At 67.9% G+C, this 57,671-nt stretch carries 43 protein-coding genes and 1 tRNA gene (1 of these 44 running past the window's edge); 20 read left to right on the top strand and 24 right to left on the bottom strand.

What is annotated here, in order from left to right; translation table 11 throughout:
• On the bottom strand, positions 1 to 594 hold the 5' portion of the coding sequence (locus ASE70_RS06620; protein ID WP_156356063.1) for an energy transducer TonB. It extends 210 nt beyond the left edge of the window; 594 of the gene's 804 nt are visible here — the first part of the coding sequence; the start codon lies at positions 592 to 594; the stop codon falls past the left edge of the window.
• A gap of 143 nt (positions 595 to 737) precedes the next feature.
• Here ASE70_RS06620 and topA point away from each other — a divergent pair, with 143 nt between their 5' ends.
• The gene (gene topA / locus ASE70_RS06615) at positions 738 to 3,335 is read left to right on the top strand and encodes a type I DNA topoisomerase (protein WP_056502696.1); all 2,598 of its coding nucleotides are present in this window, start codon (positions 738 to 740) and stop codon (positions 3,333 to 3,335) included.
• Positions 3,336 to 3,449: 114 nt separating this feature from the next.
• On the opposite strand, the gene ASE70_RS06610 is transcribed toward topA, so the two are convergent.
• The 6 genes from ASE70_RS06610 to ASE70_RS06585 all read right to left on the bottom strand — a co-directional run bounded on the left by ASE70_RS06610 (position 3,450) and on the right by ASE70_RS06585 (position 10,248).
• Positions 3,450 to 3,743, bottom strand: a complete 294-nt coding sequence (locus tag ASE70_RS06610; protein ID WP_056398516.1) for an SEL1-like repeat protein — start codon at positions 3,741 to 3,743, stop codon at positions 3,450 to 3,452.
• A 104-nt stretch (positions 3,744 to 3,847) separates the two neighbouring features.
• A complete protein-coding gene (locus ASE70_RS06605; RefSeq protein ID WP_056502694.1) occupies positions 3,848 to 4,276 on the bottom strand; it encodes a TIGR01244 family sulfur transferase in 429 nt (142 codons plus the stop codon).
• Positions 4,277 to 4,453: 177 nt separating this feature from the next.
• Entirely contained in the window at positions 4,454 to 6,220 is a 1,767-nt protein-coding gene (recQ, locus tag ASE70_RS06600; protein WP_056502692.1) for a DNA helicase RecQ, read from the bottom strand.
• 196 nt (positions 6,221 to 6,416) lie between these two features.
• Positions 6,417 to 7,199: a class I SAM-dependent methyltransferase gene (locus ASE70_RS06595; RefSeq protein WP_056502688.1), complete on the bottom strand. Its 783-nt coding sequence runs from the start codon at positions 7,197 to 7,199 to the stop codon at positions 6,417 to 6,419.
• Complete coding sequence (locus tag ASE70_RS06590; RefSeq protein ID WP_156356061.1) at positions 7,196 to 8,128, bottom strand: alpha/beta fold hydrolase; 933 nt, start codon at positions 8,126 to 8,128, stop codon at positions 7,196 to 7,198. Before ASE70_RS06590 ends, ASE70_RS06595 begins: the two co-directional genes overlap by 4 nt.
• Before the next feature lie 302 nt (positions 8,129 to 8,430).
• Positions 8,431 to 10,248: an ABCB family ABC transporter ATP-binding protein/permease gene (locus ASE70_RS06585; RefSeq protein WP_056502686.1), complete on the bottom strand. Its 1,818-nt coding sequence runs from the start codon at positions 10,246 to 10,248 to the stop codon at positions 8,431 to 8,433.
• 94 nt (positions 10,249 to 10,342) lie between these two features.
• On the opposite strand from ASE70_RS06585, the gene ASE70_RS06580 reads away from it, so the two are divergent.
• Together ASE70_RS06580 and ASE70_RS06575 are read left to right on the top strand one after the other, a co-directional pair.
• The gene (locus ASE70_RS06580) at positions 10,343 to 10,579 is read left to right on the top strand and encodes a hypothetical protein (RefSeq protein ID WP_056398533.1); all 237 of its coding nucleotides are present in this window, start codon (positions 10,343 to 10,345) and stop codon (positions 10,577 to 10,579) included.
• Positions 10,580 to 10,800: 221 nt separating this feature from the next.
• Positions 10,801 to 11,550 carry a Coq4 family protein gene (locus ASE70_RS06575; RefSeq protein WP_056398536.1) on the top strand — a complete coding sequence of 250 codons (750 nt, stop codon included), beginning with the start codon at positions 10,801 to 10,803 and terminating at the stop codon, positions 11,548 to 11,550.
• Between the two features lie 117 nt (positions 11,551 to 11,667).
• Here ASE70_RS06575 and ASE70_RS06570 read toward each other — a convergent pair whose 3' ends face one another.
• Complete coding sequence (locus ASE70_RS06570) at positions 11,668 to 12,009, bottom strand: hypothetical protein (protein WP_056502685.1); 342 nt, start codon at positions 12,007 to 12,009, stop codon at positions 11,668 to 11,670.
• Positions 12,010 to 12,134: 125 nt separating this feature from the next.
• On the opposite strand from ASE70_RS06570, the gene recF reads away from it, so the two are divergent.
• Positions 12,135 to 13,208 carry a DNA replication/repair protein RecF gene (recF, locus tag ASE70_RS06565; RefSeq protein ID WP_056398544.1) on the top strand — a complete coding sequence of 358 codons (1,074 nt, stop codon included), beginning with the start codon at positions 12,135 to 12,137 and terminating at the stop codon, positions 13,206 to 13,208.
• Here recF and ASE70_RS06560 read toward each other — a convergent pair.
• Together ASE70_RS06560 and ASE70_RS06555 are read right to left on the bottom strand one after the other, a co-directional pair.
• The gene (locus tag ASE70_RS06560; protein WP_056398546.1) at positions 13,190 to 13,606 is read right to left on the bottom strand and encodes a response regulator; all 417 of its coding nucleotides are present in this window, start codon (positions 13,604 to 13,606) and stop codon (positions 13,190 to 13,192) included. The two genes, recF and ASE70_RS06560, sit on opposite strands and share 19 nt — an antisense overlap.
• Entirely contained in the window at positions 13,596 to 14,717 is a 1,122-nt protein-coding gene (locus ASE70_RS06555; protein ID WP_056398549.1) for a histidine kinase dimerization/phosphoacceptor domain -containing protein, read from the bottom strand. Before ASE70_RS06555 ends, ASE70_RS06560 begins: the two co-directional genes overlap by 11 nt.
• A 259-nt stretch (positions 14,718 to 14,976) precedes the next feature.
• On the opposite strand from ASE70_RS06555, the gene ASE70_RS06550 reads away from it, so the two are divergent.
• Positions 14,977 to 16,413, top strand: coding sequence for a DEAD/DEAH box helicase (locus ASE70_RS06550; RefSeq protein WP_056398553.1), 1,437 nt, complete (start codon positions 14,977 to 14,979; stop codon positions 16,411 to 16,413).
• 69 nt (positions 16,414 to 16,482) lie between these two features.
• On the opposite strand, the gene ASE70_RS06545 is transcribed toward ASE70_RS06550, so the two are convergent.
• A complete protein-coding gene (locus tag ASE70_RS06545; RefSeq protein WP_056502683.1) occupies positions 16,483 to 18,972 on the bottom strand; it encodes an ABC transporter permease in 2,490 nt (829 codons plus the stop codon).
• A 346-nt stretch (positions 18,973 to 19,318) separates the two neighbouring features.
• Positions 19,319 to 20,014 carry an ABC transporter ATP-binding protein gene (locus ASE70_RS06540; RefSeq protein ID WP_056502679.1) on the bottom strand — a complete coding sequence of 232 codons (696 nt, stop codon included), beginning with the start codon at positions 20,012 to 20,014 and terminating at the stop codon, positions 19,319 to 19,321.
• Between the two features lie 16 nt (positions 20,015 to 20,030).
• On the opposite strand from ASE70_RS06540, the gene ASE70_RS06535 reads away from it, so the two are divergent.
• The 9 genes from ASE70_RS06535 (at position 20,031) to ASE70_RS06495 (ending at position 35,187) form a co-directional block, all read left to right on the top strand.
• Positions 20,031 to 20,783 carry an arylesterase gene (locus ASE70_RS06535; protein ID WP_235519638.1) on the top strand — a complete coding sequence of 251 codons (753 nt, stop codon included), beginning with the start codon at positions 20,031 to 20,033 and terminating at the stop codon, positions 20,781 to 20,783.
• A 510-nt stretch (positions 20,784 to 21,293) separates the two neighbouring features.
• The gene (locus ASE70_RS06530) at positions 21,294 to 22,229 is read left to right on the top strand and encodes a dihydrodipicolinate synthase family protein (RefSeq protein ID WP_056502678.1); all 936 of its coding nucleotides are present in this window, start codon (positions 21,294 to 21,296) and stop codon (positions 22,227 to 22,229) included.
• Positions 22,229 to 23,224 (top strand): 4-hydroxyproline epimerase, encoded by a 996-nt coding sequence (locus ASE70_RS06525; protein WP_056502735.1) that lies wholly within the window; start codon positions 22,229 to 22,231, stop codon positions 23,222 to 23,224. Before ASE70_RS06530 ends, ASE70_RS06525 begins: the two co-directional genes overlap by 1 nt.
• A gap of 34 nt (positions 23,225 to 23,258) precedes the next feature.
• Positions 23,259 to 24,674, top strand: a complete 1,416-nt coding sequence (locus ASE70_RS06520; RefSeq protein WP_056398561.1) for an amino acid permease — start codon at positions 23,259 to 23,261, stop codon at positions 24,672 to 24,674.
• The gene (locus tag ASE70_RS06515; protein ID WP_156356059.1) at positions 24,671 to 25,906 is read left to right on the top strand and encodes an NAD(P)/FAD-dependent oxidoreductase; all 1,236 of its coding nucleotides are present in this window, start codon (positions 24,671 to 24,673) and stop codon (positions 25,904 to 25,906) included. The genes ASE70_RS06520 and ASE70_RS06515 overlap by 4 nt, the downstream gene beginning before the upstream one ends.
• Before the next feature lie 76 nt (positions 25,907 to 25,982).
• Positions 25,983 to 26,645 carry a GntR family transcriptional regulator gene (locus ASE70_RS06510; RefSeq protein WP_056502675.1) on the top strand — a complete coding sequence of 221 codons (663 nt, stop codon included), beginning with the start codon at positions 25,983 to 25,985 and terminating at the stop codon, positions 26,643 to 26,645.
• Between the two features lie 196 nt (positions 26,646 to 26,841).
• Positions 26,842 to 29,790, top strand: a complete 2,949-nt coding sequence (locus ASE70_RS06505; RefSeq protein WP_056502672.1) for a TonB-dependent receptor domain-containing protein — start codon at positions 26,842 to 26,844, stop codon at positions 29,788 to 29,790.
• Positions 29,791 to 29,851: 61 nt separating this feature from the next.
• Positions 29,852 to 32,944 carry a glycoside hydrolase family 2 TIM barrel-domain containing protein gene (locus ASE70_RS06500; protein WP_235519637.1) on the top strand — a complete coding sequence of 1,031 codons (3,093 nt, stop codon included), beginning with the start codon at positions 29,852 to 29,854 and terminating at the stop codon, positions 32,942 to 32,944.
• A complete protein-coding gene (locus ASE70_RS06495; RefSeq protein WP_056502669.1) occupies positions 32,941 to 35,187 on the top strand; it encodes a S9 family peptidase in 2,247 nt (748 codons plus the stop codon). The genes ASE70_RS06500 and ASE70_RS06495 overlap by 4 nt, the downstream gene beginning before the upstream one ends.
• A gap of 115 nt (positions 35,188 to 35,302) precedes the next feature.
• Here the strand turns inward: ASE70_RS06495 and ASE70_RS06490 are convergent, their stop codons facing one another.
• Positions 35,303 to 37,987 carry a DUF5695 domain-containing protein gene (locus ASE70_RS06490; RefSeq protein ID WP_056502667.1) on the bottom strand — a complete coding sequence of 895 codons (2,685 nt, stop codon included), beginning with the start codon at positions 37,985 to 37,987 and terminating at the stop codon, positions 35,303 to 35,305.
• Between the two features lie 80 nt (positions 37,988 to 38,067).
• Between ASE70_RS06490 and ASE70_RS06485 the strand changes: the two genes are divergently transcribed.
• The 3 genes from ASE70_RS06485 to ASE70_RS06475 are packed head-to-tail and all read left to right on the top strand — an operon-like array spanning position 38,068 to position 43,216.
• Positions 38,068 to 40,434, top strand: a complete 2,367-nt coding sequence (locus tag ASE70_RS06485; RefSeq protein WP_056502727.1) for a glycoside hydrolase family 127 protein — start codon at positions 38,068 to 38,070, stop codon at positions 40,432 to 40,434.
• A gap of 17 nt (positions 40,435 to 40,451) precedes the next feature.
• Positions 40,452 to 41,456, top strand: a complete 1,005-nt coding sequence (locus ASE70_RS06480) for an Ldh family oxidoreductase (RefSeq protein WP_056502664.1) — start codon at positions 40,452 to 40,454, stop codon at positions 41,454 to 41,456.
• Positions 41,453 to 43,216 (top strand): DUF885 domain-containing protein, encoded by a 1,764-nt coding sequence (locus tag ASE70_RS06475; RefSeq protein WP_056502661.1) that lies wholly within the window; start codon positions 41,453 to 41,455, stop codon positions 43,214 to 43,216. The genes ASE70_RS06480 and ASE70_RS06475 overlap by 4 nt, the downstream gene beginning before the upstream one ends.
• A 26-nt stretch (positions 43,217 to 43,242) precedes the next feature.
• Here ASE70_RS06475 and ASE70_RS06470 read toward each other — a convergent pair whose 3' ends face one another.
• The 11 genes from ASE70_RS06470 to ASE70_RS06425 all read right to left on the bottom strand — a co-directional run bounded on the left by ASE70_RS06470 (position 43,243) and on the right by ASE70_RS06425 (position 54,445).
• A complete protein-coding gene (locus ASE70_RS06470; protein ID WP_235512267.1) occupies positions 43,243 to 44,130 on the bottom strand; it encodes a glycoside hydrolase in 888 nt (295 codons plus the stop codon).
• Positions 44,127 to 45,305, bottom strand: coding sequence for a M24 family metallopeptidase (locus ASE70_RS06465; protein ID WP_056502724.1), 1,179 nt, complete (start codon positions 45,303 to 45,305; stop codon positions 44,127 to 44,129). Before ASE70_RS06465 ends, ASE70_RS06470 begins: the two co-directional genes overlap by 4 nt.
• Before the next feature lie 272 nt (positions 45,306 to 45,577).
• Positions 45,578 to 45,653, bottom strand: a tRNA-Phe gene (locus tag ASE70_RS06460).
• 29 nt (positions 45,654 to 45,682) lie between these two features.
• Complete coding sequence (locus ASE70_RS19095; protein ID WP_082438918.1) at positions 45,683 to 45,883, bottom strand: DNA gyrase inhibitor YacG; 201 nt, start codon at positions 45,881 to 45,883, stop codon at positions 45,683 to 45,685.
• Positions 45,861 to 46,835, bottom strand: coding sequence for a hypothetical protein (locus tag ASE70_RS06455; protein ID WP_056502658.1), 975 nt, complete (start codon positions 46,833 to 46,835; stop codon positions 45,861 to 45,863). The genes ASE70_RS19095 and ASE70_RS06455 overlap by 23 nt, the downstream gene beginning before the upstream one ends.
• Positions 46,828 to 47,397: a Maf family protein gene (locus ASE70_RS06450; RefSeq protein ID WP_056398581.1), complete on the bottom strand. Its 570-nt coding sequence runs from the start codon at positions 47,395 to 47,397 to the stop codon at positions 46,828 to 46,830. The genes ASE70_RS06455 and ASE70_RS06450 overlap by 8 nt, the downstream gene beginning before the upstream one ends.
• Before the next feature lie 29 nt (positions 47,398 to 47,426).
• On the bottom strand, positions 47,427 to 47,645 hold the full coding sequence (infA, locus tag ASE70_RS06445) for a translation initiation factor IF-1 (protein ID WP_003049127.1): 219 nt from the start codon (positions 47,643 to 47,645) through the stop codon (positions 47,427 to 47,429).
• 423 nt (positions 47,646 to 48,068) lie between these two features.
• A complete protein-coding gene (locus tag ASE70_RS06440) occupies positions 48,069 to 50,024 on the bottom strand; it encodes an alpha/beta hydrolase family protein (protein WP_056502656.1) in 1,956 nt (651 codons plus the stop codon).
• A gap of 122 nt (positions 50,025 to 50,146) precedes the next feature.
• A complete protein-coding gene (locus ASE70_RS06435; RefSeq protein WP_056502721.1) occupies positions 50,147 to 52,321 on the bottom strand; it encodes a sodium-translocating pyrophosphatase in 2,175 nt (724 codons plus the stop codon).
• 220 nt (positions 52,322 to 52,541) lie between these two features.
• The gene (gene thiL, locus ASE70_RS06430) at positions 52,542 to 53,417 is read right to left on the bottom strand and encodes a thiamine-phosphate kinase (protein ID WP_056502718.1); all 876 of its coding nucleotides are present in this window, start codon (positions 53,415 to 53,417) and stop codon (positions 52,542 to 52,544) included.
• Positions 53,414 to 54,445, bottom strand: a complete 1,032-nt coding sequence (locus tag ASE70_RS06425) for a DUF2332 domain-containing protein (RefSeq protein ID WP_056502652.1) — start codon at positions 54,443 to 54,445, stop codon at positions 53,414 to 53,416. Before ASE70_RS06425 ends, thiL begins: the two co-directional genes overlap by 4 nt.
• A gap of 50 nt (positions 54,446 to 54,495) precedes the next feature.
• Here ASE70_RS06425 and hisG point away from each other — a divergent pair, with 50 nt between their 5' ends.
• From hisG to nusB, 3 genes are all read left to right on the top strand, one after another.
• Entirely contained in the window at positions 54,496 to 55,146 is a 651-nt protein-coding gene (gene hisG / locus ASE70_RS06420) for an ATP phosphoribosyltransferase (RefSeq protein ID WP_056002124.1), read from the top strand.
• Entirely contained in the window at positions 55,143 to 56,444 is a 1,302-nt protein-coding gene (hisD, locus tag ASE70_RS06415; protein WP_056502649.1) for a histidinol dehydrogenase, read from the top strand. The genes hisG and hisD overlap by 4 nt, the downstream gene beginning before the upstream one ends.
• A gap of 424 nt (positions 56,445 to 56,868) precedes the next feature.
• Positions 56,869 to 57,336 carry a transcription antitermination factor NusB gene (gene nusB / locus ASE70_RS06410; protein ID WP_056002116.1) on the top strand — a complete coding sequence of 156 codons (468 nt, stop codon included), beginning with the start codon at positions 56,869 to 56,871 and terminating at the stop codon, positions 57,334 to 57,336.
• Positions 57,337 to 57,671 lie beyond the last annotated feature (335 nt).

The raw sequence follows: 57,671 nt of genomic DNA, 5'->3' as shown, positions 1-57,671 counted from the left end.
TGCATCGAACAACTTCGTCGGGAAGTCCTTCTTTCGGATCCAGTCGCCCGAGCCGTCTCCCCATCCGCCAGTCGGCTCCGGTGTTTCAGCGTCGGCGACATAACGCATCGTGCGCAGGATCGTAGTCCGGCAACGGTCCATTGCGTCGATACCTGCGGAAAGATTTTTCGTCGAAAACCTGGACGAAGTGGCACCGTTCACGGCAATCGAAAACGTTTCGTGCTCCGCAAGTCGGCGCAACGTCGCCCAATCGGTTTTGATATAGGCCGGTTTGTCCGGTTGGTCCGTGGCAGGATAATAGGTTGCGGACTGTGTCGGTACTGACGATCCAAACATGATCGTTGCCGGCACTTCTCGTCGCGGCTGTCGACCTGCAATCGGCGCGATGATCGAGACATCTCGCGAGAGCGGGCGCGTTTCGAAGGAAAGGCTGCTTCCGGTGGCATTCCCCGGTGCAGCGGCCAGCCGACACCGCCCGAGTTCGGAACGCACCTCCCATCGTGCCTCAGGTGTTTGCGCCCCAATCAACACCATTGCCAACAGCATATATTCCCCCGTTGCCAGCAAACCTACGGGATGCCAGCGTTGGGTCAATCCGGATATCGGCTACCGACAGATATGTCGAACCTAGCCATCAAAGCGTAACCGCGCTGCGTCACCAGCCCAACCCGACTTGACGCCACCCCCCGGCGCTCCCCACTCTCGTACGCGTACGCACAAGGACCGACCGCCACATCATGCAGCTTGTCATCGTCGAATCGCCCGCCAAGGCGAAGACCATCGAAAAATATCTGGGGTCCGATTACCGCGTCCTCGCCTCCTACGGCCATGTCCGCGACCTGCCGCCCAAGGATGGGTCGGTGAACCCGGATGACGGCTTTGCCATGGATTGGGAAACCTATGCGGACAAGACGAAGCAGCTGAAGGCGATCACCGACCTCGCCAAGACCGCCGACCGCCTGATCCTCGCCACCGATCCCGATCGTGAGGGCGAGGCGATCAGCTGGCATGTGCAGGAGGTGCTGAAGAAGCGTCGCGCGCTGCCCAAGGAGGTCGAGCGGGTCACGTTCAACGCGATCACCAAGCCCGCGATCCTCGCCGCGATGAAGGCCCCGCGCGAGCTCGATACCGACCTGATCGATGCATATCGGGCACGACGCGCGCTCGACTATCTGGTCGGCTTCACCCTGTCGCCGGTGCTGTGGCGCAAGCTGCCCGGCGCCAAGTCGGCCGGACGCGTCCAGTCGGTCGCGCTGCGCCTGCTGGTCCAGCGCGAGCGCGAGATCGAGACGTTCGTCGCGCAGGAATATTGGTCGGTCGTGGCCAAGATGGAGGCCGATGGCACGCCGTTCGACGCGCGCCTCCTCAAGCTCAAGGGCAAGAAGCTCGACAAGCTGTCGCTGGGCGATGCCGGGTCGGCCGAGGTCGCGAAGGCGGCGGTGGTCGCTGGCCGCTTCACCGTCACCAATGTCGAGACGAAGCCCGCGACGCGCAATCCGCCGCCGCCCTTCACCACCTCGACGCTGCAACAGGAAGCGGCGCGCAAGCTGGGTTTTTCCGCCAGCCATACGATGCGGGTGGCGCAGTCGCTCTACGAAGACGGCGCGATCACCTATATGCGGACTGACGGCGTGCAGATGGACGGATCGGCGATCGATGCGGCACGTGGCGCGATCGCCAACCGCTATGACGGCAGCTACGTCCCGGACAAGCCGCGCCAGTACCAGACCAAGGCCAAGAATGCGCAGGAAGCGCACGAGGCGATCCGCCCGACCGATTTTTCGAAGGACCGCGCGGGATCGGGCGATCATGGCCGTCTGTACGACCTGATCTGGAAGCGGGCGCTTGCCAGCCAGATGGCGTCGGCCCGGATGGAGCGCACCGCCGTCGAGTTCGAGGACCAGACCGGCCAGACCGGCCTGCGCGCGACCGGGCAGGTCGTGCTCTTCCCCGGATACCTCGCGCTGTACGAGGAAGGGCGCGACGATGCGGCGGATGAGGATTCGCGCCGGTTGCCGCTGCTGCGCTCGGGTGACAGCCCGGCCAAGAAGGACGTGGTCGCCGAACAGCATTTCACCCAGCCGCCGCCGCGTTTCTCCGAAGCGTCGCTGGTCAAGCGGCTGGAAGAATTGGGGATCGGGCGTCCGTCGACCTATGCCTCGATCATTCAGGTGCTGAAGGATCGCGGCTATGTCCGGGTCGAGAAGAACCGGTTCTTTGCCGAGGAGACCGGGCGGTTGCTGACTGCGTTCCTCGAACGCTTTTTCGAGAAATATGTCGGCTATGACTTCACGGCCGAGCTGGAGGAGGAGCTGGACGACGTGTCGGGCGGGCGTGCCGAGTGGCAGGCGGTGCTCGAAGCGTTCTGGCGCGATTTCAAGCCGCGCACGTCGGAAGTGATGGAGCAGCAGCCGAGCGCGATCACCGCCGAGCTCGACCAGTTTCTTGGGAGTTACCTGTTCCCCGAAAAGGCCGATGGGACCGACCCCCGCCTGTGCCCGAATTGCGGCGAGGGCCGGCTGGCCCTGCGCGGCGGCAAGTTCGGCGCGTTCATCGCCTGTTCCAACTATCCCGACTGCAAATATACCCGCCGCTTCGCGCAGCCGGGCGGTGAGGAAGGCGGCGACGCCGGTCCCGAAGGACTGGGCAAGGACCCGGAAACCGGGCTGGAGGTCGAGCGCAAATCGGGTCGGTTCGGCCCCTATATCCAGCTTGGCGAGGGCAAGGATGCCAAGCGTGCGTCGATCCCGAAGGATATCGGCGAGTTGAACCTCGAATGGGCGCTCAAGCTGCTCAGCCTGCCGCGCACCATCGGCAACCATCCGGAAACGGGCGAGCCGATCGAGGCGGCGATCGGGCGCTATGGCCCGTATCTAAAGCATGCCGGCAAATATGCGCGGTTGCAGACGACGGCGGACGTGTTCGAAACCGGCATGAACGCGGCGGTGGTCAAGCTGGCTGAGGCGGCGGCGGGCGGCGGGCGACCGGCGCGCGGGGCGGCGAAAGAGCCGCTGAAAGTACTGGGCGCGCATCCGCGGACCGAGGCCGAGATCAAGCTGATGGAAGGGCGCTATGGCCCCTATGTCACCGATGGCACGACCAACGCGACGATCCCGAAGTCGATCGAACCGAGTGCGCTGACCCTCGAAGAAGCGGCGCAACTGATCGACGACCGTGCGGCGGCGGCTCCGGCCAAGGGCAAGAAGAAGCCGGTGGCGAAGAAGGCGGCACCGAAGAAAGCGGCGGCAAAGGATGACGCCAAGCCGGCGGCGAAAAAACCTGCTGCCAAAAAGGCCGCACCGAAGAAAGCCGCACCGAAAAAGGCGGCGGACTGACCCTGATCCCATCGCGACAGGACATCGTTCCGGCACGCCGGGAGGATGTTCGGATCGGCGCGGTGACGGGGTTCCGATCCGCCTGGCGGCCGGCACGTCCGGCCGCGAAGCGGGTCAGTTCGGGCGGGTTTCGGTCCGCAGGAAGGCGCGGGCGGCTTTCTGCGCATCGGCGATCTGACGCGGGGTCATGTCGCAGGCGATTTCGGCACGCCAATGCTGTGCGTCCTCCAGCCCCGACATCGCGGCGAGGTTGAACCATTTGTGCGCTTCGACCAGATCGATGATCGCGCCACCGGTCCCGCTCGAATAGCAGATGCCGAGTTCGAACCACGCCGCGCCGGTGTTGCGCTGCGCTTCTTCTGCCCGGCTTTCGTGGAGAAAGCGGGCGCCGTCCAGACCAATGCCCATATCGATAACCCCTGTTGGTACGGACAGAGGGATGGGGCATTGGCCGTTGCGATTTGGTTAAGCGCCTGAACCGATGTGGTTATGTACGTTAAGGTACCCGCGCCTTAACCTTTGGAAAGCGCGTCCAGCATGGGGCGGATGCCCGACAGGTCATAGCCAGCCGTACCACCCGCCGCGACCAGTTCGGCCGATTCGCGGCCGCCCTTGGCACTGGCGAGCGCCCACAGGTTGCAGGATCGCGTGCCCGAGCGGCAATAGGCGAGGATCGGACCGTCGGCCTGTTCCAGCACATCGGCCATCGCGTCGAGTTGCGGGTGGCTGAACCCGGCATGGGTGATCGGGATCGCGTGATAGGCGAGCCCGGCCGCCGCCGCCGCCGCCGCGATCGTATCGCCGCCTGGCTGGCCGGCTTCCTCGCCATCGGGGCGGTTGTTGACGATGGTGGTGAAGCCCTGCGCCTTCAGCGTGGCGACGTCGTCGGCGGTGATCTGCGGGCTGACCGAGATGCGGTCGTCGATACGGCGGATTTGCATGGGGAGGGACGATAGCGGTGCGGCGGGGGCGACGCAAATCCTCCCCGGCACGGGGAGGGGGACCATGCGCAGCATGGTGGAGGGGGATCGCCGCAGACGCAGCCGTTCCGTTTGCCGCGATCCCCCTCCACCATCCGCTTCGCGGACGGTCCCCCTCCCCACGATGTGGGGAGGAATTTAGTGCTGCTTGATTACCGAGAGAAACGCGTCGCCATACGCCTGCAGCTTCTTTTCGCCGATACCGGTGATGCGTCGCATGCCGCCGATCGTCTGCGGTCGGTCGGTCGCCATGTCGCGCAACACCGAGTCGTGAAAGATGACATAGGGCGGCACGCCGGCTTCCTGCGCCAGTTCGCGGCGTTTGGCGCGCAGTGCCTCGAACAGCGGATCGCCGGTGGGGTTGGGGGGTGCCGTGCCGCTGCCGCGCCGCCGCCGCTCGCGCTTGGGCGGGACGATCAGCGACAGCGTATCGCCGCCCTTCAACAGCCCGCGCGCGGCGGGGCCGAATTCCAGCCCGCCATGGTCGTTGGCGCGCAGCGCATCGCGCAGTTGCAATGCGCGGCCGACGGGTTTGAGCAGCGCGGTCTCGTCGCCGTCGACGATGTTCCATACCGACAGCTGTTCGTGGCCGTTGGTCATGCTACGTTCGGTCGACTGGCCGGTCAGGACCTGTTCGATATAGGTCGCGCCGAACATCATGCCGGTCCGGAACACCGCCGACAGATATTTCTGCGCGACCTGCGTCGCGTCGATCGCGTTGGGCGGCGTGAGGCAGTTGTCGCAATTGCCGCAATATTCGGGCGGCGATTCGCCGAAATGGCGCAGCAGGATCGCACGGCGGCACCCGGCGGTCTCGACCAGCGCACCCAGCGCGTTCAGCCGCTGCCGCTCGCCCGGCTGGCGCGCCGGTTCGACCTCGCCGATCCGCTGGCGCGCGCGGGCGAAGTCGTCGGCCCCCCAGAACAGATGCGCGACCGCCGGATCGCCGTCGCGCCCGGCGCGGCCGGTCTCCTGATAATAGGCCTCGATCGATTTCGGCAGTCCGGCGTGTGCGACGAAGCGCACGTCGGGCTTGTCTATCCCCATCCCGAACGCGATCGTCGCCACCATCACCATATCCTCGGACGCGACGAAATCATGCTGGTTGCGCTGACGCACGGCGGAGTCGAGCCCGGCATGATAGACGCGGACCGGACGCCCGGTCTTGGCCAGCACCTCCGCCAACCGTTCGGTCCCGGCGCGCGACTGGACATAGACGATGCCGGGGCCGGGAGTGGCGGCGATGACGTCGGCGATCTGGCGCGTGCCCTGATCGCGCGGGGTGATGTGGTAGCGGATGTTGGGCCGGTCGAAGCCGGCGACGATCAGCCCGTCGTGCGGAATGCCCAGCTGTTCGAGGATGTCGGCGCGGGTATGCGCATCGGCGGTGGCCGTCAGCGCCAGCCTGGGGACGTCGGGGAACTGGTCGAACAATGGCCGCAGCAGGCGATAGTCGGGGCGGAAGTCGTGGCCCCATTCGCTGACGCAATGCGCCTCGTCGATCGCGAACAGGGCGAGGTTGCCGCGCGACAGCAGGTCGCGGAAATCGCCGCCCGAGGCGCGTTCGGGCGCGACGTAGAGCAGGTCGAGCTCGCCATCGAGGAACCGCCCGCGCGTCTCGGCGCGATTGTCGTCGGCGCTGGTCAGCGTGGCGGCGCGGATGCCGACGGCGGTCGCGGCGCGCAACTGGTCGTGCATCAGCGCGATCAGCGGCGAGACGACGACGCAGGTCCCGTTCAGCATCGTGGCGGGCAGCTGATAGGTCAGCGACTTGCCCGCACCGGTCGGCATAACCGCCAGCGTCCGCTGTCCGGCCAGCACGCGGTCGACCACCTGCCGCTGGACACCGCGGAAGTCGGGAAAGCCGAAGGTCGATTGCAATACGGGGATCGGGTCGAGCGCCATCGCCCTCCACCTAGGGATGCAGGGCGTGGGCGTCGAGGGTTAAGAGGCTGTTCGAAAACGCGCGGTTGCGCGTTTTGCGGTGCCGGCCCGCTCCCCCTCCCGACCACCCGTTCAGGATACGCTGTGGGTGGTCGGGAGGGGGAGCGGGCCGGCACCGCCTTGAAACTCGCCTTTTCGCGAGTTTCCAAACGGACTCTTAAGGCAGACGGACCGCGCGCCAGCCGTCGCCGGTGATCGTCGCTTCGCCGACCGTGCCGGTGTAGCTGCGTCCGGCGGCGGTGAAGCGGATCGCGGTGCCGCGCAGGGTGCCGTTGATCGCGGCATTGCCGAGGGTGCCGGTCACGTCCTGAAACCGTTGATCGACATGCAGCGGCACCTGTCGCCCGTCGGGCAGGGTCGCCAGCCAGTCGCCGCCGGCGACGGCGGGGACGATCCACAGGAACACGCGGCGATCGGCGACCAGCCGTTCTTCGTCGGCACGCCATTCGCCCATGTCGAACGCATGGGTGACGATCCGCGTACCCGGCCGCAATTCGGTCAGCAGGCGCGGGAGGAGCGCAAGGTTGATCTTCGGCAGCAGGTACATGGTCACCACGCTGGCGTCGCGCAGCGGCACGTCGAACAGATTGGCGCGAGTGAAGCGGGCGCGGTCGGTCAGCGTGTAGAGCGCGGCGTTGCGCCGGGCGCGTTCGACCAGCGCCGCGTCGATCTCGATGCCGCTGGCCCGCGCGCCGCGACGGGCGGCGGCGATCGCGATGCGGCCGTCACCCGAACCGAGGTCGATCAGCGTGTCGTTCGCCCCGACCTGCGCCATCGCCAGCATCGCGTCGACGACCGGTTCGGGCGTCGGGACATAGGGGACGTCGTAGTCGGGTTCGCGCGCGGCGATGCCTTGCCCGCGCAGGATGTCGCCCATGCCGTCGCCGTACGCGGTAGTGCAACCGCTCAGCAGCAGCACCGCCAGCAGCAGCGCCCTCACGCGGTCGCAGCCGTTCGCAGCCAGTCGGCGGTCTCGCGTGCATGGGTGACGGGGATCATGTGGCCGCCGGCGATGTTGGTCAGCGTCGCGCCGGGGATCATCGCGGCGGTGCGATCACCCTGATGCTGCGGATCGAGCAGATGGTCGTCCCGGCCGTACAGGATCGCGACCGGCAGGCCGATCGAACCATAGCGTGCGGCCATGCCCGATACCGCGCGGTTGGCGTCGTCGATCTCGAACGCGCCCGCCTGAAAACTGGAAGGGCGGAGCGCAACGAGGCCGCCGCCCCGCGTGCCGAAGTCCATCGGCACCGCATCGGGCGCAAAGACATGCTTGGCGACGGCCGGTCCGGTCAGCGTCGTCAGCGGCACCCCGACCGTCCATGCGGCGAGGCCACGGAGCGGGGCGGGCGGTGCCTTGCCCCGGAAGATCGGCGGGATATGCTCCATCGGCTGGGTCAGCGGGGCGATCAGCGCGATACCGCGCACCTTGACGGGATGGTTGAGCGCAAAGGCGAGCGCCACCGCACCACCCATCGAATGGCCGACCAGCAGCGGACGATCTAGCCCGAGTGCATCAATCAGGTCGGCGACCATGCGGGCCTGTTGCTCGATCGGCGGCTGGCCGCCATCGACGCTGCTATGCCCCCAACCGGGCCGGTCGACGAGGATCAGCCGGTGATCGGCCAGTTCGGCGGCGAGCGCATAGGAAAAGTTGCGCAGCTGCCCGTACAGGCCGTGCAGCATCACCATCACCGGACCATTGCCGCCGGTATCGACATAATGGAGCCGCCCGCCGGGGACGTCGACGAAATCCCCGTCCGCCGGCACCAATGCTTCCGACGCGCTGGCGGCGAGGGCGGTCCATAGCGCGAAGCTACCGCCGACCAGCGCCGTGGTCGTCACCGCTTTTTTCAGCCGGTCGTTCATCGTTCGCTCTCCCGCATCGCCCCGCCGGATACGCATGGGCGCGATGGAGTGTCCATCGGATACGGTTTAGCGTTTGATCCATCCAGATCGAATCAGACGTCACTCCCGGTGATGGCACGAGACGAGAGCCGCACGAGGCCCCAGCCTTCGCTGGGGCGACGTTTCCGGTTGGCTGGATCAGGCACCAGGTTGGATCGACATTCAGCGACGATCGCGAATGTTCGTCATTCCCGCGCAGGCGGGAGCGACGATAGCGAATAGAGCAGTCGTCCCGCGTACCAGGAACCGAATGTCGATTTGCCTCACGCTTCGGCCATCGCCGCCTCGCGCTCGTCCGCCTGCCGCGCCCACATCTCGGCATAGGTGCCGCCCGCGCGGAGCAGTTCGCCGTGCGAGCCGCTTTCGACGACCCGGCCCCCCTCCAGCACGACGATACGGTCGGCATGGACCACGGTCGACAGGCGATGGGCGATGACGATGGTCGTGCGCCCGCGTTCGATCGCTTCCAGCGTGGCGAGGATGTCGGCTTCGGTTCGGCTGTCGAGCGCGCTGGTCGCTTCGTCGAGGATCAGCACCGGCGGGTTTTTCAGCAGCGTCCGGGCGATCGCGACCCGCTGTTTCTCGCCGCCCGACAGCTTCAGTCCGCGCTCGCCGACGCGGGTGTCGAACCCCTGCGGCAGGCTGGCGATGAATCCCGCGATCGACGCACCCTGCGCCGCCCGCGCGATATCGTCGGCGGTCGCGTCGGCGCGACCATAAGCGACGTTGTAGCCGATCGTGTCGTTGAACAGCACCGTGTCCTGCGGCACGATGCCGATCGCGCTGCGCAGCGACGCCTGCGACACGGCGGCGATATCCTGTCCGTCGATGGTGATGCGCCCGGCGGTCGGATCGTAGAACCGGAACAGCAACCGGGCGAGCGTCGACTTGCCCGCGCCCGACGGCCCGACCACCGCCAGCGTAGTGCCCGGCGGGACGTCGAGGTCGATCCCGTTCAGGATCGTGCGACCGTCGCCATAGCCGAAGCCGACCCTTTCGAACCGGACATGGCCGCGCGAGACCGTCAGCGCCGGTGCGCCGGGGGCATCGACGACCTCGGCCGGGGTGTCGATCAGGTCGAACATCGCGCCCATATCGACCACGCCCTGCCGCACGGTGCGATAGACCATGCCGAGCAGGTCGAGCGGCCGGAACAACTGGGTCAACAGCGTCGAGACCAGCACGACGTCACCCGCCGAAAATACCCCACGCGCCCAGCCGAAGACGATCAGCGCCATGCCGCCGCCGAGCATCAGCGCGGTGATCAGCGCCTGTCCGATGTTGAGCAGCGCCAGCGAGTTTTCGGACTTCACCGCCGCATCGGCATAGCCGGCGACGGCGCTGTCATAGCGTGCCGCCTCGCGCTCCTCCGCGCCGAAATATTTGACCGTTTCGAAATTCAGCAGCGAATCGACCGCGTGCGCGACCGCGCCGGTGTCGAGATCGTTCATCCGTTCGCGCAAGGACGACCGCCAGTCGGTGACCCAGCGGGTGAAGGCGATGTAGAACACCACCATCGCCACCGTGCCGATGACCAGCCAGCTGCCGAACCGCGTGCCGAAGATCCACAGCACCAGGCCCAGTTCAAGGATGGTCGGGGCGATGTTGAACAGCAGGAAGTAGAGCATCGTGTCGATGCTCTTGGTCCCGCGCTCGACCACCTTGGTCACCGCGCCGGTACGCCGTTCGAGATGGAAGCGCAGCGACAGCGCATGGAGATGGCGGAAGACCGACGCCGCCAGCCGCCGCGTCGCGTCCTGTCCAACGCGTTCGAACACGACGTTGCGTAAGTTGTCGAACAGGGTGCCGGCGAAGCGCGCGGCGGCATAGCCCGCGACCAGTGCCACGACGAGCCACAGCGCATCGCGCGACCCCGCCGCCATCGTGTCGATCGCGCCCTGCAACGCGAACGGCGCGCCGCGCACCTGCACGACCTTCGACGCGACGACGAGTGCCAGCGCGGCGACGATGCGCACCTTCAGTCCCGTGGACCCGGCGGGCCACAGATAGGGGAGGAATCGGCGGAGCGTCGCCAGCATCGGCCGGGTCGGGCCGGAGGCGGTTGAGGTATCGGGGGGCATTGCAAGCGCCATTTGGGGAACCGGGCGCGTCGGCGCAACGCTTCGTCGGAACAAGCTGTGCCCGAACGTATTGAAACAGGGGAGGAGACAGGCGATGGCACCTTTGGTCTACATCATGGCGATCCTGGGCTGCGGCGACGACGGCGCGACGTGCAGTCGCGAGCGGATCGCCCCGGCCAGCTATCAATCGGTCGCGGAATGTCAGGCGGCGATGCCCGCAATCCTCGCGCGCAATACCGACCTGTCCTATCCGGTCATCAGCGCATCGTGCGAACGCGGCGGAGCGCAGATCGCCGAGAGCCGATCGCGGGCAAAACCGACTGCCGGTTGATCCGGCGTACCAAAGCCCGATCCACCTCCATCGAACCGGGCATCATCCCGGTGCAGGCTGATGACACGGGACAAGCGCCGAACAAGGCCCCAGCCTCCGCTGGGGCGACGTTTCGAGGCAGCTGATCAGACGCTTGCGGTGGCGATACGGTACGCTTGGCTCGTGCTTGACGACGCGCCGGCTTGCGAATACTTACAGCGATGTAAGTAACGGAGTCGGTGATGGCGACGCAGGGGATCGAAGCGGTACAACCGGTGCGCCGCGACTGGGGCACGGCATGGGCGGCGCTCAGGCGGTTGCTGGCGGACGGCAATGATACGGTACAGGTGTTCCGCATCATGCGCGCGCTCAACGCCGATACCAGCCACCGCAATTATGCGCGGTTGCTGACCGAACCGGGCGGCGGGCGGATCGCGTACGAGCATGTCGAACTGACCACGCGCTTCTCCAACCGGGCATGGATCGATGCGCTGCCCGACGGCAGCGTCGGCGCACAGTATCGCGCGTTCCTCGACCGCACCGGTTTTTCGGCACAGGGATTGGCGGAGATCAGCTATGCCGATGGCGAGGGCTGGCAGGACGCACCTCATCCGGTCGCTTGGTTCGGTCGGCGCGAGCGCGACGTCCACGACATCTGGCACGTCCTGACCGGCTATACCGCCGAGGAGCATCTGGGCGAGGCGTGCCTCGTCGCGTTTTCCTATGCGCAGACCGGCGGACTGGGCTGGGCAGCGATCGGGCTGGGCGCAGCACTGAAGTCGCTCCGCGTCACCGGCGAGCGGGCGTTCGCGAAGGCGGTGTGGGAAGGGTATCGCAACGGCCGGCGCGCACGCTGGCTCCATGCCGAGGCCTATGAGGCCTTGCTGGCCGAGCCGCTCGACGTGGCGCGGCGGCGGCTGAACATTGCCGAGCCGGTCGCGTATCACGCCGCGCAGCAGCGGTTGCGCGAGCAGGGGTTGCAGGGGATTTAGAGCCGAACTCGACCGACTGGGTCACCCTCCCTCTCCCGCCGGGAGAGGGAAAAGACGCCGATGGCGGGGAAGGGTGAAGGCGACCCCTGGGTTCGTTTCCTTTCCGGAAGGTCGCGCTTACTTGGCCAATGCCGCGCTCGCCTTCGCTTCGCCCGCATCGCGGACGGCCTTGGCGCGGGCTTCGGCCTGTTCCTCGACCAGCTTTGCCTCGTCCTTCATCGCGTCGGCGCGGACCTTCAGCCGTTCGGCGTCATAGCCGCCGGCCTGCTGCGCCTGGTTGCGCAACCCTTCGGCCTCGACCTTCATCTGCGCCGTCTGATTCTCGGCGGCGGCCTCGATCGCGTCGGCTTCGGCATCGGCCTGATCGCGCAGCTGTTCGGCCTGTAGCTGCTCCGGCGTCTGCGATGCGCAGGCGGTGAGAGCGAAGGCGGCGGCTGCCGCAAGAGCGAAGCGGGTCATGGCGTATCCCTGTTGTAATTTGACAACCCAAATTCCCGGCGGCGCGGAAAGTTGCGTTCGTATAACCTGGCCGGAACCATGGCGGGTTCCGTCGGGCGGGGCACGCGGGTAACGGTCGGTCGCAGATGCTGACCCGACTGACCCTGACCGACTTTCGCAATCACGCGGCGGCGACACTCGAACCGGGGCCGGGATTCGTCGTGCTGAGCGGGCCGAACGGCGCGGGCAAGACCAATGTGCTGGAGGCGGTATCGCTGCTGGCTCCCGGACGCGGGCTGCGTCGTGCCGCGCTGTCGGACATGGCGCGCGAGGGCGGGGCGGGCGGCTTCGGCGTCGCTGCCGAACTGGCGGGCGATGTGCGACTGGGCACGGGGACGCAGGCCAATGCCCCAGAACGGCGGATCGTGCGGGTGAACGGGGCGGGGGCATCGGCGACGGTGCTGGCCGAATGGCTGTCGGTGCTGTGGCTGACCCCGGCGATGGACCGGCTGTTCGTCGAACCGGCGGGCGAGCGGCGACGCTTTCTCGACCGGATGACGCTGGCGCTGTTGCCCGGCCATGCCACGCAGGCGACGCGGTATGACGCGGCGATGCGGCAGCGCAATCGTCTGCTGGCGGAGGATGCCGCACCCGATCCCGACTGGCTGTCGGCGCTGGAGGCGCGGATGGTCGAACATGGCGTGGCGCTGGGTGCGGCGCGGGCCGATTGCGTGGCGATGCTCGACGCGCGGATCGCGCAGACGCCCGCCGCCGATTTCCCGCGCGCCGCCCTGACGGTGGAGGGGTGGCATGGCGACGCCGCCCTGTTCGCGCGCGAACTGGCGGCGGGGCGCGCGCGCGACGCGGCGGCGGGACGCGCGCTGAGCGGGCCGCACCGCGCCGACCTGATCGTCACCGATCGCGACCGGGGACAGGCGGCGGCGCGCTGTTCGACCGGCGAACAGAAGGCGCTGTTGCTGGGGCTGGTCCTCGCCCATGCCGAACTGGTCGCCGGGCCTGCCGGGCGTCGGCCGGTGCTGTTGCTCGACGAGGTGGCGGCGCATCTCGATCCGGAACGCCGCGCGGCGCTGTTCGCGCGCGCGGCGGGCGTGGGGCAGGTGTGGCTGACCGGAACCGAGGCCGGGCTGTTCGATGGGATCGCCGGCGACGCGACGCGGTTCCACGTCGCCGGTGGGCAGGTTCAGTCGACGGGTGCGTAGAAGCGCAGCTCGTTCGGAATCTTCTCGGGGGCCTCGCCATGCACGCGGGCCATCGCCGCCGCGATCGCGTAACCGAGGCCGGCGGTATAGAACGGCTTGGCGACGCAGCCGAGGATCAGCGGGTGGTCGGCGACGTCGGGGCAATTGCCGCTGAGGAACAAGCAGGGGATGCCGCGCGCCGCCAGCGCGACCGCGACGGTCCGGCCCGAATCCCCCTGCGCCAGCCGCACGTCGCACAGCGCGAGATCGGGCCGGTCGGCTTCGGCCAGCGCCAGCGCGCTCGCCTGCGTATCGGCGATGCCGGTGACGATATGGCCGTGCAGCGTCAGCGCATCCTCGACCAGCATCGCGACGATCGCTTCGTCCTCGACCAGCATGATCCGCAGCTTATCCGCCATGGGCACGTCCCGGAATGGAGAGAGTGAGGCGGTCGGTGCCGTTGCGCGCGACGGTGGCGCGCAGCTGCCGCGACAGGCCCCGCACCAGACGGCCATCGTCGAGCGCGGGACGGGCGACCCCCATCGTCGGACCGGTCAGGGCGATGTGCATCGCATCCTCGCCGGCGTCGATCACGACCGCCGTCAGCGCCTCGGGATCGGGGTCCAGCATCGTATGGACCAGCAGCGCGACGGCGACGGCCTGTTCGATCGGCAGGCAGGCGGTGCCGCGCGTCGTCACCTCGACCGGATCGCCATCGCCGCGTTCGGTGATCGCATCCAGCAGCGCGGCGATATCGATCTGGGTCGGCGTGTCGACGGCATAGAGCGGCCGATGGGCGGCGGCGAGTACTTCGAGCCGGGCGGCGGCGGCGGCCAGCGCGGCCTTTGCCGTGTCGTCGCTGGTATCCGCCGCGCCCAGCCGGACCACGGCGACCGCGGTTTGCAGCGCGTTGCGGACGCGATGGTTCAGTTCGCCGAGCAGGCGTTCGCGGATCGCGATCCCCTCCCGCAACTCGGCCTCGATCTTCAGCCGGTATTTGGCGAGGGCGACATAGTGGCAGACGGTATGGAGAAAGGCGAGTTCGTCGGCATCGAACCGGTCGGTCCAGCGCCGCCCGAAGCCGAGCGTGCCGAGCAGCGTCGATCCATGGATCAACGGGGTACAGGCATAGGCGTCGATCCCGAGGTCCCGGACGAAACCGGTCAGCGGATCGTCCGACGCCTGCACCGCAAATGCCTCGATCGCGCGGCGTTCCTTGGCGGCATAGCCGCACACTGCCTGCCCCACCTCCAGCCGCCCACCGGCCGCGGCCTCCGCCTCGGTCAGGCCGGCATGGGCGACCAGCGTGAGGCCGTCGGCGTCCAGTCGATAGTTGAAGAACACGTCGAGCCGCAATTCGTCGGCGATCAGCGCGAAGAGGTCCTCGACCATCGCCGCCGGGTCGTCGGCGGCCAGCATCCTGTCAGCTGCTTCCCCCAGCAAGCGCAACTGGCGGCGCGGCAGGTTGTCGACCGGGTCGGCGGCAACAGGACCGCCGGAAGGCGCGCCGAACGCGGCGAGTTCGTTCATATCCGGGCTGTACGGTGTTCATCTGCGGGTTGCCATAGCGAAAACAAGCAAAACGGACGGTGGCTTGACCATCGCGACCGTCTCGCGTATCTACCGCAGTGCAGCGACGCTTTTTCAGGCAGCGTGATCGGACCGTGATGGTCTCGGCTACGCGTCGCAGCTCCAACCGGCTTCCCTAGTCACGCGGGTCGCAATTTTTTGCCCGCTGCCCGTGCGCCTTGCTGCGTTTCGGGTGCCGGACCCTATTTCAGGAACTGCCATGACCTTCCAGTCACTCGGCTTGTCGAAGTCGATTCTCGACGCGCTCGCCGCCAAGAATTACGAAACCCCCACCCCGATCCAGCGCGACGCGATCCCGCTCGTGCTCGAAGGGCGCGACCTGCTGGGCATCGCCCAGACCGGTACCGGCAAGACCGCCGCCTTCGTGCTGCCGTCGATCGACCTGTTGGTAAAGGCTAATGTCCGTCGCCGCCCGATGCGCTGCCGCATGCTGGTGCTGGCCCCGACGCGCGAACTGGTCAGCCAGATCGCCGACAATGCCCGCGCCTATGCCAAGCACAGCAAGCTGACCGTCGCCACCGTGTTCGGCGGCGTGCCGGTGCCGCGCAACATCCGCGACGTGGCGGCGGGTGTCGACATCCTCGTCGCGACGCCGGGCCGGCTGCTCGACCTGATCGACCAGAAGTGCCTCGGCCTGGGCGAGCTCGAGATCCTCGTGCTCGACGAAGCCGACCAGATGCTCGACCTCGGTTTCATCCACGCGCTGCGCCGCATCGTGTCGATGGTGCCCAAGTCGCGTCAGACGCTGTTCTTTTCGGCGACCATGCCGAAGGATATCCGCGAACTGGCCGACAAGTATCTGACCGATCCGGCGACCGTCGCGGTGACGCCGGTGTCGTCGACCGCCGAGCGCGTCGAGCAATATGTCACGCACGTGCAGCAGACCGAGAAGCAGGCGCTGCTGACGATGTTCTTCCGCAACACGAAGATCGATCGCGCGCTGGTGTTCACCCGCACCAAGCATGGCGCCGACCGCGTCGTGAAGCTGCTGGCAGCCAACGGCATCGCGTCGAACGCGATCCACGGCAACAAGTCGCAGCCGCAGCGTGAGAAGGCACTGGCCGCGTTCCGCGACGGCACCGTTCCGATCATGGTCGCGACCGACATCGCCGCGCGCGGTATCGACGTGTCGGGGGTCAGCCATGTCGTGAACTTCGAACTGCCCAATGTTTCGGAACAATATGTCCACCGCATCGGGCGGACGGCGCGCGCGGGTGCGTCGGGCGTGGCGTTCAGCTTCTGCGCCGATGACGAGCGGCCGTTCCTGAAGGGGATCGAGCGGCTGACCAAGCAGAAGATCGAGGTCGTGCCGCTGCCTGCCGACTTCCTCGAACAGAGCGCGCAGATCAAGGCGAGCCGCGCGCCCTATGCCCCCGATCGTCCCGAGCGTCTGCCCAGCGAGCGCGGCCCGGCGCGTCCGCGCGCGACCCATGCCCATGGTGCCAAGCCGGCGCATGGTCGCGGTGGTCCGGCCCGCGGCGGTCAGCCGCAGCGCAGCGAAGGGCAGGGCGGTGGTCGCCCGCCGCAGCGTGAGGCCGGTACCGGTGGCGGCGGTCGTCCGGGTGGCGGCGGTGCCGGCGGCGGTCGCGGCCGGGGCGGTCGCGGTCGGGGCGGCGCTCCCCGCGCAGCGGTTTGATCGAAAAGCCCCGGCAGGCAACTGCCGGGGTTTTTTGTGACTTCTATCCTCTCCGGCACGGGGAGGATTTTACAGTTCTCTTAACGCCCGGGCCGGTCTCGCACTCAGGATCGGCAACGCGCCGAGCAGGCCGATCCCCAACGTCACCCCGACCCCCGTCGCCAGCGTCAGGCCGATCGCGCGGTAGTCGGGCAGCCAGTCGAACGCGAACAGTTCGACCACGACATACCACCCGCCCGCGATCCCGATCGCGGCGGCGAGGGCGGCGAGGATGACGGCGAGCAACAGATATTCGAGCGCCTGCGCCGCCAATATCTGGCCACGCGTCGCGCCGAGCGTCTTCAGGATCACCGAATCATAGGTCCGGGTTTCGCGCGCGGCGGCGATCGCGCCGATCAGCACCGCGATGCCGGCGAGGATGGCGATGCCCGCCGCGGCAGCGATGGCGGTGGCCATTTGCGACACGATATCGCGGACCTGCCCGATCACGTCGCGCACCTCGACGACCGATGTCGACGGGAAGCGGACCGACAGCGCGCGGATGACGGCGCGTTCGCGGCCCGGCATGGTGATCGTCGCGGCAAGGTTATGCGGTACGTCGGACAGGGCGTTGGGGCTGAACACCATCACGAAATTGAAGCCCATCGTGTCCCATTCGATCTTGCGGAACGAGGCGATGCGGGCGGTGCGTTCCTGGCCGGCAACGCTGATCGTCAGCGGATCGCCGAGTTTCAGGTTCAGCGCTTCGCCCATGCGTTCGTCGACCGAGACCAGCGGTTCGCCGGCATAGTCGGCGGGCCACCATTTGCCCGCCACCAGTTCGCTGCCCGGCGGCAGGTCGCGGGCGAAGGTCAGGCCGCGTTCGCCACGCAGTGCCCAGGCGCCCTCCGGAATGATTTTCAGGTCGGCGACGCGGGTGGTGCCATAGGCGGTGATGGTGCCGCGCATCAGCGGCACGGTCTGGATGTCGGCGTCGGGCTGGAAGTTGACGATGGTTGCACGGAACGACGATTCGCGGGCCGGGGGCACGTCGAGCGCGAACAGCGCGGGGGCGCGCGCCGGAACGGTCCGGGCGATGTTGGCGTCGAGGCTGGTGCGGATGGTTGCCAGCAGCACGAACAGGGTCAGGCCGAGGCCCAGCGCCACGACCAGCGCGCCGGTACGCGCGCCGGGGCGGTGCAGCGCGCTGACCGCGAGCCGCAACAACGGACGGCGGGGGCGGGGCAGGCGCGCGGCGGCCCAGCGGATCGACCAGCCAAGTATCGATAGTAGCAGGAGAAGTCCTGCCGCGGCGGCAAGGAACGCCGCGCCGAACCATGGGCGTTCGCTGGTCGTCAGGACCAGCGCGACGATCCCCGCGAACGCTGCACCCATCCATGCCGCCGCCTTCCACCTCGGCGGTCGACGGCCGTCATGGACGCCGCGCAACAGCCCGGCGGCAGGGACCGCACCTGCCGCCAGCAACGGCGGCGCGGCAAAGGCGAGGGCGATGAGCAGGCCATAGGCGGCGGCCTGTACCAGCGGCAGGGGATGGATGGCGAAGCGGGGCGCGACCGGCAGCACATCGCCCGCGACCGCGACGATCAGCGGCACGGCGGCGATGCCGATGGCAAGGCCGATAGCGATGCCGATCGCGGAAACCGCCATGATCTGAAGCAGATAGACACGCGCGATCAGGCCGGAGGTCGCGCCCAGCACCTTCAGCGTGGCGATGCTCGACCGGCGGGTGGCGAGGTAGCTGGACACGCCGTTGCCGACCCCGATGCCCGCAATGACCAATGCGGTCAGGCCGACCAGCACCAGAAATTCGCCCATCCGCGTCAGGAAACGCTCGGCCCCCGGCGAGGCGCGGTCGCGGGTGCGGCTGTCCCAGCCCTGCGCCGGATAGCGGTCGGTAAACGCCTTGATCGCTTGCCCCGGGTCATAGCGGCTGGCGATGCGGTATTTGCTCTCGTACAGGCTGCCGGGCGCGATCAGGCCGGTGCGTTGCAATCCCTCCAGCGATACCAAAGCCACTGCGCCGAGGGTGAATCCTTCGCTCAACCGGTCGGGTTCGTCGGCGATGATGCCGGCGACGGTGAAGCGCGCGGTACCGAACCGGACCGGGCCACCGACCCGCAGTTTCAGCCGTTCGACCAGCGCCGGCCCCACATAGGTCTCGGTCGGGGACAGCGGGCGGGCGTTGCCGCGTTGCAGGGTCAGCGCGCCATAGAGCGGATAGGACCGGTCGACCGCTTTCAGCTCGATCGGGGCCGTTTCCCCGCCGAAGTTGACACCCATCGACTGCATCCGCAGCGTTTCGGACACGCGACCCAGCCTCGCCATCGACCGGCGCTCGGCCGGATCGGCGGTGCGCTGCGACACCGACAGTTCGAGGTCGCCGCCGAGCAGGCTCTGGCCGCGCGCGGACAGTTCGCCGGTGATCGAGCGCGTCAGGCTGCCGATCGCGGCCAGCGCACCGACGCCGAGGATCAGGCAGACCAGCAATAGCCGCAGCCCACGGAAGCGGGCATCGAGTTCGCGACGCGCGAAGGTCCATGCGAGACGCCAGTCGGTCATGCGGTGGCTCGGGGGGGGGGCGTGCGGGTTGGCTGGTCCGGAGCCAAGCAGAAACGCCGGTCGCGTGTGCCGCTCTGGACCCCCGCCTGCGCGGGGGTACGGTGGGGGGCGTGCGGTTCGGGCTTTTGTGGATGTGGGGCCTGTACGAAAGCGCTGCGAACGTCCGAAATCCGTACCCCCGCGAAGGCCGGGGCCCAGTTGGGGGACGTCAGTATCCTACCGAAAGACCTTGCCAACTGGACCCCGGCCTCCGCCGGGGTACGGCGTGGATGGGGCTCCGGCCGGGACGTTCGCATCGGGCTTGCCTTCGCTGGGGAGGGCAAGCGCGGCTTTCGCAGCGCAACGCTCATTGCCCGCTGTCTCGCGCGATCCGGCCATCGGCCAGTTCGACCACCCGGTCGCAGCGTTCGGCCAGCGCCGGGTCGTGGGTGATGACCAGCAAGGTCGCCTGTGTCGCGGCGCGGCGTTCGAACAGCAGGTCCATGACCGCATGGCCGGTCGCGCGGTCGAGATTGCCGGTCGGTTCGTCGGCAAAGACCAGCGCCGGGCGTCCGGCCAGCGCGCGGGCGATCGCGACGCGCTGTTGCTCGCCGCCCGACAATTGCGTCGGATAATGGTGGAGGCGGTGGGCGAGACCGACCGATGCCAGTTCGGCCTCGGCACGGGCGAAGGCGTCGGCCACCCCGGCCAGTTCCATCGGTACCGCGACGTTTTCGAGCGCGGTCATCGTCGGCAGCAGGTGGAATGCCTGTAGCACGATGCCGATCCGGCCGCGTCGTGCCCGCGCCAGATCATCCTCGCCCATCGCACCGAAGTCGGCACCGGCGACATGGACCTGCCCGCCGGTCGCGCGCTCTAGGCCGGACAGCACCGCCATCAGCGACGACTTGCCCGATCCCGACGCACCCAAGAGCGCGACGCTGGTCCCGGCAGGGACGGCAAGGTCGATACCGTGCAGGATGCGGGTCGCAGCGTCGCCTTCGCCCAGCGTCAGGGTGACACCGCACGCGTCGATGACCATATCGTTCGAAACGGATTGCATGGAAGGTTTGTCGCCAGTGACGAAGCAGGGACCCACATATGCGGGCGCGTTCGCCATTCTCCAAGGCGCGTTGCTGCTGTCGGGATGCGGCCAGCCCGATTTGTCGGAGGGGAATGAGACCATCCAGATGACGGTGAGCAATGCCGCGTCCGCCGCAAGCCCCAAGGCGGCGTCGGTGAAGCCGGTGGCCGGGCCGGAGCGGCTGGTGCTGGCGTTCGGTGACAGCCTGTATGCCGGCTATGGCCTCGCCCGCGGGGACAGCCTGCCCGACGATCTGCAGGATGCGTTGCGCGCGGACGGCATCAACGCGCGGGTCGTGAATGGCGGGATTTCGGGCGATACCAGCGCGGCGGGGCGGCAGCGGCTGGCCTATACGCTCGACCGGCTCGACCGGAAACCCGACCTCGTGCTGCTGGGGCTGGGCGGCAATGATGTGCTGCGCCAGATTCCGCCGGCCGAGACGCGGGCCAATTTCGTCGCGATGCTGGAGGAGTTGCAGAAGCGCGGCATTCCGGTGGTGCTGACCGGCATGCTGGTGCCGCCCAATCTAGGGCCGGACTATGCCGCGACGTTCAACCGCATCTGGCCGGACATGGCGAAGCGATATGACGCGACGCTCGATCCGTTCATTCTGGCGGGCGTGCTGGGCGACCGGGCGTTGATGTTGCCCGACGGCATCCACCCCAATGCGCAAGGGGTCGACCGGATCGTCGCGCGGCTGGGGCCGGTGGTCGCCGGGCGGCTGCGGGCGATCGACCCGGCGGGGTGAGGGGGGCGGGCGGGTGCGCGGCGGCTCTTGCAGGAGTCTCGCGCTTAACGGCAGGGGATCGGGCGTCGGCACGGTCGCAGCGGTCTTGCGGACGCCGAGATTCCGTCGGGAAAGCTTTCGGGTACGGTACCGACGTCGGCCGTCTGGCCCTTGGCCTCCCAAGACCTTTGCGAAAGTCCCAAGCCCCTCCCCCTTGCGGTACCCCCGCGCAGGCGGGGGTCCAGGGTTCCATGCGCAAGTCGTTGTTTTCATTGGCTCTGGACCCCCGCCTGCGCGGGGGTACGGCGAGTTTTTGGCCAAGCTTGCTACTTTCGTAGCGGTCTCGCCTTCGCCGGGGTACGACCGACCCGCAAAGCCGTCGTGAATGTCCGAACGGCGGTATAATCCGCTCAAACGCCCGCCATTTTCCGAATTTGCCGCCCTCGCAACGGACGCAGTCCGTACCCGCAAAAAAATCGCCCGATTTCAGTTGGCAGCATCGACTTAATATCGTATACGAAAATCACGATCATGGAGGATGATGTGGTTTCTGGTTCGAGCATGTGGACGGGCGTCTATCCCGCAGCGACGACGCAGTTCGCGGCGGATGGTTCGGTCGATATCGACGCGACGCAGCGTGGGTTGGTAGCGCTGGTCGAGGATGGTGTCGACGGGTTGATCCTGCTCGGCACCTGTGGCGAGAATAATTCGCTCGACGTAGCGGAAAAGCATGCGGTGCTGCGCGCCGGTGTCGAAGCGGTCGGCGGGCGCGTGCCGCTGGTATGCGGCGTGTCCGAATTCACGACGCACCGCGCGGCGGAGTTCGCGCAGGAGGTCGAGGCGATCGGCGTCGATGCGCTGATGCTGTTGCCGGCCATGGTCTATGTGCCGACGCCGAACGAACTGGCGACGCATTTTCGCACCGTTGCCGACGCGACCGGCCTGCCGATCATGTTGTACAACAATCCGCCCGCATACCGGGTGTCGGTCGACTTCGCGACGCTCGAGCTGCTCGATCCGGTCAAGAACATCGTCGCGGTCAAGGAAAGCGCGCCCGATCCGCGCCGCTTCACCGACGTCATCAACCGGTTCGGCGACCGCTATATCGTGATGGCGGGTCTGGACGACGTCGCGCTGGAGGGCATGTTGCTCGGCGCCAGCGGCTGGGTATCGGGCCTGACCAGCGCGTTCCCGCAGGAATCGGTCGCGCTGATCGCGGCGGTCTATCGTGGCGACTGGGAAGAGGCGCGGCGCATCTATCGCTGGTTCATGCCGCTGCTGCACCTCGATGCCGAACATGATCTGGTCCAGTCGATCAAGCTGGCCGAAGAGATCATGGGTCGCGGGTCGGAACGCGTCCGCCTGCCGCGCCTGCCGCTCGAAGGCGCGCGCCGGGCCGAGGTCATCGCGATGGTCGAAAAGTGCGCGGCGACCCGCCCGGTGCTCAAGGCGGCGCTCGCCGCCTGATGCGCCACACCTTCTTCTGCATCGACGGCCACACGGCGGGCAATCCCGTCCGTCTGGTGGCCGGGGGCGCGCCGCTGTTGCGGGGTGCCAGCATGGCGGAGCGGCGGCAGGATTTCCTGGCGCGGTTCGACTGGATCCGCACCGGGCTGTGTTTCGAGCCGCGCGGGCACGACATGATGTCGGGCGGGTTCCTGTACCCGCCGTGCGGCGATGCGGATGCGGCGATCCTGTTCATCGAGACATCGGGCTGCCTGCCGATGTGCGGGCACGGCACGATCGGAATGATCACCTTCGGGCTGGAGAACGGCCTGATCACCCCGCGCGAGCCGGGCAGGCTGCGCGTCGAGGTGCCGGCCGGCATCATCGACATCGATTATGTCGCCGAGGGCAACCGGGTGCGATCGGTCAAGATCCGCAACGTGCCCGCCTATCTGGCGGCGCGGGATGTGCGGATCGACGTGCCGGGCTTCGGCCCGCTGTCGATCGATGTCGCCTATGGCGGCAATTACTATGCGATCATCGAACCGCAGGGGGCCTATACCGGCCTCGACGATCTCGGCGCGGCGCGGCTCGTAGAGTTAAGCCGGACCATCCGCGAGCAGGTGCAGGCGATCTATGACCCCGTCCATCCGCTGGAACCGACGATCCGGGGCGTCAGCCATGTGCTGTGGGCCGACCGGCCGAAGGGCGACGGCGCGGACGGGCGCAACGCGGTCTTCTATGGCGAACGCGCGATCGACCGCAGCCCGTGCGGGACCGGCACGTCGGCGCGGCTGGCGCATCTGGCGGCGACCGGGCGGTTGCAGGTCGGCGACCGCTTCGTGCATGAAAGCTATATCGGCAGCCGCTTCGTCGGGCGGGTCGAGGCGGAGACGATGATCGGCGGGCAGGCCGCGATCATCCCGTCGATCGAGGGATCGGCGATCGCCACGGGATTCAACACGATCTGGATCGATCGCGAGGACCCGTTCTTCGCCGGATTCACCGTGGTATGATGCGGCACTAGAACACGAACGAGGGGGCAGGGGCTTGGCACGAGGGATATTGGGGCCGCTGAAGCCCCTTGACGCGAACGAGTCCGATCCGGACCGCAAGCTGCGCAAGACGCTGAGCTGGCCGCATCTGATCGCGCTGGGGATCGGCGCGATCGTCGGGACCGGCATCTATACGCTCACCGGGGTCGGCGCGGATCGGGCCGGGCCGGCGGTGATCCTGTCCTTTGCGATTGCGGGCGCGGTGTGCGCCTGCGCGGCGCTGGCCTATGCCGAGATGGCGACGCTGATCCCGACCGCCGGCAGCGCGTACACCTATACCTATTCGGTGATCGGCGAGAGTATCGCGTGGATCGTCGGGTGGAGCCTGATCCTCGAATATTCGCTGGCCTGTTCGACGGTGGCGGTCGGATGGTCCGCCTATCTGGTCGGATGGTTGCAGAGTGCCGGGGTGCATCTGCCGCCGCTGTTGCTGTCGGGGCCGCATGGCGGGGGACTGGTGAACCTGCCCGCCGTGCTGGTGGCGCTGGGCATCGCGGGCATGCTGGTGGCGGGGACCAAGGAGAGCGCGACGTTCAACATCGCGCTGGTCGCGATCAAGATGGTCGCGCTGGCGGTGTTCGTCTTCTTCGCGCTGCCGGCGTTTTCGGGCAGCAATTTCGAACCGTTCATGCCTTACGGCTTTGGCAGTCAGGTGCAGGGCGGGGCGACGCGCGGGGTGATGGCGGCGGCGGCGATCGTGTTCTTCGCCTTTTATGGCTTCGATGCGGTCGCGACCTCTGCCGAGGAGGCACGCAATCCGGGCCGCGACCTGACGATCGGGATCATCGGGTCGATGGCGGCGTGCACCGCCATCTATATGGGGGTCGCGGTCGCAGCGATCGGGGCGGTCAGCTATGTCGACCTCGGCCGCTCCGCCGAGCCGCTGGCCTATGTGTTGCGGACGTTGCAGCATCCGTTCGCGGCGTGGGCGATCGGGCTGGCGGCGCTGATCGCGCTGCCGTCGGTCATTCTGGTGATGATGTACGGGCAGAGCCGCATCTTCTTCGTGATGTCGCGCGACGGGTTGTTGCCGCGCTCGCTCAGCCGGGTGTCGGCGCGGACCGGGTCGCCGGCGCTGGTGACGATGGTGACCGGCGTGTTCGTGGCGGCGGTGGCGGGCTTCTTCCGGCTCGACGAGATCGCCGAACTGGCGAATGCGGGGACGCTGCTGGCGTTCATCGCGGTCGCGACGTGCATGATGGTGCTGCGCAAGCGGGCACCCGACATGCCGCGCGTGTTCCGCTGCCCCGCGCCGTTCGTGGTGGGGACGCTGGCGATCCTCGGCTGTCTGTACCTGCTGGTCAGCCTGCCGACGCAGACGCTGGTCCGGTTCGGATTGTGGAACGTGGTCGGGGTCGTCTTCTACCTCGGCTATGGCCGTGCGCGCAGTCTGGTGCGCGCACGCGGATGATCGAGCGCGCGCCCGCGACCGCGATCGTCATCGGCGACGGCGTCGTCGGGCTGAACGTCGCGCTGGCGCTGCAACGGCGCGGCACGGCGGTGACGATCGTCGCGCCCGATGCTCCATGGCGGGGCGCGTCATGGGGCAATGCCGGGCATATCGCGGTCGAACAGGTCGAACCGCTCGCGTCGCTGGCGACGATCCGGAGCGTGCCGGGCCGGCTGTTCTCGCGCGGGGGCGCGCTGGCGTTGCCGCCGCGCGCGATCGGAGCGTGGTTGCCGTTCAGTTTGCGGATGTTGCTCGCGGCGCGTCCGGCGCGGTTCCGGCGTGGCAAGGCGGCACTGTCGGCGCTGCTCGCGACCGCGATCCCCGCGTGGCGACAGGTGCTGGCGGAGGCGGACGCGGATGACCTGCTGCGCGTCGACGGGCATTTCGTGGTGTGGGAAACGCCGGACAGCGCGGCGCGGGGCCGGCGCGGATGGATGGCGGCCGATACCGGCACCGCGAGCGTGCGCGATGCGACGCCTGAGGAACTGGCGCAGCTTCGCGCCCTGACCGACGTTCCGATCGCCGGCGCGATCCGGTTCGTCGGCAGCGGGCAGATCGTCGATACGACCGCCCTGGGCGAGGCGCTGACCACGCGCTTCGCGGCGCAGGGCGGGACGTTCGTGCGGGGCCGGGTGCGCGCGGTCGGCCGCGACGGGCGGGTGACGCTGGACGACGGTACGACCCACGCCGCTGACGTGGCGGTGGTCGCGGCCGGGGCGGCGTCCGCCGCGCTGGTCGCGCCGGCCGGCCTGTCCGCGCCGCTGATCGCCGAGCGCGGCTATCATATCGAAGGGAATCCGGGCGACTGGCCCGCCGATATGCCGCCGGTGGTGTTCGAGGACCGCTCGATGATCGTCACCCGCTTCGCCCATCGGCTGCGCGCGGCGAGCATCGTCGAATTCGCGCGGATCGACATGGCCCCCGACCCCCGGAAATGGGCGCGGTTGCGCGGGCACGTTGCCAGCCTCGGCCTGTCGATCGGCGCACCGGTCGAACCGTGGATGGGCGCACGGCCGACGCTGCCCGACTATCTGCCCGCGATCGGGCGGCGCGGGGCGATCGCCTATGCCTTTGGCCATCAGCATCTCGGTCTCACGCTGTCGGCGACGACCGGCGAGGCGCTGGCGGCGCTGCTGCATGGCGAGACGCCGGCGGTCGACCTGACGCCGTTCGATCTGGGACGTTTCGGGTGAGGCGCGGTTGCGCGTCGTCCTGCCGCCAAGTTAAGGCAGCAATCCCGGACTACCCCGACCGGGCGAGGCGCTTTCCATGACCGGCATCATCATCCGCAACCTGTCCGACCAGCTCGTCGATCTGGTCCGCGACCGCATTCTTGCCGGCAGGGTCGAGCAGGACCGGGCAATCCGGCAGGACGCGCTGGCCGCCGAACTGGGGGTCAGCAAGATCCCGCTGCGCGAGGCGCTGACCCGATTGGAGCAGGAAGGACTGCTGCGGTCGCGCGCCAATCACGGCTATTTCGTGCGCGAGCTCACCATCGACGAAGCCGAGGAAGTCTATGCCCTGCGTCTGCGGCTGGAGCCGGAGATTGCGGCGGCGGCGGCAGTGCGCGCGACCGAGGCGGAGCGCGAGACGGCGACCCGGACCCTTGCGCGACTCGACGCGGCCACCAACGCGCATGGCGAAGGGGTCGGTGCGTTCAACCGCGCCTTCCACCTCGCGCTGCTGCGCCCGTCGCGTCAGCCGATCACCACGACGGTCCTGGAGCGGCTGCACGTGCTGGGCGAACGCTATGTCCGCAAGCATCTGGAGCCGCTCGGTCGCGACCAGCGTGCGAACGACGAACATGCCGAGCTGCTCGATCGCTGGCTGGCCCGCGATGCCGTGGCGGTGCGTGAGGCGATGTACGGCCATATCGAGCAGACGGTGGTCGACCTGCGCCGCGAATTCCAGAGCGACGCGCCCGCCGCCTGACGGGCGGCACCAACCGGTATCACGCCATCGTCACCAACGGTGCCGATCGTCATACCGTGACGATTTTCATCCCTGTCCCGCATGGAAGCGACACCACAGGCCTCGATCTGACAATTTTACTGCTCGTACATAGTATAATATATTTGATGACTCCGTTTCGATGTGTATGTTCCTCCCAAACAACGGGGGGTTGACGATGCAACGTATGACGAGATTGCTGGCATCCGCGGCGGTGACCGCGCTGGTGCTTGGGAACGCCTTGCCGGCCTTCGCGCAGGCGACGACCGATGGTCAGGTCGCCGGCGAAGCGAGCGAGAGTGGTGACGAGGTCATCACCGTCACCGGCACGCGCCTTGCCCAGCCGGGGGTGATGAGCAACAGCCCGATCACGACCGTCGATGCCGCCGAGATCCGGTTGCAGGGCGCAACCAATATCGAGAGCGTCCTCAATCGCCTGCCGCAGATCACGCCGGACGCGAACGAGAATGTGTCGAACGGATCGGACGGGACCGCGAAGGTGAACCTGCGCAACCTCGGCAGCAATCGTAACCTCGTGCTCGTCAACGGGCAGCGCCTGCTGCCGATCCAGGCGACCGACCTGAACTTCATCCCGTCGTTCATGGTGCAGCGGGTCGACGTCGTGACCGGCGGCGCGTCGGCGGTGTACGGGTCCGACGCGGTATCGGGCGTCATCAACTTCGTGCTGCGCGATAATCTGAACGGTGTGAAGACCGACGTGCAATATGGCTTTTCGGCGCATCAGAACGACAATGCCGCGAACCGTGCGCGGGTCGTCGGCGCGGGGTTCACCCCGGCGTTGCGCAGCCCGGTCGATGGACAGCGTTTCGACGCGAACATCGCGCTGGGTGCCAATTTCGCCGAGGATCGCGGCAACGTGACCGCCTATTTCGGCTATCGCGACGTGAAGCCGATCCTGCAATATAACCGCGACGTATCGGCCTGCGCGCTCGATCCGGTGTTCTCCGGCACGCCGTCGGCGGCGACGTCGCTGACCTGTGGTGGATCGTCGAACAATCAGTATGGGCGGTTCGTGCCGCTGCGCTCGGGCATCGCCGCCGGCGGGTATAACAATACCAAGGACGGTCAGAAGACCTGGGTCCAGTATAACCCCGACTTCCGCTACAACTACGCGCCGCTGAATTACTTCCAGCGCAATGACACCCGCTTCATCGCCGGTGCCTTTGCGAAGTATGAAGTCAATCCGGCCGTGGAAGTCTATGGCAGCTTCATGTTCATGGACGATCGCACCAATTCGCAGGTCGCGCCGTCGGCCCTGTTCCAGGGGTATCCGTACTCGATCAACTGCAACAACCCGCTGATGAGCGCACAGCAGGCAGGGTTGCTGTGCGGCAGCGCGGCGGCGGGCACCAACGTCAACCAGGACGTCTATATCGGCTATCGTCCGGTCGCCGCCCCGGCCCAGCCGCGCCGCGACGACCTGCGTCACACCGACTATCGCGTCAGCGGCGGTTTCCGGGGCGAGATCGCGCCGGGTATCCGCTACGATGCCAATGCGCTGTTCTCGACGGTGATTTATAACGAGACGTATCGGAACGACATCGACCCGCAACGCGCCAACCGCGCGCTGAAGGTCGATCTGGTCAATGGCGTGCCGACGTGCCGTTCGGTCGTCGACGGTTCGGACCCGAGCTGCGTTCCGCTCAACGTCTTCCAGTTCGGCGGGCCGACCGCGGCGGCGCTCGCCTATGTCTATGCGCCGACCAGCACCGAAGGGCTGGACAAGGAAACGGTCCTGTCGGGCACGCTGACCGTCGATGGCGGCGAATATGGCGTGAAGCTGCCATGGGCCGATAGCGGGATCGGCGCGGTCTTCGGCGTCGAGCATCGTCGTGAATCGCTCGAATTCCGGGCCGACGCGCTGGCGCTCGCCAAGGGCACGAAGGAGATCGAGGGCGGTTTCAATGTGACCGAAGGGTTCACCGAAGTCCGGGTGCCGATCGTCGAGGACCGGCCGTTCTTCAGGGAACTGTCGCTGACCGGCGGCTATCGCTTCTCGAACTACAGCACCAACGACAAGGGCATTTCCACCTACAAGGGTGAAATCGCCTGGGCGCCGTCGCGCGACCTGCGCCTGCGCGGCGGATATAACCGCGCGATCCGGGCACCCAATATTTCCGAACTGTTCGGGGCGCAAAGCCCGGGCAACGTGACGACGCAGGACCCGTGCTCCGGCACCAGCCCGGCGGCGACGTTGCAGCAGTGCCAGAATACCGGCGTCACCGCCGCGCAATATGGCAACATCATCGAATGCCCGAGCGAGCAGTGCACGGGCTTCTTCGGCGGCAACCAGGCGTTGCGCCCCGAAGAGGCGGACACCTACACCGCCGGGCTGGTGCTGACCCCGCGCTTCGCCAAGCGGTTGATGCTGTCGGTCGATTATTTCAACATCAAGGTGAAGGACTATATCGGCGTGATCCCGGTCACGCTGACGATCAGCCAGTGCATCGCGACCGGCGATCCGTTCTTCTGTTCGCTGTTCAACCGCAATCCGCGCAACGGCGTGCTGTTCGGCGGCGACGCGACGACCGCTGGCTTCGTCACCTCCACGACGCAGAATACCGGTTCGCTCGCCACCAGCGGTCTCGACCTCGGGGTAAACTACGGGGTCGACACCGGCCTCGGCGATTTCAGCGTGAGCATGGTCGGAACGTGGCTGCGCGAACTGACGACCGAGCCGCTGCCGGGCCTGGGCACCTATGACTGCAAAGGCCTGTTCGGCGGGACCTGCGGCCAGCCGAGCCCGGAGTGGCGCCACCAGGCGCGCTTCACCTGGACCTCCACCGACGGCAAGGGGTCGATCTCGCTCAACTGGCGCTACATCGGGGCGACGAAGAACTCGTTCAACACCGATGATGAGAACCTGAAGGGATCGACCTATGTCGTGAATTCGCGCCTGCCGGTCGCCAACTATTTCGATCTGGCGGCCAGCGCGACGGTGATGAAGGATGTGGCGCTGCGCATCGGCGTCAACAACCTGCTCGACCGCGACCCGCCGGCGATCGCGCAGGGCGTGCTGGCGTCCTTTGGCAACGGCAACACCTATCCCGGCGTGTACGATGTCGCCGGACGGACCTTCTTCGTCGGTCTGTCGGCCGAATTCTGAGGAAGGATACCGGTGGCCGGTGCCCCTGCGGTATCGGCCACCGGGCAAGGGAGAAAAAGCAATGATCGGTCGCGTCGCGCTTGCCATGCTGGTGTCCACACTGGCGGTCGCGACCGCCACCGCGCAGACGGCGGCACCGGCCGAATGGGAGCGGCCGGAGGTCATCCGGATCGGTGCCGAACCGATGCACGCGACGTTCGACGGCTTCGAGACGCGGGCACTCGCGCTGCGCGACGATCCGGTCCGATCGCGCTATCACCTGTCGCTGGACGGCCAGTGGCGGTTCCACCGATCGGCGACCCCCGAAACGCGGCCGGTCGGCTTCGAACGGCCCGACTATGACGTCGCTGGCTGGGGCACGGTGGCGGTGCCCGGCATCCTGCAGGCGCAGGGGCAGGGGACGCCGGTGTTCGTCGGATCGGGTTATCCGTTTCCGATGGACCAGCCCCGGATCGACCACAGGCTGAACGAGGTCGGGTCGTATCGCCGCGAGGTGACGGTGCCGGCGCACTTTACCGGGCGGCGGATGCTGCTGACGATCGGGGCGGCGGGTGCGGCCTATTATCTATGGGTGAACGGGCAGCGGATCGGCTATTCCGAGGACTCGAAGCTGCCCGCCGAGTTCGACGTGACGGCGGCGATGCGGCCGGGGCGCAACACGGTCGCGATCGAACTGTATCGCTATGCCGATGGCAGCTATCTGGAAGATCAGGATTTCTGGCGGGTCAACGGGATCGAGCGCAGCGTGACGCTGTACGCCGCGCCGGCGACGCATCTGCGCGACATCGATGTACGTGCCGGGCTGGCGAACGGGTTTCGCGACGGCACGCTGGCGCTGAACGTCGCGGTGGCGGGGGCGAACGCGACGGTGCGCGTGCGGGCGAGCGTTCTCGATGGCGGGCGGGCGGTACTGACGCGTGAGGGCGCGCCGGATGCGCAGCGCACCGTCCGGCTGACCGGCGACCTGCCGGCGGTGCGGGCATGGAGCGCCGAGACGCCCGATCTCTATACGCTGTTGGTCGAACTGCTCGATGCGAAGGGGCGGGTGGTCGAGGCGACGCAGCGCCGGATCGGATTCCGCACCGTCGCGATCGAGGATGGCGAGGTGCGCGTCAACGGCCGGCGGATCATGATCCGCGGCGTCAACCGGCACGAACATGACCCGCATACCTTCCGGATCGTGTCCGAAGCGACGCTGCGCCGCGATCTGGAATTGATGAAGGCGGCGAACGTCAACGCGGTCCGCACGTCGCATTACCCCAACGACCCGCGCCTGTACGAACTGGCCGATGCGGTCGGGCTGTACGTGATGGACGAGGCCAATATCGAGAGTCACGGCTATCTGTCGCAGGCGCAGCAGAGCGGCGATTTCGAAGGCACGCTGCTCGGCTACAAGCCGGAATGGAAGGCCGCGCATCTCGACCGGGTCGAACGGATGGTGGAGCGCGACAAGAACCATCCCTCGATCCTCTTCTGGTCGCTGGGCAACGAGACCGGTGTCGGCACCAGTTTCGAAGCGGCGGCGAAATGGGTGAAGGCGCGCGACGACACCCGGCTGGTCAGCTTTCTGGGGCACAGCATGAGCGGGTGGCGGCACCCGACCAATGCCTATGTCGATATCTTCGCGCCGATGTACGACGATGTCGAAAAGATGGTCGATTATGCCGAACGGCCCGAATTCACCCAGCCGCTGATCCTGTGCGAATATGCCCATGCGATGGGCAACAGCCTCGGCAATTTTGAGGACTATTGGGACGTTATCCGTGCCCACCGGAAATTACAGGGCGGGTTCGTGTGGGACTGGGTCGACCAGACCATTCTGCGCAAGGACGCGGCGGGGCGCGACTATTGGGCACAGGGCCGCGATTTCGTTGCCGACGGCGACGACAGCCCGGTCGGTGACGGCGTCATCCGGTCGGACCGGACGCCCGATCCCGAATATTACGAGATGGCGAAGGTCTATGCCCCGATCGCGTTCGCGCGGGCGGGCGACGGGTTCGTCGTGCTGAACCGGCACGACCATATCGACCTGTCGCGCTTCACGCTCGATTATGCGGTGCTGGAGGACGGGCGCGCGGTCGCGACGGGGCGGGTGGCGATACCGGCCGTCGCGGCGGGGCAGCGCGCGCCGCTGTCGCTGACGCTGCCGCCCGCGCGCGATGCCGCGGCGGAACGGATGCTGGTGCTGCGCGCGCGGACTAAGGCGGGGGCGATCCCGCTGGTCGCGGCGGGGCATGTCGTCGGGTACGAACAATTCGCGCTGTCGCCGCCGCGTCCGCTGGCCGCGGCGCAGGGCAGCACGCCACCGGTCGATGGCGGCGACGTCCTGCGGCTGGCGGCGGGCGATGCGGTGCTGGAGATCGATGGGGCGACCGGGCTGGTCCGGCGCTATGCGCGCGGGCGGACGACGTTGCTGAGCGGCGGTGCGCCCGATTTCTGGCGGGCGCCGACCGACAACGACGTCGGCACCGGCATGACCAAGAGCCACCGGATGTGGGAGCAGTTCAGCAACAACCGGCGGCTGGATGCGATCGCGATCGACGGCGATGCGATCGTCGTTCGTCATGACATGGGCGTGGGATCGGTGAAGGTCACGACGCGCTGGACGATGGATGCCGGCGGCGTGGCGCGGGCGGCGGTACGGTTCGTGCCGCTGCGCGACAACCTGCCCGATCCGCCGCGCATCGGCATGCAGTTCCGGACGCCGCCGTCGCTCGACCGCATCCGCTGGTACGGGCGCGGGCCGTGGGAAAGCTATGCCGATCGCAAGACAGCGGCGCTGGTCGGCGAGTATGCCGGCACGCTGGCCGAGCAATATCATGGCTATGCCCGGCCGCAGGAATCGGGGACCAAGCAGGATGTGCGCTGGATCGCGGTGACCGGTGCCGACGGGGCCGGCGTGCGGGTTACCGGTGACCGGCCGCTGGCGGTGAACGCGCTGCCCTTTCCCTATGCCGATCTGATGGAAAAGCCGCCGGCCAAGGCGCATAGCAGCGACATCCGCCCGCATGGCGACGGCACGCTGCTGATCGATGTGGCGCAGAGCGGCGTCGGCGGGGATACCGGATGGAGCACCGACGGGCGGCCGCACATGCGCTATCGCGTGCCGCTCCGCCCGACCGACTGGACGTTCACGCTGGAGGCGGCACGATGAAGCGGTTGTTACTGGCGCTCGCACTGCTGGCAGGGCCGGTGCAGGCGCAGACCGATCCCCGGGTCGCGCAGTCGATCGCGCTGCGCGAACGATGGCAGTGGCTGACCCGCGACATCGCCTTTCCGGCGGAATGGGACGCGGACGGGCGGCACTTCCATTATCGTAAGACGGTCGCGGGCGGGTTCGCGTTCGTCGACGTCGATACCGCGACGCGCGCCAAGTCGGCGGCGTTCGATGCGGCGGCGGTGGCGAAGGGGCTTGGCAAGGCGCAGGGACAGGTGGTCGATCCGCTGCGGCTGCCGTTTGAGCATTTCGATTTCGAGGGCGGGCGGCGCGCGATCCGTTTCGCGATCGATGATGCGCCGTGGCGTTGCACGCTGACCGACTATGTCTGCGCGCCGGTCGACGAACCGGGCCGGCGACCGCGCGGGTTCGGCGTGGTGCGGGACCTGAAGGTGCCGGCGCTGAACGTGCCGCAGCGCTCGCCCGACGGCGCGCGGGAGGCGCTGGTGGTCGACGACAATCTGGTCGTGCGCGGCGCGAACGGCGGTGCGGAGGCGTGGCGCAGTCAGGACGGCAGTCCCGGCGATTTCTACGATCCCGAGACGCTCGTCTGGTCCCCCGATGGCAAATGGGTGGCGCTGTACCGGGTGCGGCCCGGCTATCGCCGGATCGTGACGCGGGTGGTGTCGTCGCCGGTGGGGCAGGTGCAGCCCAAATTGGCCGAGCAGCTGTATCCCAAGCCCGGCGATGCGATCGATCAGGAGCGGCCGGTACTCTTCGAGGCGGCGACCGGACGGCGGATCGACGTGTCCGACGCGTTGTTCCCCAACCCGTGGCAACTGGGTGATATCCAGTGGCGCAAGGACGGCCGCAGCTTCGCGTTCGAGTATCTGCGGCGCGGGTTTCAGCAGGCGAAGGTGATCGCGGTCGATACCGCCACCGGCACGGCGCGTGCCGTTATCGGTGAGGATGCGAAGACCTTCGTCTTCAACGAACGCCGCTTCGTGCACGACGTGAAGGGCGAGGGGCGCGAACTGATCTGGGCATCGGAGCGCGATGGCTGGCGGCATCTGTATTGGGTCGACGGCGCGACCGGGCGGGTGCGGCCGATCACGCGGGGACGCTGGGTCGTGCGCGATATCGCCCGCATCGATGACGATGCGCGGCGCATCTGGTTTTCGGCCGGCGGGGTGACCCCGGGCGAGGACCCGTATCACAAACACTGGTTCCGGATCGATTTCGACGGGCGCAACCTGACCCGGCTGACCGATGGCGACGAAACGCACGAGGCGCGCTTCTCGCCCGACGGCACCAGTTTCGTCGACGTGCATTCGCGCACCGACCTGCCGGAAGTGACCGACCTGCGCGATGCGTCGAGCGGCCGGATCATCGCGACGCTGGAGCGCGGCGACGTGCGCGCGCTGACCGCCGCCGGCTATCGCCCGCCCGAGCCGTTCGTCGCAAAGGGACGCGACGGGACCACCGACATCTACGGGATGGTAGTGCGGCCGCGCGACTATGATCCGGGCAAGCGATACGCGGTGATCGAGAACATCTATGCCGGACCGCACGACAGCTTCGTGCCGAAGGGATATTGGCCGTTCGGCGGGTTTTCGGGCGGCGACAAGGCGATGGGGATGCAGCAGATCGCCGATCTGGGCTTCATCGTGGTGATGATCGACGGCATGGGCACGGCCAACCGGTCGAAGGCGTTCCATGACGTCGCGTGGAAGAATCTGGCCGACAGCGGCTTTCCCGACCGGATCGCATGGATGAAGGCACTGGCGGCGAAGGACGCGTCGGTCGATCTGTCGCGGGTCGGCATCTATGGCGGGTCGGCGGGCGGGCAGAGTACGCTCAACGCGCTGCTGTTCCATCCCGACTTCTACAAGGCGGGGGTCGCGTTCGCGGGATGTTTCGACAACCGCATGGACAAGATCGACTGGAACGAACAATGGCTCGGCTGGCCGGTCGATGCGAGCTATCTGGCGGCGTCGGGCGTGGTCCATGCCGACAAGCTGCGCGGCAAGCTGTTGCTGGTGGTCGGCGAACAGGATTCGAACGTCGATCCGGCGTCGACGATGCAGGTCGTCGACGCGCTGATCCGTGCGGACAAGGATTTCGAACTGCTGGTCGTCCCCAACGGCGAACATTCCGCCGGCCGGTCGACCGGGCCGGTCGCCTATGGGCAACGGCGCGAATACGACTTCTTCCTGCGCGCGCTGGGTGGGGCGCGGTAGGCATACCCCATCCGTCATCCCCGCGAAGGCGGGGATCCAGACGCGCAGGTCCGGCGATGGAGGCGCAGTCGTCAGAGGTTCTGGATCCCCGCCTCCGCGGGGATGACGGTGGTGGCTAGCGCGGGGACAGGGTCACCGTCGTGGCGGTCGACGACAGCGCGACGGTCGTGAATCCCCGCTCCGAAACACCCTTGTCGATCGTATAGACCGCACCGCCCGCCGGTGCCTCGACCGACAGATGCGCGACCGGCGTGGTCGCGGTCGCCGGGTCGAGCGTCAGTTCGATGCGGCGCGTTGCCGGCAGCCAGCGGGCGCGCGCGATCGTTCCCGCCGCCAGCGTGATCCATTGTCCGGCGAGGGCGATGAACAGCCGGGTCCGCGCCCCGTCGCGCGGTTCGATCGCGATCGCCCCGCCATCCTCGCGCGCGATACCGCCAAAGCCCAGCCAGCCAAAGGTCGGGTCCTTCACCAGATAGGTCGCGGCGGCATAGGCATGGCCGAAATAGCCCATGCCGTAATCGCCGGTATAGGCATCCCAGCGCATCATGTCGGGTTCGGAGTGGAACGCCGCCGAGGCGAAGCCCTCGCGGTCGACATTGGTGATGCCGCCCATGAACCCGCCATAGGCGACGCGCAGCAAATGGAGATCGGCCGGATCGCGGCGATAGGCGTCGAACAACGGGACGGCGTTCAGCGCGGAGCCGTAATGATGGATCTGACGCTCGATCCGCTTCACCTTGCCGCCGTAGAGGAAGTCCCAGTAACGGCGTGCATTGCCGTTATAACCCCAGTGCGGGATCGTCGGGTCGTATCCCAGGATCACCTCGCGCGTGACCGCTGCCTCGCGCGGGTGGTCGAAATAGCGCATCCACGCATAGACCTCGGGCTGGCCGGTCGAATCCCACGCCATCTCGCTGCCGAACGGATAGGCGAGCGTGCGCCAGTGATCGGCGCGCGCCTTCATCAATCCCTCCACTTCGCGCGCGTCGTCGGTCAGCCCCTCACGCTTCAGGTCGGCGAGGATCTCGACGAAGATTTCGCCCTCCATCTGCCCGAACTGCGCATAGTGCGGCGCGTCGCGCATCATCGCAACGGTCGTGCGCGCGGCCATGGCGAGGTAGAAGCGCCAGTCGTGGCGGGTGACCAGCCCGGCGTGATGGCGTGCGAGCCGATACAGCACCCAATGCCCGATCGCGACATGCGGGTAATTGTACGAACGGCCCAGATCGTCGGCCTGTTTCCTGTCCCACGACGCCCAGGTCGACCAGTCGATGCCCTTGTCGTAATAGGACCCGAACGCCTTGGGATCATAATAGAACAGGCTTTTCTTCACCCCGCCGCTCGCCATCTGCAACCGGCCGAGCACGGTTTCGTCGACCATTTGCTCCAGCTTCGCGACCTCGCCGGCATCGGGATGGTCGAGCTGCTTCATGGTCGCGGCCACCCATGCGCCGCCGCCGCCCTCGTCGCTCATCCCCGCGATCCAGACGCGCTGGTCCTGCGTGACGATGCGGTTCGCCTCGCGATCGTAGGTGAGGATCGCGGGCGCGCGGTGGAACGGGTCGACGGCGTCGTCGAACCATTGCCGCGTCGTGCTGAAGCGGCCGAGATCGGCGGCGACCTGCGCGAGTGGCTTGGTGACGTAGTAATGGACGCTCTGCACGCTGCCATCGGCATAGGTGATCGCGACCCGCGCCCGGCCCCAGCCGGTGCCGGTGACGCGCCAGCGGTTCCAGCCCGCCGGGCCGGCGACGCGGGTCAGGGTCAGCGCATCGGCAGGGGTGACGGCGACGTCGCGCACCGGCTGCGCGGCACGGACGAACAGGTCGGCGGGGCTGTCGGTGGGGACGACATAGCCGGGGAAGCCGATCGCGACCGGGCGGCGTTCCGCCTGCAGCGTGGGCTCGATCGCGCGGATCGACGGCGCGGCGACCAGCCGCACGCCGAAGGTCCGGCGCTCGCCCGGAGCGAGCGTGAAGCCGGTCGCGGGGTTCCATGGCTGCCCCTTGTCGGCCATCGCGGCACTGGCGACCATCCAGTCGTAAAAGCCCTCGAACGTCTGCTGGCGCGGCGTGCGATCGGTGAAGACGCTGCCCGCGCCCTTCCGCCGCGCATCGTCGAGGATGCGATATTGTTCGAGCGGGGTGCGGCCATCGGGTACGACCAGCAGCGCAGGCCCCTTCCCGTTGAGGCGCGTGACCTGAAGATAGCCGGCGTCGTTGCCGATATACGGGTCGACGAAGCTCGCCTGCGCATGCGCCTGTTCCAGCGAACGATCGGTGATGATGTTGTCGAACACCATCGGCATCCCCAGCGCGCCGACCTCGACCGGCGTGGTGCCGCGATTGACGAGGGTAAAGCGCAGCACCGGCGTGCCGCGCTCACGCAGCCAGGTGCGCTCGACGGTGAGCGGGAACCCCGCGCCCATCGTCGCGGTCATGTCGGCGCGCGCGATCACGGTGCCGGCGGCCGGCAGCGCGCGGACCGGAACGCGGTGCTGCGCCGACGAGAAGTCGCGCCACGTGCCACCGGTGCTGCGGACGCGCAGGTGGAGATCGCCGATCTGGTTGAAGCCGTCGCCGTTGCGCGTCGCTGCCCGCCCGCTGGGTACGAAATCGAACGCCGGTTCGGCGGCGGGGGACAGGGTGCGCAGCGTCTGGCTGGCGGGATCGAGGGTGAGCGTCAGCGTGCTCGCGGGGTGGCGCACCGGCGCGGGGGCGGCGGTCAGCATCGCGCTGGCCCCCAGCGACAACATCGTGCCCAATGCCACGCTGCCCAGATATACCGTGTATCGCCGCATCACCCTGCCTTTGTCTGCAACCGATCGGTTGACTCCGATCCCTGTTACCCTATCGTATACAATATTCTTGGGAGATGGAAATGCTGGTTGGTCGTCGTGCGTTCCTGATGTCGTCCGCGACGTTGCCGGTGCTCGCGCTGCCCGCGGCGGCACGCACCATGGCGGCGTTGCCGGCGACGGCCAAGCCGTTTCCGCTGTCGGCGGTAAGGTTGCGTGCCTCCGACTATGCACGCGCGGTCGAGGTGAACCGAGCGTATCTGCTGCGGTTGTCGCCCGACCGGCTGCTCCACAATTTCCAAAAGTTCGCCGGCATGACGCCCAAGGCGCCGGTCTATGGCGGGTGGGAAAGCGACACCATCGCCGGCCATACGCTGGGACATTATCTGTCGGGGCTTGCCCTGACCCATGCCCAGACCGGCTGCACCGACTGCGTGGCGCGCGCGACCTATATCATCGGCGAACTGGCGCGGTGTCAGGCGGCCAATGGCGACGGCTATGTCGCGGGCTTCACCCGCAAGCGCAAGGACGGGACCGTCGTCGACGGGAAGGAGATTTTCCCGGAGATCATGCGCGGCGACATCCGGTCGGCCGGGTTCGACCTCAACGGCTGCTGGGTACCCTATTACAACTGGCACAAGCTCTATACCGGGCTGTTCGACGTCATCGACCATATCGGCGCGAACGAGCAGGCGATGGCGATCGCGATCGGACTGGGCGGCTATATCGACCGGGTGTTCGCCGCGCTGAGCGACGATCAGGTGCAGGTCATGCTGGCCTGCGAATATGGCGGACTGAACGAGAGTTTCGCCGAACTGCACGCGCGGACCGGCGACGTGCGCTGGCTGCGGCTGGCCGAGCGGATCTACGACAAGCGCAACCTCGATCCGCTGACCCAGAAGCGCGACCAGCTAGCGAATTTCCATGCCAATACGCAGGTGCCCAAGCTGATCGGACTGGCGCGGCTGCACGAGATCACCGGCAAGCCCGAACAGGCGACCGCCGCACGCTTTTTCTGGGAACAGGTGACGCGGCATCACAGCTATGTGATCGGCGGCAATGCCGACCGCGAATATTTCAGCGCGCCGGACACGATCGCGCAGCACATCACCGAACAGACGTGCGAGCATTGCAACACGTACAACATGCTGAAACTGACCCGGCATTTGTACGCGTGGCAGCCCGACGGGGCGCTGTTCGACTTCTACGAACGCGCGCATCTGAACCATGTCCTGGCGCAGCAGGAGCCGGTGAACGGCGGCTTCACCTATATGACGCCGCTGATGACCGGGGCGAAGCGCGACTATTCGGCGCGCGATGGCGAGGAATTCTGGTGCTGCGTCGGCACCGGCATGGAAAGCCATGCCAAGCACGGCGAGAGCATCTTCTGGACCGGGGACGATGCGTTGATCGTCAACCTCTACATCCCCGCCGACGCGAAATGGCAGGCGCGTGATGCGACGCTGGCGCTGGAGACGGGCTATCCGTTCACGGGCGAGGCGACGCTGACCTTCGCATCGCTGGGCAAGGCGGGCACCTTCCCGGTCGCGCTGCGCGTGCCGGGCTGGGCGAAGGGGCGCGAGCTGCTGGTGAACGGCAAACCGGTCGATGCGGCCTCCGCCGGGGGATATGCGATCGTCACCCGGCGGTGGAAGGCGGGCGATGCGGTCACGATCCGCCTGCCGCTCGACCTGCGGATCGAGGCGACGCCGGGCGATGCGCAGACGATTGCGGTGCTGCGCGGGCCGCTGGTGCTGGCCGGCGACCTCGGGCGTGCCGATGGCGAATGGGACAGGCCCGATCCGTCGATGGTCGGCGACGACCTGCTCGCCGGGTTCGTGTCGGTGGCGGGCGAGGATGCGCAATATGCGACGCGCGGGCTGATCCGGCCCGGCGACCTGAGCTTCGTCCCCTTCTATCGCCAATATGATCGCCGCTCGGCGGTCTATTTCAAGCGGTTCACCGATGCGCAGTGGAAAGTGGAGGAAGCCGGCTTCCTTGCCGAACAGGCCCGGCAAAAGGATCTGGCGGCGCGGTCGGTCGACGTCATGCATCTGGGCGAGATGCAGCCCGAGCGCGACCATCAGCTGACGTCCGAGATTTCCTACCCGCTGGTCTATCGCGGGCGGAACGGGCGCGACGCGCGCACCGGGGGCTTTTTCGAATTCGCCATGGCGGTGAAGCCCGGACCGCTGGTCCTGCAGGCGACCTATTGGGGGGATGAGCGCAAGCGCAGTTTCGACATCCTGATCGACAATCAACGGATCGCGACCCAGACGCTCGACGCCGATCGGCCGGGGGCGTTCTTCGACGTGGATTACCCGGTGCCCGAGCCGCTGACCAAAGGCAAGAAACAGGTGAAGGTGCGCTTCGTGCCGCATGACAGGAACAGCGCGGGGCCGGTGTTCGGTGTCCGGCTGTTCACCGCAAAGGCGGGTGCCACCGCGTGAGCGAGCCGCAAGTCCGCATGACCCTGTCCGAGGTGCGCGACTATGCCCGCGCGACGCTTGCCCGTGTCGGGCTGGCCCCGGCGCATGTCGCGGCGGTCGCCGAGACGATCGTCGTCGGGGAGCGCGATGGCTGCGGCGCGCACGGCCTGTACCGGTTGCTGGTCGCGGCGCATTCGGTTGCGAGCGGCGTGGTGGTGCCCGATGCGGTCCCGGTGCTGGAACGACGGGCGGCGGGCGTGGTGCGGGTGGACGGGAAAGGCGGCTTTGCCCAGCTGGCGTTCGAGACCGGTCGCGATGCGCTGATCGAGGCGGCGCGCGCGAACGGGATCGCGGCGCTGGCGATCAACCATGCCGTCCACTTCGCCGCGCTGTGGCCCGAGGTCGAGGCACTGGTCGACCATGGGCTGGTCGCGCTGGCGGTGACGTCGAACCATGCGTGGGTCGCGTCGGCCGGCGGCACGCAGCCGGTGTTCGGCACCAATCCGATCGCGTTCGGCTGGCCCCGCGCCGGTGCCGCGCCGTTCGTGTTCGATTTCGCGACCAGCGCGGTGGCGCGCGGCGAGATCGAACTGCATCGCCGCGCGGGCCGGCCGGTGCCGACCGACTGGGGCCATGCGCCCGACGGCAGCGACACGACCGACGCCGCGGCGGTGCTGGCCGGGGCGATGCGGACGTTCGGCGGGCATAAGGGATCGGCGCTGGCACTGATGGTCGAACTGCTCGCCGGGCCGCTGATCGGCGACCTGACCAGCGCGGAATCGATCGCATGGGATGCGGGGCGTAAAGGGTCGCCACTGGGCGGCGAGTTGATCCTCGCGCTTGATCCCGCCGGGTTTCTGGGAGCCGAGGCCGCGGCGCAGATGGCCCGTGCCGAGGCGGTGTTCGCCGCGATCGAGGGGCAGGGCGCGCGGGTGTCGGGCGCGCGTCGCCACGCGCTGCGCCCGATCAGCGAGCGCGAGGGAGTTTGGGTGTCGCGGGCGCTGCTGCGTGACATCGACGACGTTACGGGGGACAGGGCATGAAGATCACGCTGGCACTGGCGCTGTCGATCGCGGCACCTGTGGCCGCGCAGGCGACGACGACCATCGCCGCCGCGCCGGCTGCGTCGGGCGACGCAGCGTTCCGGCAATTGTCCGAGCGCGAATATGCGTGGCGCAAGACGCTGACCGGTCCGGGCGAGGATTCGCCGACCAGCCGCAACGCGGCGCTGCCCGATGTCGGACCGGCGGCGCAGGCGCGGATGACGCAACGCTGGACCGAAACGATGGCCGCGCTCGACCGGATCGATCCGGCGACGCTGGGGCCGGCCGCCCGCGACGATTATACCGTCTATCGCGCACAGATCGCGGCGTTGCTCGCCCGGCAGCAGTTTCGCGATTATGAAAAGCCGTTGAACGCCGATACCAGCTTCTGGATCGATCTGGCCGGCATGGCGCGCGAGAATTACCGCGATGAGGCGGCGTTGCGGCTCTATCTGTCGCAGTTGGCCAGCGTCCCGCGCTATTTCGATGAGCAGATCGCGAACATGCGTGCCGGGCTGAAGCGGGGCTTCACGCCGCCGCGCGTCACCTTGCAAGGGCGCGATGCCGGGGTGCGTGCGGTCGTGGAGGCGGGCGCGGGGGAAGCGTCACCCTTCTACGCGCCGTTCCGGACGCTGCCGGCGACCATCCCGGCGGCGCGGCAGGCGGCATTGCGGGCCGATGCGAAGCGGGTGATCGCGCAGGCGGTGGTGCCAGCACATGCGACGCTGATGGCGTTCCTGCGCGATGAGTATATTCCGGGGGCACAGGAAAAGCTGGCGGCGTACGACCTGCCCGACGGGCGGAATTATTATCGGTCGAAGGTACGCGAGTTCGTAACCCGCGACCTGCCGCCCGAGGAAATCCACGCGATCGGCCTGCGCGAGGTGGCGAAGATCCGCGCGCGGATGCAGACGGTGATGACGCAAGTGGGGTGGCAGGGCGATCTGACGTCGTTCCTGAACCATCTGCGCACCGATCCGCAATTCTATGCGAAGACGCCGCAGGACCTGCTCAACCGTGCCGCATGGATCGCCAAGACGTTCGACGGCAAGGCCGCGACCTATTTCGGCCGGTTGCCGCGGATGCGGTTCGCGATCAAGGCCGTGGACCCCGATATCGCGCCATTCTACACCAGCGGGCGGGGCGGACCGGGCATTTACTTGCTCAACACCTATGACCTGCCGTCGCGCGGGCTGTATTCGCTCCCGGCGCTGACGCTGCACGAAAGCGCGCCGGGCCACGCGTTCCAGATGCCGTTCGCGATGGAACTGACCGACCTGCCCGAATATCGCCGCAACGAATATATCTCGGCCTATGGCGAGGGCTGGGCGCTGTATTGCGAGGCGCTGGGCGAGGATATGGGGATGTACGAGACCCCCTATGACCTGTTCGGTATGCTCAGCTATCAAATGTGGCGCGCGGCCCGGTTGGTCGTCGATACCGGCATTCATTCCAAGGGCTGGACGCGTGCGCAGGCGCAGGCGTTCCTGCGCGACAATACCGCGCTGTCGAACCACGAGATCACGACCGAGGTCGATCGCTACATCGCATGGCCGGGGCAGGCGCTAAGCTATTATATGGGCGAGCTGGCGTTTCTCGACGCGCGGGCGAAGGCGCAGGCGGCACTGGGCGAGGCGTTCGACTATCGCGCGTTCCACGATGCGATGCTCAGCCTGGGATCGGTGCCGCTGCCGATGATCGATGCGCGGGTCGACCGCTTCATCGCCGCCAAGGGCAAGGGGCCGTACCCGCTGCCCTGAACACGACGACCGGCGGCGCGGCGGGTTCAGCAGATTTCCGCCGTCGCCCTGGGCGGATCGCCGGGCGGTATGCGCGCGGGATGGCGATAGAAGACGTCGCCGGGCAGGCGGTGGCGGTCGCCATAGACCTGCGCCAACAACGTGTAGAGCGTCGGGTCATAGCGTTGCAGGTCGTCGTCGTTGAGCAGCCGTTGCCCATCGACGACGATCATGCGGTTGGTATTGAACCAGAGCTGCGTTCCCTCCGCCCAATATTCGTCGACTGTCGTCGCGGCATATTCGCCGCGCCACGCCCCCCGCGCCATGGCAGTGGCATAGGCACGCTCTACCGCGGCATGGAGCGCGGTGTCGCGTTGCCGGATCGCGGCGAGGATGGCGTGCGAGAATTCGTGGACGAAGGTGTTCTCGCCATAATACCACGTGCCCGGCGTACCGAGCAGGTTTTCGGCCGGGGCGGTGGTCAACGGCCCACCCATGCCGCGGGCACGATTGTTCCAGTAATCGCGGTCGCTCAGCCGTCCGATCCGCTCGACATAGTGTTTGCGCTCGCACAGAGTCAGGCGGGGATCGTCGGCGGCGGGTTTGGTCCAGTGGCGCTGTTCGGGCAGATCGATCAGCCCTTCGGTCAGGGCGATGATCGCGACGCGATAGCCCGACGCCGCCATCCAGCGGCGCAGGTCGGGGCGATCGGCCAGCATCGCGATGGCGATGTCGCGCGCGAACAGCAGCGCGTCGTCGGGCACCTTCGCCGACGACACGACCGGCACGCCGCCGGCATCGACATATCGTTGGTAGAAGGGGTCGAGCCGGAGGTCGGCGGGTGGCGGTCCGATCGTCGTCGCGGCATAGCGGCCGGGCGCGGCAGCCGATGGCACCGCGACCGTCGCCAGCAGCAGCGCAATCAGCGGCGTCATCCGAACGGGCGGTCGATCGACGGCTGCGGCTTGGTAAACCATGCCGCGCCGGTGTCGGTGACGTGAAAATGATCTTCCAGCCGGATGCCGAAGCGATCGGGAACGACGATCATCGGTTCGTTCGAAAAACACATGCCGGGGGCGAGCAGCGTCGTGTCGCCGCGCACCAGATAGGCGGGTTCGTGGATCGACAGGCCGATGCCGTGCCCGGTGCGATGCGGCAGGCCGGGCAGGCGGTAGTCGGGGCCAAGACCCTCACGCACCAGCAGCGCGCGGGCGGCGGCATCGACCGCTTCGCACGGCACGCCGGGTGCGGCGGCGGCAAAGGCGGCGGCCTGCGCGGCATGTTCGATGTCCCAGATCGCGCGGACGTCATCACCGACCGGTCCGAAGGCATAGGTGCGGGTGATGTCGCTGTGATAGCCGCCGACGCGACAGCCGGTGTCGATCAGCACCAGTTCGCCTTCGTTCAGCGCACGGTCGCCGGGCAGGCCGTGGGGAAAGGCGGTGGCGCGGCCGAACTGGACGATGCAGAAATAGGAAGCGCCGCCACCGATCGCGCGATGGGCTTCGTCGATGAAGCGGACGACCTCGCTGGCGAGGATGCCGGGACGCAGGATGCGGGCGGCGGCGGCCTGTACCGCCAGCGTCATGTCCTTGGCACTTTGCAGCAGCGCCAGTTCGGCGGGCGATTTGACTATGCGACAGCCGTCGATCGCGGGTGCGCCGTCGGTCAGGGTCAGGCCGTGGCGCGCCAGTTTCTGCCCCCAGGCGAAGGGGAGCAACGGATCGATGGCGAGGGTGGCCCCGGCGGGCAGCGCGTCCTTGACCAGCGCGGTCGGGTCCTGATCCTCTTCCCACAGCAGCAGGTCGGCGGCGACGGTTAGGTCGGCCTCCAGCGTACCGCGCTCGAATGCCGGGCAGACGATGCGTGGCGTACCCGTGACCGGCAGGAACAACGCGACCATCCGTTCACTGGCACCCCATGGAATACCGGTGAAATAGTCGAGCGACGCCCCGGTATGGACGAGCAGCGCATCGGCACCGGCCTTAGCCGTCCGGGCCCGTGCGCGCTCGATCCGTTCCGCGCGTTCGGTGGCGGTAATCGCCGGGGCGGGGGCGACGGGCCGAATCGCGGCGAGTTCCGTGGCCGGGGTCGATCCGCCGATGGTCATCATGATCTCCAGTCGAAATGCCGGTATCGGCAGGGTAGTCGGTCGAAGCTGCGTCTAGCCGGGATCGCGATCACCGTCAGCCCCGCATACGGACGGCACGGGCATCCCTGCCAACGCTCGGGACAGGACCGGTCACGCGGACGGTGCATTTCGGCGGGCGTCGACCGGCTCGCCCTGGACAAGCTGCGGGACCATGACTGCGGTTCCCCTGCCGGGGCCGAAGCAGCCGGAACCAGCGCGGAATTATCCGGTCAGAACAACGATGTTGGGGGTGGTGCCCAGGGACGGGATCGAACCGCCGACACTGCGATTTTCAATCGCATGCTCTACCAACTGAGCTACCTGGGCCTGTCCGGGTGACCGGAAGAGCCGGCCTGTTAGCCGCGCGAATCGTCGCTGTCCAGCCCGGTTTCCGATTTTTCGTCGGAAGAAGCGGCAGGACCCGCGATCCGATACCCTTCGCCCATCCAGTTCAGCATGTCGCGGTCGCGACACCCCCGGCTGCAAAAGGGACGGAAGGCAGGTTCGGTCGGAGCCGAACACAGCGGACAGCGGTTACGGGAAGCGGGCCTGGACATGGCCCGCGGATATGGCGAGGCCGCTCTCCGCCCGCAAGGCGAGCGATGCGCCGAGCGTGCGTTCGACCGCCGCGATCCAGTCGGGCCGGGCGGCGATGGCCGCGACGATGGCGGGATGCGCGGCCAGCGTCCGTTCGCCGCTGCCGCCGGTGCGTTCCGCCTGTCGCAGCAGCGCGCGGGCATGGGCGGGCACATGGGCGAACAGTTCGGGGAGCGAGGCACGCGACCGCCGCCGCACGATCTGCAGGAAGCCGAAGCCGTTGACGGCGGTGCGCTCGAACGGTTGCGGCAGGATCGCATCGACCGCTTCGGCCGTGGCCTGCCGGACGGCCCTGTCGTTCACCGTCGGCAGGTCGATGCCGATCGACCCGGCGATGTCGAGCCGGGCGATGGCCGCTGCCGCTGCGCGCGCACCGGCGATGGCAAGCGCTGCGGGGGCGAGTTCTCCATCGATATCGATCAGTGTCATTGCCGGGGTCAGTGCGATCGACAGCGCGCCGCCGGGAAAGGCGACCTGCCCCGTGGTCGCTTCCTCGATCAGCAGCGGCCAGCCGGCATCGCCGAGGAGATCGCGATCGAACGGGCCGACGAGGCGCGCGCCGGGCAGGTCCGCGATCGAAGGGCCGTCGCATGGTTGCGCGTCGGGCGCGGCAGGACGGGCACGGGCGCGTTTGGGCTTGCCGGGTTCGGACAGGGCTGGACGGGTGATCTCGACCAGCAGCGTCGCGCCCTCGGTCACGGCACGCGGAAGGGAACTTATCAGCGCCTCGCCATCGTCCCACGCGACGATGGCCTCATTCCGGACGGGCAGGCGGCGGACCAGTCGGGCGGCAAGGATCGTACCGGCGCGCAACGCGTCGTCGGGTTCGATCCGGGCCTCGACAATGTCGCCGTCGACGATACGCGCGGCGCGGACTTCGCCGATACCGCGCTCGACGATCCAGTCAGCCAAGCGCGACGCCGGCGGTTTCGAGAAGGGCGCGCGTGTCGAACAGCGGCAGGCCGATCACGCCCGAATGGCTGCCCGAGAGGAAGCGCACGAACGCCTCCGCCCGGCCCTGGATCGCATAGCCGCCCGCCTTGCCCAACCCCTCGCCACAGGCAACGTACGCGTCGATCTCACGCGGTTCGAGCCGCTTGAACGCGACGATCGTATCGGCGATGCGGATGCGCGCCTGTCCGTCGGACATCAGCACGCACACCGCCGACAGGCAGTGATGGCGACGCCCCGACAACAGGCCGAGCAACTCGCGCTGCACGTCTTCGCTGGTGGCGGGCGGCAGGATGCGGCGGCCGAGCGCGATCGTCGTGTCGCCGGCCAGCACTACCGCACCATCGACCGGACCGATCGCGCGCGCCTTCGCCTCGGCAAGGCGCAACGCATAGGGACGCGGCAATTCGCCCTTCAGCGGGGTTTCGTCGATATCGGGTGCCTCGACGCGATCGGGCACCGCACCGATCCGCGCCAGCAGGTCGCGGCGGCGGGGCGAGGTCGAGGCGAGAATCAGGCGCATGGCCGCAGATCCGGTCACGCGGGGTCCGCTTACTTGAAGCGGTAGGTGATGCGACCCTTGGTCAGGTCATAGGGGGTCAGTTCGACCAGCACTTCGTCACCGACCAGCACGCGGATGCGGTTCTTGCGCATCTTGCCGGCGGTGTGCCCGAGGATTTCGTGATCGTTCTCGAGCCGGACGCGGAACATCGCGTTGGGCAGCAATTCGACCACCTGGCCGCGCATTTCGAGAAGTTCTTCCTTCGCCAAACAAATACCTCGTGAATAAGGGCGCACCGGAACCGGGCGGGTCCCCATAGGCGCAAACCGTAAAAAAGGAAAGCACGAACGGCCGGACCCGTGGTTGACACGGCCGGTCGTCGCGGTTGGACAGCAGATAGGCTTTGGGCCGGATGGGTGCAAGGTGCGGGTTGTCCGCGCCCTGCACGTCAGCCCGGGTCGAGCCGGAACCTCTGCGAAAGCTGCAAGCATAGGCAAAATGCGTCGTACCCCCGCGCAGGCGGGTGTCCAGAACCAAGTAGAACAACGGTTTGCGCTTGGAGCCCTGGATCCCCGCCTGCGCGGGGATACGCGATGCGGGCAACCTACTCGCAGATATCGGTCGCCTGGATCCCCGCCTGCGCGGGGATACGGCAGGTCGAGCGCGGGGTGACGGTACGGCGGATAGCCCCGTCAGGCCGGATTATGCTCCTTCAGGAACGCGGTCATCTCCTGCAGGAATTGCAGCCGGTCCTCGCCACGGGAGAAGAAATGGTCGCCCAGCGGCTGTTCGACATAACGATACGGCTTGCCCGCCTTTTTCAGTTCAGCGGCGAGGGTGCGCGATTGTGCGACCGGCACGCGCTTGTCGACCTTGCCATGCATCAGCAGGATCGGCGTCGAGAAGTCGGCGGCGTGGAAGCGGGGCGAGACCGTCTGGAAATCGGGTGCCTGACTGCGCAGCCAGTCGCCGATGGTGCGGCCGTTCAGGAACTGGCTGTCATAGCGGCGCAGTGCCGCCAGATCGGACACGCCGGCATAGCTGATCGCGCAGCGGTACAGCTTGCCGTCGCGCTGGGCGGCGCGCATCGCCGCATAGCCGCCATAGGACGCGCCGACCATGCAGGCGCGCCTGGGATCGGCGATCCCTTCCTTCGCCAGATGGGTGACCGCGTCGTTCAGGTCGTCCTGCATCTTCAGGCCCCATTCGCCGGCCCCCTTGCGGGCGAAGGCGGTGCCATAGCCCGATGATCCGCGGTAATTGGGCTGGATCACGACATAGCCGAGCTCGGCCAGATATTGCGTCCACCAGTCCCAGCCCTCGCTGTCGCGGGCCGAGGGGCCACCATGCGGCAGGACGATCAGCGGCAGGTTCTTCTGGTTCAGCCGGTGGCGCGGCATGGTCAGCACCGCTTCGATCGAGGTTCCGTCGCGCGCGGGATAGCGGATGGTGCTGACCGGCGAGAGGCGGCGGCTCTGCAACGTCTTGCTGTTCCACGCGATCCGCTGCATCCGGCTGAACGCGCTGTCCCAGTAATACAGGCCGCCGGGCTGGGACGCTGCCGCGACTTCCACTAGGAACTTATCGCGCTTGCGGTCCCACGACACGATCCGCGCGCGACGGTCGCCGATCGAGGCGTTGATGTCGGTTTGCAGTGTCTTCAACTTCTCGTCGAACCAGGTGGTCCGTCCGTAGCGTTCGGTCAGGGTCACGCCGGCGACGTCATTTTCGTCGGCATTGTCGATGATGCCGTCGACGTCGTACCCCTCCAGCGAATACAGTTTCTTCCCCAGCGCGAGGTCGGGCAGCGACACCTGATAGACCGACGTGAAGCCGCCTTCGTCGTCCAGCGCGATCGCGCTGCCGTCGCTGCGGAAGGTGATCGGGATGGTCAGGCCGTCTTCGTCCTTGCGTTCGCGCCGGGCGATGACGCGGAAGCTTTCGGTGTTGTTCGCGCGGTACAGCAGCGCGGAGCGCCGCGACTGGTCGTTATATTGATAGGCGGCGCGGACCTGCCCCTGTCCATCGGCATACCAGCTATAGACGTTGGGGCGACCATCGGCGACGCGGCGTGATTTGCCGGTCGATACGTCGACCTCGAACACGGTCGGGTTGAAGTCGGATTCGTTTTCGATGCCCGTCTGACGCGACAGCAGGATGCGCGGGCTGCCGTCATGCGCGACCCACAGCACGTCGTCGGCGCGCAGGCCCGATTTGTCCCAGTCCAGCCGACGGGTCGTCTTGAAATCGGCCTTCACGCTCAGCACGCGGGTGACGTAATATTCGTTGCCGTAGAGCAGTTGCTGCGTACCCAGCCCGACGATCAGCCAGTCGTCATTGACCCAGCGCCACCAGTTGATGTCGGTATCCTCGGGCGTGCCGAGCCCGACGTTGCGGGCATCGCCGCTCAACTGCGACAGCACCAGCACCTGTTTGCCGCCGATCGCGCTCTTGGCGACGACGCGGGTACCGTCGGGCGACAATTTGGGCGATTCGATCGATGGCAATTCGGCGAATGCCTCGATCGGTACCGGCGTGGCGGGATCGACCTTGGCCGCATCGACCTTGGCGGATTTGTCCGCCGGCGGCGGCGTCTGCGCCGGAGCGACGGTGGCAAGGACAAGGCCGATGGCCGCAACGAACCGCATGATACCCCCTGTTCGGGGGCGGCCGGGATGCGCCCCCGCGCACCTGTTCCGGCAAGAGTGGACGCCCCCATCCACCCTTGATCCTAACGCGGCGGACGGGGGACGCAATCGATCAAAACAACCTATCCGGCGGTATGTCCGGCAAGGGCCGCCAGCAGCAACAGCGCGACGATGTTGGTGATCTTGATCATCGGATTGACCGCCGGGCCGGCGGTATCCTTGTACGGATCGCCGACGGTGTCGCCGGTCACCGCCGCCTTGTGCGCCTCCGATCCCTTGCCGCCGTAATTGCCGTCTTCGATATATTTCTTGGCATTGTCCCATGCGCCGCCGCCGCTGGTCATCGAGATGGCGACGAACAGGCCGGAGACGATGACGCCGAGCAGCATCGCGCCCAGCGCCGCGAAGCCCTGCGCCTGTCCGGCGACCCATGTCACGATGTAATAGACCGCGACGGGGGAGAGGACGGGGAGCAGCGAGGGGATGATCATCTCGCGGATCGCGGCGCGGGTGACGATGTCGACGGTGCGGCCGTAATTCGGGCGGCTGGTGCCGGCCATGATGCCGGGGTCGGCGGCGAACTGCGCGCGGACATCCTCCACCACCGATCCCGCCGCGCGGCCGACCGCGGTCATGCCGAACGCCCCGAACAGATAGGGGAGCAGCGCGCCGAGCAGCAGCCCGACGATGACGTACGGGTTGGACAGCGAGAAATCGACGGTCAGGTCGGGGAAGAACAGTTTCAGGTCGGTGGTGTACGCCCCGAACAGCACCAGCGCGGCGAGCGCGGCGGAGCCGATCGCATAGCCCTTCGTCACCGCCTTGGTCGTGTTGCCGACCGCGTCGAGGGCGTCGGTGCGGCGGCGGACTTCTTCCGGAAGGTTCGCCATCTCGGCGATGCCGCCGGCATTGTCGGTGACCGGGCCATAGGCATCGAGCGCGACGACCATGCCGGCCAGCGCCAGCAGCGCCGTGGCGGCGAAGGCGACGCCGATGATGCCGGCCAGTTGGTACGACGCGATCACCGCGATCACGATCACTAGCGTCGGCAGCGCGGTCGATTCGAGGCTGATGGCAAGGCCCTGGATGACGTTGGTGCCATGGCCGGTGACGCTGGCCTTCGCGATCGACTTGACCGGGCGATAGGCGGTGCCGGTGTAATATTCGGTGATCCACACCAGTGCGGCGGTGACGGCGAGGCCGATCATCATGCACCAGAACAGGTCCATGCCGGTGAAGCTTTGTCCGGCGACCGGTGCCTGTGCGCCCAGCGCCCCCTCGACGGTCAGCGTGTCGCCGCCGGGATCGAGGAAGCCCGCGCCGCCGATCACGGCGTTGAGATCGCCCAGCGCCCAGCTGGCCGCGAACCAGATGGCGGGAACTGCCAGCAGCGCGGTGGTCCAGAATCCCTTGTACAGCGCGCCCATGATCGACTGGCCGCGCCCCAACCGGACCATGTAGGTGCCGAGGATCGAGGTGACGATGCACACCCCGCCGACGATCAGCGGCAGCGCCATCAGCCGCAGCAATTCGGCCGGCGGTGCCTGTACCAGCAGCGCGATCGACACCATCGTCAGGCCGATCGTGACGACATAGGTTTCGAACAGGTCGGCGGCCATGCCGGCGCAGTCGCCGACATTGTCGCCGACGTTATCGGCGATGACGGCGGGGTTGCGGGGGTCGTCCTCGGGGATGCCGGCCTCGACCTTGCCCACCAGATCGGCGCCGACATCGGCCGCCTTGGTAAAGATGCCGCCGCCGAGCCGTGCGAAGATCGAGATCAGCGATGCGCCGAAGGCAAGGGCGGTCAGCGCCTCGATGACTTCGCGGTCGCCCGGACCGTGGCCGGCGATGGCGACGAGGTACCAAAAGATGCCCGAGATCGCGAGCAGGCCGAGCCCTGCGACCAGCATGCCGGTGATCGCGCCCGACCGGAACGCCATGGTCAAGCCGCCTTGCAGCGACCCGCGCGCAGCCTCTGCGGTGCGGACATTGGCGCGGACCGAAATCTCCATGCCGACATAGCCCGCGACCCCCGACAGGATCGCGCCGATCAGGAAACCGACCGTCGATAGCGGTCCGAGCGTGGGGAACAGGATGATGGCGACGATGACGCCGACGATGGCGATGGTGCGATATTGGCGGCCCAGATAGGCCTTGGCCCCTTCCTGGATCGCGGCGGCGATATCCTGCATCCGCGCGTCGCCCGGCGAGGCGCGCAGCACCTGCATACTCGTGAACACACCGTACAACACGGCCAGCGCACCACACGCCATGGCCAGATAGACTATCGTCATCCGCAACCCCTCCTGCACAGGGCCGCCCGGCTGTCTCGTCGGGTCGAACCCCTTGGAAGCGGGGCAGCTTATGCCGATGGGCGGGGGAGGCAACCGTTAATTCCTCCCCGGAACGGGGCGGGGGACCGTCGCGCAGCGGGGGGCTTCCACAGGTGGATCGTTCGGGGACACCCCCCTCCACCAGCCTGCAGCTGGTCCCCCTCCCCGTGCCGGGGAGGATTTAGTGTTGGTAGCCCAAGCGTTCGGGGAGGGGGACGGGGTGGCCTGCGTCCACCAGCTTCAGCCCTTCGCCTTTCGCGAACGTCCCGATCCGGGTCGCTGCCACCGGCGGCGTGATATTGCAGGCGAAGAGCAGTTCGTAATCGTCGCCCGCCGTCGCTGCCGTCAGCGCGTCGTGGCCGAACGCCTGCAAGTCGGGCGACAGCGGCACTGCCGCCAGATCGATCGTCACTGCCAGCCCGCTTGCCGCCGCCATGCGGGTCGCGTCGATCAGCAGGCCGTCGGACACGTCCATCATCGCGTGGACGAGCGATGCCAGCGCCTGTCCCTCCGCCAGCCGCGGGGTCGGGCGGCGGTAGCGGTCCAGCAGCGTGGCCGGCCCCGCCGCGCCCCGCGCGATGGCGAGGCCCGCGCCGGCGTCCCCGATCGTGCCGGTCACCCAGAGTGCATCGCCCGCCTTCGCGCCGTCGCGACGCGGGGCGTGGGCGCTGCGGCCGAGCGCGGTCAGCGACAGGAAGCGGGGGCTGCCAGCGGGCAGCGTCACCGTGTCGCCGCCGACCAGCGGGCAGTCGAACGCCCGCAACACGTCGTCGAGGCCGGCAAGGAACGCGCGGTCCCATGCATCGTCGCCGATCGGAACCCCCAGCATCACGCCCACCGGCACCGCACCCTTGGCGGCAAGGTCCGACAGGTTGGTCGCGACCAGTTTCCACGCGACGTCGGCGGGCGGATCGCTGGCAAGGAAATGGACGCCCGCGACGATCATGTCCTTGGTCAGGACGAGGTCGCCGAGGTGCGCGGCGTCGTCGGTCAGGCCGTGCGCGCCGGGGTGGAGCGGCAGGGTGCGCAGCGCGGCGAGGAAGTCGGCTTCGATCACGTCGCGGCGATCCACGCCCCATGGGCATGGGCGGTGGCGAGCATCTGCGGTTCGCCATGGCCGGGCCAGCTCTGCACGATCAGCTCCTGCCGTTGCAGGACGCGGTCGGGCTCCATCCGGACCCAGGCGAGCGGGCGGTCGGTGGTGGCGGCATCGGCGGCTTCCGCCATCATGCGGCGTATCGCGGCACGGCGGTCGTCGCCGAGATATTGCCAGACGACCGAGTGCATCAGCACGCGAGTGACGCCGGCCGCCTGCGCTTCGGCGAGGCGATCGCGCAGCCAGCCGACGGCATCGCCCGCGACCAGATCGACCGGGTCCGCGCGTAGCATATCTGTGGCCGCCGCCAGCCGTTCCTGCCGTTCGGGCTGGTCGGCCCAGATATAGCCCGACAAGCGGGGCGCGACGACGGGGTCGGTGGCGTCGAGCGGCTGGATATCGACGCCGCGTACCCGTTCGATCCGGATCGGTGCCTCCGGGGGCGGGGTGCCGCGCCAATCGGGGACGATCGCGACCGGCGCGTCGGCGGGGCCGACCTGCACCCCGCCCAGATCGAAGCGGTAGCGATCGATCAGCAGGTTGAGGCCGGCGCTCGACCCGATTTCGAGGATGTCGAGGGCGGGACCGTGCCGCCGCGCGACCGCCAGCAGCCCGGCCATCAGCACGCCCGAGCGCATCGGCTCGTTGGTCTGCGGTGGGCCGTCGAGCCATGGCAGCAGCAGTGCGTCATGGTCGACCAGCGCCCGGCGCAGGATTGCCTGCGGCTCGCCGGCGCCGGCGAACAGCGCGGTCAGATCGCGATCGATGCCGGTCTGGGCGAGCGCATGGAGCCCTCCGACCAGCCGCAGCGGCAGCGCGTCGGGGATCGGATCGCCCGGCCAGTCGAGCACCGTGCGACCGGTCCGGCCTTCGCGGGTCAGCGCGGTAGCGAGCGCGTCGCAGACCGCCGCGGTGATCGGCGCATCCATCGCGGCGCAGAACGCCGCCTGCTGGCGAAAGGCGAGGCGATTCGTCGGTTCATCGGCCATGGGGCGCGTGTTGCGCCCGCCGTGCGCCCCAAGTAAAGCGCCAGTCGCCCATGACCGACCCCATCATCATCGCCGTGCCCAAAGGGCGTATCCTCGAAGAAGCCATGCCGCTGCTCGCGCGCGCCGGCATCGTGCCCGAAGCGGCGTTCCGCGATCCCGACAGCCGGGCGCTGCGCTTTCGCACCGACCGCGCCGATATCGACCTGATCCGGGTGCGCGCGTTCGACGTCGCGACGTTCGTCGCACATGGCGCGGCGCAGCTGGGCATCGTCGGGTCGGACGTGCTGGCCGAATTCGACTATTCGGAGCTGTATGCACCGGTCGACCTGAAGATCGGGCATTGCCGCATTTCGGTCGCCGAACCGGCGCGCCTCGCGGCAACCGACGATCCGCGCGGGTGGAGCCATGTCCGCATCGCCACCAAATATCCGCACACCACCCAGCGCCACTTCGCCGCGCGGGGCGTTCAGGCCGAGTGCGTGAAGTTGAACGGCGCGATGGAACTGGCCCCGGTGCTGGGCCTCGCGCCGCGCATCGTCGATCTGGTGTCGTCGGGACGGACGCTGAAGGAGAATGGGTTGGTCGAGGTCGAAACCATCGCCGAGGTGACGTCGCGGCTGGTCGTCAATCGCGCGGCGTTCAAGACGCGTGGGGCCGTCGTGCCGCTGGTCGATGCGTTCCGCCGGGCGGTGGCGGCATGATCCGGCTGAACACGGGTGCGGCAGGGTTCGCCGCCGATTTCGCCGCATTGGTCGATGCCCGGCGCGAGGCGGACAGCGACGTGGCGCGCGACGTGACCGCGATCCTGCGCGCGGTGCGCGACGATGGCGATGCGGCGGTGCGGGCGTTTACCGAGAAGTTCGACGGCCATGATCCCGATGTGACCGGCTGGCGGATCGAGCTGGCGGAGTGTCGCGCGGCGCTGGACGGGCTGGACCCGACCTTACGCGCCGCGCTCGAACTCGCGCATGACCGGATCGTCGCCTATCACGCCAGGCAGCGGCCCGAGGATCGTGACGAGGTCGATGCCGATGGCGTCCGGCTGGGCGCGCGGTGGAGCGCGGTGGCGGCGGCCGGGGTCTATGTCCCCGGCGGGCGGGCGGCCTATCCGTCGTCGGTCTTGATGAACGTCGTGCCGGCCAAGGTCGCCGGGGTCGAGCGGATCGTGATGGTCACCCCGACGCCCAAGGGCCAGGTCAATCCGCTGGTGCTGGCCGCGGCGGCGCTGGCCGGGGTCGATGAGGTCTGGCGGATCGGCGGGGCGCAGGCCGTCGCCGCGCTGGCCTATGGCACCGATCGGATCGCGGCGGTCGATGTCGTGACCGGGCCGGGCAATGCGTGGGTCGCCGAGGCCAAGCGGCAGCTATACGGCGTGGTCGGGATCGACATGGTCGCCGGCCCGTCCGAGATCGTGGTCGTCGCCGATGGGCAGAACGATCCCGAGTGGATCGCCGCCGACCTGTTGAGTCAGGCCGAGCATGACCCGACCAGCCAGTCGATTCTGTTCACCGACGATGCCGGCTTTGCCGACCGGGTGGCGAGGGCGATCGACGACCAGATCGCTGACCTCACGACCGGGCAGGTGGCGCGGGCGAGCTGGGATGCGAACGGTGCGATCGTGATCGTGCCGACGCTGGCCGATGCGATCCCGCTGGTCGACCGGCTGGCGCCCGAGCATCTCGAACTGGCGGTCGGCGATCCCGAACCGCTGTTCCGCGCGGTGCGCCATGCCGGATCGGTGTTCCTCGGGCGGTACACCCCGGAGGCGGTCGGCGACTATGTCGCGGGGCCGAACCATGTGCTGCCGACGGGACGGCGGGCGCGGTTCGCATCGGGGCTGTCGGTGCTGGATTATATGAAGCGGACCAGCTTTCTGGGGCTGGACGCGGCGGCGCTGGCGAAGATCGGGCCGGCGGCGGTGACGCTGGCGGGTGCCGAGGGGCTGCCGGCGCATGCGAAGTCGGTGGCGATCCGGTTGGACGCGCCGGGCCAGGCGTAGATAGCTGCGCCAAGCCGCACGAGGCGCGTCCGGCCGGCGGCGCTCGTAGCGCCGTCCGACGGCACGGGCTTTGCCCGTGGCGGTATTGGGTTGCGTCGTTCGGCCGCGCGACGCTTCCTCGCGGGCCGACCCATCCCCGGCCCCTCCCTTGTCAGGGAGGGGAGGGTCTGCGGGTCAAAGGTCACCAAAGTCACACTTGCGCGCTGTGCGCGGGCTTCATAACCGGGAGATCCCAGCTTTCGCTGGGATGACGTGTTTGGCCAAAGGTCACGAAAGTCACACTTGCCACGTATTCGTGCAGCGGGCTGACCATGATTCGGACAGGCGGACGGTTCAAAGACCGCCACCACCCTGTCACGACCCGGTGCTGTAGGAAAGCGCCCCCTCGACTTGGGCGGCCGACAGCGGCTATGGGGCGGCGGTTATGACCAGCAAGAATTCCCGCCCGCGCGGTGCCCGTCAGGCACGCGCCGCCGCCCGGTTGGCCGCCGTTCAGGCGCTGTACCAGCATGAGATGGAAGCGACGCCGATCCCGGCGCTGCTCCACGAATTCCATCAGCACCGGTTGGGCGCGACGATCGAAGGCGTCGAATATGCCGAGGCCGACGTCCAGTTCTTTGACGATGTGGTCAAGGGCGTCGATGCCCGCCGCGAAGAGATCGACGCGATGATCGCATCGAAGCTGTCTACCGGCTGGACGCTCGACCGGCTGGACAAGCCGATGCGGCAGATTTTGCGCGCGGGGACGTACGAGTTGCTGGCGCGGCCGGACGTGCCGGTGGCGGCGGTCATCAGCGAATATCTGGACGTGGCTGACGCGTTTTACGATCGGCGCGAAAAGGGGTTCGTGAACGGGTTGCTCGATTCGGTGGCGAAGGTGGTTCGGGGGTAGGTTTTCCTGCCCTCCGTTTGCTTCGAGCCTGTCGGGAACCGTCGTCAAAAGGGGGTCACGCGACCGGGTTCTCGACGGACGCTTCTCGACTTCGCTCGAAGCTGCTCGAACTGAACGGGGTGGGCGAGCGGGGGTGGGTGCGATTTGCTGCCGGCGACCCTGCCTCCTTCGTCACCCCGGGCTTGACCCGGGGTCCCGCTTCTTGCGCAGTGTCATCGAAGAATAGCGGGATCCCTCTGAGTTCACAAACGAAGTGCAACACCTGAGACAGGTGCTGCCATGTCCATCTACCGTCAGTTATCGCTTGAGGAACGGTGTTCGATTGCCCGGCTTCA

Origin of the sequence: Sphingomonas sp. Leaf22, from assembly GCF_001421715.1 — a bacterium.
Taxonomy (GTDB): Bacteria; Pseudomonadota; Alphaproteobacteria; order Sphingomonadales; family Sphingomonadaceae; genus Sphingomonas.
This window is presented reverse-complemented; position numbering and strand designations above follow the sequence as displayed.

Excerpts from the sequence above, each read along its gene's own strand:
- recF (WP_056398544.1), top strand. The coding sequence starts at position 12,135 with ATGCTGACCCGACTGACCCTGACCGACTTTCGCAATCACGCGGCGGCG.
- ASE70_RS06425 (WP_056502652.1), bottom strand. The coding sequence starts at position 54,445 with ATGGCCGATGAACCGACGAATCGCCTCGCCTTTCGCCAGCAGGCGGCG.
- ASE70_RS06470 (WP_235512267.1), bottom strand. The coding sequence starts at position 44,130 with ATGACGCCGCTGATTGCGCTGCTGCTGGCGACGGTCGCGGTGCCATCG.
- ASE70_RS06485 (WP_056502727.1), top strand. The coding sequence starts at position 38,068 with ATGCTGGTTGGTCGTCGTGCGTTCCTGATGTCGTCCGCGACGTTGCCG.
- ASE70_RS06530 (WP_056502678.1), top strand. The coding sequence starts at position 21,294 with ATGGAGGATGATGTGGTTTCTGGTTCGAGCATGTGGACGGGCGTCTAT.
- ASE70_RS06510 (WP_056502675.1), top strand. The coding sequence starts at position 25,983 with ATGACCGGCATCATCATCCGCAACCTGTCCGACCAGCTCGTCGATCTG.
- ASE70_RS06570 (WP_056502685.1), bottom strand. The coding sequence starts at position 12,009 with ATGACCCGCTTCGCTCTTGCGGCAGCCGCCGCCTTCGCTCTCACCGCC.
- ASE70_RS06500 (WP_235519637.1), top strand. The coding sequence starts at position 29,852 with ATGATCGGTCGCGTCGCGCTTGCCATGCTGGTGTCCACACTGGCGGTC.
- ASE70_RS06610 (WP_056398516.1), bottom strand. The coding sequence starts at position 3,743 with ATGGGCATTGGTCTGGACGGCGCCCGCTTTCTCCACGAAAGCCGGGCA.
- ASE70_RS06515 (WP_156356059.1), top strand. The coding sequence starts at position 24,671 with ATGATCGAGCGCGCGCCCGCGACCGCGATCGTCATCGGCGACGGCGTC.
- ASE70_RS06605 (WP_056502694.1), bottom strand. The coding sequence starts at position 4,276 with ATGCAAATCCGCCGTATCGACGACCGCATCTCGGTCAGCCCGCAGATC.
- nusB (WP_056002116.1), top strand. The coding sequence starts at position 56,869 with ATGACCAGCAAGAATTCCCGCCCGCGCGGTGCCCGTCAGGCACGCGCC.
- ASE70_RS06490 (WP_056502667.1), bottom strand. The coding sequence starts at position 37,987 with ATGCGGCGATACACGGTATATCTGGGCAGCGTGGCATTGGGCACGATG.
- recQ (WP_056502692.1), bottom strand. The coding sequence starts at position 6,220 with ATGGCGCTCGACCCGATCCCCGTATTGCAATCGACCTTCGGCTTTCCC.
- ASE70_RS06505 (WP_056502672.1), top strand. The coding sequence starts at position 26,842 with ATGCAACGTATGACGAGATTGCTGGCATCCGCGGCGGTGACCGCGCTG.
- ASE70_RS06585 (WP_056502686.1), bottom strand. The coding sequence starts at position 10,248 with ATGCCCCCCGATACCTCAACCGCCTCCGGCCCGACCCGGCCGATGCTG.
- hisG (WP_056002124.1), top strand. The coding sequence starts at position 54,496 with ATGACCGACCCCATCATCATCGCCGTGCCCAAAGGGCGTATCCTCGAA.
- ASE70_RS06575 (WP_056398536.1), top strand. The coding sequence starts at position 10,801 with ATGGCGACGCAGGGGATCGAAGCGGTACAACCGGTGCGCCGCGACTGG.
- ASE70_RS06560 (WP_056398546.1), bottom strand. The coding sequence starts at position 13,606 with ATGGCGGATAAGCTGCGGATCATGCTGGTCGAGGACGAAGCGATCGTC.
- ASE70_RS06435 (WP_056502721.1), bottom strand. The coding sequence starts at position 52,321 with ATGACGATAGTCTATCTGGCCATGGCGTGTGGTGCGCTGGCCGTGTTG.
- topA (WP_056502696.1), top strand. The coding sequence starts at position 738 with ATGCAGCTTGTCATCGTCGAATCGCCCGCCAAGGCGAAGACCATCGAA.
- ASE70_RS06590 (WP_156356061.1), bottom strand. The coding sequence starts at position 8,128 with ATGAACGACCGGCTGAAAAAAGCGGTGACGACCACGGCGCTGGTCGGC.
- hisD (WP_056502649.1), top strand. The coding sequence starts at position 55,143 with ATGATCCGGCTGAACACGGGTGCGGCAGGGTTCGCCGCCGATTTCGCC.
- ASE70_RS06550 (WP_056398553.1), top strand. The coding sequence starts at position 14,977 with ATGACCTTCCAGTCACTCGGCTTGTCGAAGTCGATTCTCGACGCGCTC.
- ASE70_RS06545 (WP_056502683.1), bottom strand. The coding sequence starts at position 18,972 with ATGACCGACTGGCGTCTCGCATGGACCTTCGCGCGTCGCGAACTCGAT.
- ASE70_RS06555 (WP_056398549.1), bottom strand. The coding sequence starts at position 14,717 with ATGAACGAACTCGCCGCGTTCGGCGCGCCTTCCGGCGGTCCTGTTGCC.
- ASE70_RS06495 (WP_056502669.1), top strand. The coding sequence starts at position 32,941 with ATGAAGCGGTTGTTACTGGCGCTCGCACTGCTGGCAGGGCCGGTGCAG.
- ASE70_RS06465 (WP_056502724.1), bottom strand. The coding sequence starts at position 45,305 with ATGACCATCGGCGGATCGACCCCGGCCACGGAACTCGCCGCGATTCGG.
- ASE70_RS19095 (WP_082438918.1), bottom strand. The coding sequence starts at position 45,883 with ATGTCCAGGCCCGCTTCCCGTAACCGCTGTCCGCTGTGTTCGGCTCCG.
- ASE70_RS06480 (WP_056502664.1), top strand. The coding sequence starts at position 40,452 with ATGACCCTGTCCGAGGTGCGCGACTATGCCCGCGCGACGCTTGCCCGT.
- ASE70_RS06450 (WP_056398581.1), bottom strand. The coding sequence starts at position 47,397 with ATGCGCCTGATTCTCGCCTCGACCTCGCCCCGCCGCCGCGACCTGCTG.
- ASE70_RS06475 (WP_056502661.1), top strand. The coding sequence starts at position 41,453 with ATGAAGATCACGCTGGCACTGGCGCTGTCGATCGCGGCACCTGTGGCC.
- ASE70_RS06540 (WP_056502679.1), bottom strand. The coding sequence starts at position 20,014 with ATGCAATCCGTTTCGAACGATATGGTCATCGACGCGTGCGGTGTCACC.
- ASE70_RS06580 (WP_056398533.1), top strand. The coding sequence starts at position 10,343 with ATGGCACCTTTGGTCTACATCATGGCGATCCTGGGCTGCGGCGACGAC.
- ASE70_RS06440 (WP_056502656.1), bottom strand. The coding sequence starts at position 50,024 with ATGCGGTTCGTTGCGGCCATCGGCCTTGTCCTTGCCACCGTCGCTCCG.
- ASE70_RS06525 (WP_056502735.1), top strand. The coding sequence starts at position 22,229 with ATGCGCCACACCTTCTTCTGCATCGACGGCCACACGGCGGGCAATCCC.